Consider the following 52,252-nt stretch of genomic DNA (forward strand, 5'->3'; position numbering starts at 1 on the left):
AGGTCAGTCCACTCCTCAAGCGACACAGACTTCTCCCGACACAGCGTCAGGCACTCCTCAAGGCTCCAGGTCTTGTCCCACCTGTACGGGTAGAACCACTGGCCTTCCCGCTTGAAAGCGCCAGCAGTGTTCATGCGCCGGTCGCTGTCGTGGATGACCTGCCCGTAACCGTGGTTGATGTCGAGGTCAGCTTTCACGCTCGGGAACGTTGAGCGTTTCGACCAGTCGCGCCACTGCATCCGCCATGCGTGTTCAACAGCGAGCTTGTTCGTGGTGATGGCGCGTACACCGAGGTTGAGGAACCCGATCGCGAGTCCTTCGCCGACGGTCTTGATTTGTTGATCTTTGTTGAGTCCGGGCATCCCTTGACGTTACGTCTTTTCTCGGCTGTCCCTGTTGGGCTGTTCGTTCAGTCCTCACATGCCCGCTCGGTCCGGTCTGGGAAGCGCTGGACCGAGCGTTTCACCTCGCTTCCCCGCTTCCAAGGAGAACCATGCAGTACCACACTCCCGACCTTCCTCCCGCGATCGACATCAAGGCCATCGTCGCGTTCCTCGAAGCTGTTGATATCCCTGTGAAGCACTTCCGGGGCATGTCAATCGGCTTCAAGACTGTGACGGTTGAAGTGGATGTCTTCGGCGACGATGGTCAGCCTGCCTACCGGACTGACTACGCGCACGTGACCCACCATGTGGAGATCCCCATCGCACGGAACGACGCGTGATGGACCCGAACGAGTTCGAAGCGATGATGGCCCGAGCCACCGCCGCCGGCGAACAGGCACAAGCCGACAAGCGAGCCGCGTGGATCGCTAAGCGTGACCGGCTCCGGAAGGACGCCGCCGCGATGCTGCACAACATCGGACTCACTCGCGAGCAGCGGTCAGAGCTCGCGGCCTGGCTGGATTTCCGTGCTGACTTCCTCGATGGGCAGTCGTACACGGGGATCCGGGACGCGGCCGAGTTCTTGCAGACCGGAGCCGACCGTGACTGACCACCTGTCCTGTCTCGCTGCCGCTGGTCTCACTGGACCTGATGCTGTGACGTCTCTCCGGGTCCTGCGTCAGCGCCTCACGTTCCCAACAGACATGGGTGCTGCCCTGCTGGGTGAACTCAACGTCGGTGGTGACGTGGACGAGATCCTGTCCGGCCTCAAGACGAAGCTGGCTGGGTTCACGCCGGAGCAGCGGTCCCGGGTCCTGTGGACCCTGTGCGGCAGTGACGCTGTCCGTGCCGCCTCAATCCTCCTGGTCGCGTGATGGACGTCCCTATCCACACGATGCCGTGCAACGACGTCGTGGATCACATCTCCTACGACACGTGCCTCTGCGGCCCCACGCCACAAGCAACGAAGCGGGACGACGACAGGGAAGTCAGAGAGAGGGAAGCCAAGCGCTGCCCCTTCTGCGCCACACCCGACTCGGCATGCCCCGTGCACCGGAGCGGTGATGGGTAGAGCAAGAGCATGGAGTGTCTGCACCGACTGCGGCACGGGTGTACCCCGGCCCGGTAGATGCATCGACTGCCGGCGCACACACGACAAGCAGCGAGGCACGGCAAGCGAACGCGGCTACACCAGCAGGGCACACAAGACGTTCAGGGCACGAGTACTCAGACCTGACCCACGTGGACCCCTCGCTCCTTGCGCCTGTCCACTAGACCACCACACCCATCCCGGTACCCCATGCCCCACCCCGCCCACAGTCGCCGACCACTGGCCACTGTCGAGGCGTCGACTAGTAGATCAAGGCATGGACCCCCACGACCCAACGCACGGACGCGCACTCTGCGCAAGCTGCCACGGTTACAGAACGTCAACAACAGAAGATCAAAAAGGCGGCTTCACCCAGCGTCACCGCAGGTCAGAGACTTAAGCCTTTCGAGAGAAGCCATCCGATCAAGGCCCTGACCGGGGGGGATAACCCTCCGTAGCCGGCAAGGCGGACCGCTGGGGAGCGGGATTTTTCTGCGTACGGATCCTCTGGACTTTCTGATCACCAATCCTCACTCTGTGTGACCCGCCGGAATGGCTGGTTCCACCACGCCGTAACGGTAGGAAGTGACTCGTCATGCCTCTTCACCCGAAAGACCCTTCGACGCGTCAGCGTCGCAACAAAACGAGCACGAACACTGTCCTGTCGATGGTTCACGACGTGGAGGCCCCCGAGTTGCCTGGGGATGTCGAGTGGCATCACCGGACTGTGGAGTGGTGGGCTGACGTGTGGGCGTCACCGATGGCCCCGGAGTACAACAACTCTGACCGTCACGGCCTGTTCCTGTTGGCTGCGTTGGTGGACCAGTTCTGGACGGCTCCGACGACTGCGCTGGCGGCTGAGATCAGGTTGCAGCGGCAGTGTTTCGGGTTGACGCCGATGGACAGGCGCCGGCTCCAGTGGGAGATCGAGCGGTCGGAGGACGCGCAGGAGAAGGGCCGGAAGCGGCGGACTGTTTCAGCTTCGAAGTCGAAACCGGCTGATGATCCTCGCGGGTTCCTGGCGGACGTTCCTCGCTTGAAAGCGGTGTAGCCGGTGGGCACCTTGATGGTGCCTCCGTATGACGAGGAGCCTTGGCCGACTCTTGGCCCGCAGGTGTGTGACTTCCTTGAGGACCGGTGTGTTCATGGCCCTGGGGACTTGAAGACGCGCCCGTACAAGTTGGACGCGGACAAGAAGGCTTTCTTGTACCGCATGTACGAGGTGTACCCGAGGGGTCATGCCCGTGAGGGGAAGCGGCGTTTCAAGCGTTGTGTTCTGAGTCTGCGGAAGGGTACTGCGAAGACTGAGCTTGCTGCGGCGATCGCGTTCGCGGAGTTGCACCCGGAGGGTCCTGTCCGTACGGATGGGTTCCGGAAAGAGCATGGGGTGTGGGTCCCGGTCGGTCGCCCTGTGACTGACCCGTACATCCCGATGGTCGCGTACACGGAGGAGCAGACGGAGGAGTTGGCGTACGCCGCTCTTCACATGATGTGTTCTGAGGGCGCTGACCCGGACTTGTTCGATATCGGCTTGGACCGGATTCTGCGGCTCGATGACCGGGGCCGGGCGGACGGTAAGGCTACTGCTCTCGCGTCGAGCCCGGATGCGCGTGATGGCGCCCGGACGACGTTCCAGCATGTTGATGAACCGCACCGTTGGGTGTTGCCGCGCCAGGTTGAGGCGCACGAGACGATGTTGCAGAACATCCCGAAGCGCCCGATCGCTGACCCGTGGACGTTCGAGACGTCCACTCCGGGGACACCGGGTGACGGGTCGGTGCAGGAGGCCTCCCATGAGGAGGCGGAGCAGATCGCGTCGGGGAAGGTCGTTGATGGGACGTACTTCTTCTTCCATCGTGAGGCGGCCCCGCGTGAGGGCGAGAACCTGGACGACCCGGAGCAGTTGAAGGCAGCGATCCGGGAAGCGAGTGGTCCCGCGATTGCTACGTGGGAGGACTTTGAGGGCCAGGTCGAGAACATCGCGTCCCTTCACCATCAGGCGAAGCGTCGCGGGAATGAAGCCTACTTTGAGCGGGTGTGGCTTGGTCGGCGGAAGCAGTCGGCTCGGCAGGCGTTCGATTCGGGGCGCTGGAAGGACTTGCAGCTTCTTGACTTCGTGGTTCCCAAGCTGGAGCCGGCGACGCTCGGGTTCGATGGTTCGAAGTGGTCTGATGCGACCGGTCTTGTGTTGACGACGATGGACGGTCACCAGTCGAAGTGGGCTGTGTGGGAGCACGACGGCACGGATGAGTGGGAAGTCGATGAGACACAGGTTGACTTGAAAGTCGCTGAGGCTTTCGATCACTACTCGATTGCTCGTCTCTACGGTGACCCGGCGTTCGGTTGGTCGAATGCTCTCGCCCGGTGGTCGTCGAAGCACGGCACGAAGAAAGTCTTCGAGTACTACACGGATTCGCGGAACACGCGCAGGATCGCGACAGCGGTCGGTGCGTACGCGGAGGCGATCCGGTCGGGTGCTGTGAGCCATGACGGGGATGAAGCGTTCGCGCGGCATATCGGTAAGGCGTGTCGCCGGGACGTGCGGCTCTTGGATGAGCATGCCCGTCCGTTGTGGACGATCGAGAAGGAACGTTCGGATTCCCCGTTCAAAATCGACCTCGCGATGTGCGGGGTTTTGTCGTGGCAGGCGTACCTGGATGCCATGAAAGCCAACGAATTCAAACGCCGTTCGTCGAGGGTGCTCGTCATCAGGTGAGGGAGGCATTGTGGCTCCCGAACCCGTGGACCAGCTCAAGTACCTACTGGACTGTCACAAGAAGGAACTGACGGACCTCAGGGAACTCAACGCCCACTACGAGGGCACGATGGACCTCTCCTACATTCACCCTGAACTGTTGGCGGAGTTGGATGACCGTCTCCAGCAGGTCGTCATCAACTGGCCCGAACTCGTGGTGGACAGTCTGGATGAGCGCTTGGACGTGGAGGGGTTCCGTCTCCGGGACGCCGCTGAGGCCGATGATGACCTGTGGGACATCTGGCAGTTCAACGACCTCGATGAGGTGTCCCAGCAGGGGCATGTTGACGCGCTGGTCATGAAGCGGGCGTTCACGATCACGGGCGCCAACGATGAAGTGGGTGGGCTGCCGTTGGTGACGGTGGAGTCCCCTCTCCAGGTGTACGCCGATTTCGATTCCCGGACTCGTGCTGTCACTTCCGCTGTGAAGACGTGGAAAGAGGACCAGCCTGAGGGACCGGCGATTGAGTACGCGTCCCTCTATCTCCCGAACGAAACGTCTTGGTGGTTGAGGAAGAACGGCCAGTGGGTTTTGAACCCGGACTTTGAGCCCGACATGCATGATCTGGGTGTGGTTCCGGTCGTCCCGATCGTGAACCGTCCGAGGTTGAAGTGCCCGGGTGGCAGGTCGGAACTCGCGTCGATCGTTCCGCTGTCGATGGCCGCGAACAAGATCGCGACGGACATGATGGTGTCTGCGGAGTTCCATGCCATGCCGCGCCGGTATGTGCTCGGAGCGGATGAGGCGGACTTCACTGACGAGCACAACCGGCCTGTGACGGGCTGGTCGAAGGTCGCCGGGCGCGTGTGGGCAATGCTGAAGGGCAAGAACGAGGGCGCCGAGGTTGGACAGTTCCCGGAAGCGAACCTCTCGAACTTCCACGAGACCCTGAATCAGTTGGCGCGAATTGTCGCGTCTCTGGGTGCCCTGCCGCCGCAGTTCCTTGGCTTCTCGACAGACAACCCCGCTAGCGCGGATGCGATCCGGTCGAGTGAGGCCAGGTTGGTGAAGCGCGCGGAGCGACGCCAGAGGGCGTTCGGTGGCGCGTGGGAGCGGACGATGCGCATTGCTCACCGCATTCAGACGAGCCGCTGGGATGACTCCCTGCACCGTCTGGAGACGCTGTGGCGGGATGCGTCGACTCCGACTGTCGCGCAGAAGGCTGACGCGTCGACGAAGCTTCACGCGGCTGGGATCGTCCCGACGGAGCAGACCCGTGAAGACCTTGGGTACACGTCGGTTCAGCGGGCCCGGATGCGGAAGATGGACGCCGCTGACGCTCGCCGCGCGATGGGCGAAGACGTCCCCGACGATGACGTGCTTCCGGGTGAGGTGCCTGTTGAATCTGCCGCCTGACGTCGCCGCGTACTACCAGGACATCAAGGCGGTCAACAAGCATGCCGCTGCGTTGATGCTGGGACTGTGGCGCCGGATCAGTCGTGCCGACATCGCGGGAACATGGCGGGATCTCCTACCTGACGTTCTCGCCCTGGTGGTCGCGGCGGAACTCGTTGCGGCCGAAGCGGCGGAACCGTACCTCACCGCCATGGTCGGTGCAGGTGACCGACAGGTGAACCCTGATGGGTTCATGGGGACCGTCGATGGGCGCCCGCTGGACACACTCATGACCCTTCCCGCCGTGGATGCCCTGCACCAGGTCGACGCGGGATTCCTCGCTGGGGCAGCGTTGCAGCAGTCCCAGTCTCAACTGCTGATGATCCTCGGAACAACAGTCACGGACTCCGCCCGTCAGGCCGTCGCGGCTGGCATGGGTGCACGCAGGCATGTCACGGGCTACTACCGGGCACTGTCTCCGCCGTCGTGCGGAAGGTGCGCCATCCTCGCGGGGAGGTGGTACAGGTGGTCCGCTGGTTTCAAGCGCCACCCCCACCCACTGCGACTGTGTGCACATTCCCGCCGTACAAGCCGATGACTCGCTCCTGTACAGCCCACGTCACGCATTCGAGTCAGGCCAGGTCAGGGGTGTCTCGAAAGCCGAGATAACGGCCGTGAAGCTCGGCGCTGACCCTTCGCAGGTCGTCAACTCCCGCCGGGGCATGTACACCGCTGGGGGCAGGAAGTACACCCGTACGGCCACGACACGCAGAGGTGTCGCCGGGGCACGCATGCTCGCCCGCGACGTGGACCGGCTCCTTGGCCGATCCACGACTGGGACGTACATGAACGTGACGTTCTCGCGCGAGAAGGCCGCCCGGTACAGCGAACTCCTCCGTAAAGGGCGGACGTTCACGCGCTCCGACGGGTCAACCGGGTCCTACCGGTTCGCGAAGTCCCGTCGCCCCACTGTGGAGCAGATCCTCGCCGGCTCGAAAGACCGGACAGAAGTGATCCGCCTCCTCACGAACTTCGGCTACGTCCTGTAGCCGGCTCGGCCGCAACGGCCGTGAACCCATCCCGCAACGGGAGACAACACATGTTCAAGCATCACTGGTTCGACCTTGGGCGCCACGACGATGACGAAACGCCTCCCGTGGAGGAACCCGAGGAGATCGAGACCCCTCCGGAGGAACCGGAGGAAGAGGCGAAACCGAAGCCGTCGGAGACCGTCGACTACTGGAAGCGCCGGGCTCGCGAGAACGAGCGCCGCGCGAAGGACAACGCCGATAAGGCCAAGCGCCTCGACGACATCGAGGCCGCCAACCAGACGGAGTCCGAGAAGCTCGAAGCCGCTCGCGACGCCGCCGAGAAGCGCGCCGAGCAGGCTCTTACCCGGGCGGTCACCGCTGAGGTGAAGGCACTCGCGTCGGGCTCGTTCGCTGACCCGAGCGATGCCGCCGAGTTCCTTGGTAGGGACACCTCGAAGTTCCTGTCCGCTGACGGGGATGTCGACACTGACGCGATCGGTGACGCCCTCGCCGATCTCCTGGAGCGCAAACCGCATTGGGCGAAGCCCACTGTGGAGGCCCCGAAACCGAAGACTCCCCGCCCGGACCCGTCACAAGGGCCCCGGGGGGAAGACAAGCCGGTTGATTTCCGTACCGCTGACTCCGCTGAGCTGAAAGCCGAACTGGACAAGTTCGGGGTGCGGCTGCGGTAGTGATCACCATCAACGCCGAACTCGGCGACGGGACATTCTCCCTCCAGGTGGACGGTCATGAAGGCCACGTCCTTGAGGGGCGTGTGTGTGCAGCGGTCTCAGCCATCACACAAACGGCGCTGCTCGGCCTCGAACACGTCGCTGGGCAGTACCCGGACCTAGTGTCCATCCACATCAAGGAGAAGTAATGACTATGACCGTACGGTCCTGGTTCCGGCTCGACCGCCACGACGTGCGGTCCACGGTCCCGGCCGCGATCCGCGCGATGCTCCAGAACGGCCTGCTCGACAGGGTGTTCCAGGAGGCGCTGCGGCCCGAGTTCATCTATCCCGCCATCGCTGACGCCGAGCCCTGGTCGGGTGGCCTCGGTGACACCAAGACCTTCACCCGCAAGGGCCTCCTCACTCCGGTGACGACCGCGATCACGGGTTCCGACCCGTCGGCCGCGACGTACGGCATCGAGCAGTGGTCCGTGACGATGGACCAGTACGCGAACTCCGTCGACACGAACATGCTGAATTCCTCGATGGCGCTGGCGTCGAAGTACATCGCCGATGTTCAGACTCTCGGCATCAACGCCGGCCAGTCCATCAACCGCATTGCCCGCAACGAGCTGTACCGGGCTTACGCGGGTGGCCGCACGTGGGTGACTGCTGCGGCGACCACGGACACGTCGATGATCGTCGAGTCCGTGAACGGGTTCACGCATGTCCTCGTCAATGGTGTCCCGACTCCTGTGTCGGCGTCGAACCCGCTCACGGTCAGCATCGAGGGTGTCGCGAACACTGTCACTGGTGTTGACACCGGCACGAACACGCTGACTCTCGGCACCACTCGTGTCGATGTCGCGGGTGACTACGTTGTGGCGGCGAACGCTCCGACCACGATCCGTGTCGCGGGCGACACCGCCTACGACCTGTCGGCGTCGAACGTCGTGAAGTTCTCGCACTTCCGGTCGGCGGTTACTCGTCTCCGGAAGATGAACGTCCCGACCGTCAACGGCTCCTACGTCGCGCACGTCGACCCTGACACCGAGGCGCAGCTGTTCTCCGACACGGAGTTCCAGGCCCTCTACCAGGGTCGCGGTGACTCGGACGTGTACCGGAACCTGTCGATCGGTGTGTTCGGTGGCATCGACTGGGTCCGCAACAACGAGGCCCCGACTCTCCTGGGCGGCTCGGCGGGAACGGTGACTGTTCACCGCCCGGTCGTGATGGGTGCGGGTGCGCTGATCGCGGCCCCGTTCGCGGACATGGGCACTCTCCTGGGCGGTACTGGTGTCCAGGATGTCCCGGAGATCTCGATGATCAATGTCGCGTCCGGTGTGGACGTCGCGATGATCGTTCGCCCCCCGAGCGACCGTCTCCAGCAGAACCTGTCCACGACTTGGTCGTGGGTGGGCGACTACGGTGTCCCGTCGGATTCCCTGGCGAACAACGACGCCGCTCTCTACAAGCGCGCTGTGGTCATCGAACACGGCTAAGACACGGCGGGCGGGGGCCTTCGGGTCCCCGCTCCCTTGGAGGATGACATGCGTGTTCGTGTAACCGAGACGTGCAGTACCTATTTCAACTACGGCGTTCATGTCCTCAAGGAGGGCGACGTCATCGAGGGTGGCTTGGCGGAATACCTCGCTGCCGGTGGCGGACCGGTCGAATGCCTCGACGCCCCCGAAGTCCCCGAGACACCGGAGGGACTTCCCGACGGGAGTGCCGATGATGTCCTGGCGTGGGTCGGTGAAGACCCCGACAGGGCTCTTGAGGCGCTACTGGCTGAGGAAGCGAAAGACAAGCCCCGCGTGACTCTGCTCGGGAAGCTCCGCAAGCTCATGGGTGACGAGTAACCGAGGGGGTTTCCATGGACCCCTTGGCGACGGCTGACGCCTTGAAGGAACGGCTCCAGCAGCCGGACATGGACGCGGATTTGGCGCTCCAGGCGGTGACCCACGCATCCGGGATGGTGCGTGGGGTAGCTAGGCAGACGTTCACGTTCGTGTCGCAGGAAACCGTGGACCTCGTGGGCAACACGAAAGTCCTGAAACTTCCTGAGCGGCCTGTGGTCGTCGATGGGGACAACCCGTTGACGGTCGTGGAACTCGGGGACTTCGGGGCACCCGACTTGACGGTCTTGGCCGGCAGGGACTTCGAACGGATCGGGTCGGAACTGACCCGTGGCCACCCCTACTACTTCTCTACGAGGCTCCGGTCGTGGCCGTGGGCTCGCGTCATGGGTGTGTGGACCCCGAGGGTTCAGGTCACGTACTCACATGGGTACGTGACGATTCCGGACGCGGTTCAGTCCATCACTCTCGATGTCGCTCAGGCGCTGGCGTCGAACCCTGAGGGGCTGCGCCAGGTCACGATCGACGACTACACCGAGATCCGTGCGACGGAGATGCTGGGTGCGGCGCAGGTGAACAACATCCTCGCTGCGGTGACGACTGCCGGCGTGCGTCGGGGGTCGGCGTTCAGTGTGAGGCTCGGATGAGTGCCTTGCTGGGGGCGTTGGCTCGTGGCCGTGCCAGGGCTGAGGCGTTGATGACGGACACGTGCCGGATTGAGCGTGCAACTGGTCCACGGGTCACGGGGCCCGATGGGCAGTCCACTCAACCGGTGGAAACCGTGTACGAGGGGAAGTGCCGTCTCCAGTCCCGTGGTGACTGGTCGGCTGAGCGGGACATTGGTGAAGCCGGGCTCGTGATGCTGCGGACGGAACTCCAGTTGCCTGCCGATGTGACGTTTAAAGTGAACGACATCGTGATGATCACGGCTAGTCCTACTCAACCCGCGAACGTCGGTTCCACATTCAGGATCCGAAGTGAATTCGTCAAAACCCACGGCACGATGCACAAGGGCATTCTGATCGACCCTGCTGGATAAACCCGGGCTGTCTCGGCCCTCTTCATGGAAGGAGCCGAGATGGCTCTTATTGCTGCCCAAATCCCGTCTATCGCGGGTACAGCGGTCACGATGGGCGCTGCTGCATCCGGGGACACATGCCCTGTCGGTGCGGGTCTGTGGCTACTGGTTCGCAATGGTGACGCGTCCCCGAAAACGGTCACTCTGACCACGCCCGGGAATGACGTGTTCGGGACAGCCGTCCCGGACAAGGAGTACACGATCGCTGCTGGCGCGATCGCGCTGATTCCCCTCCTCATCCAGTACCTCGATTCCGAAACGAACTCGGTGGCTCTCACCTGGTCGGCGACCACCAGTGTCACTCGGGCCGTCTTGAGGTTCTGATGCAGATCAGGGTCGAGTCGTCCGGTCTGCGGAAGTGGGAAGCGGACCTCGGCCGGTTCGAAGCACGCTTGGTTCCGAAGGTTCACGCGGTCGTCAAGAAAGCATCTGTGAACATCAAGAACGACTGGCGTGACACCTGGTTGGGGCACTCGTACATTAAGCCGTTGGCTAGGTCTGTGTCGTTCGACTTCGTGTCAAGTTTCACTTCGGTGAAGGTCGAGATCGGTCCCGATAAGGACCGCCCTCAGGGCGCGCTCGGGAACATCATCGAGTTCGGTGGCCCGAAGAACAAGCCGATCCCCGCTGGCTTGATGGCGCTCCGGAAGGAAACCCCGATTCTGCTCGCAGAGTTGGCGAAGGTCCAGGGGGAGGTACTGGATGGCAGATGACCCGCATGCGGAAGCAGCCATCGCCCTCCTGAAAGCACATCCGGACCTGGTCGTCTTCGATGATGAGGTTCCCGCGAGTCCACCATCGGCGTACGTGCGGGTCTATATCGGGATGCGTGAACTCGAACCGGATGACCCGAACTTCATTCCCGGTGAACAGTCCTGCTGGATCTACACGTACTGCGTCGCGAATACCGATGCAGGTGCGAGGCTGATCCGGAGTTTCGTCCGTGCCCAATTGAACGGTGTGAAACCTGTCGTGGCTGGGAAAACCTGCTGGCCGATCTACTGGGAAGACGGAAGCCCGGCTGGCAGGGATGAGTCACTGGGGTACCCGGTGATATCCCAGCGCGACGTGTGGTGTTTCAAGTCCGATGACTAGAACACATCCGTCTTCGGTGGCATGTCGATCCCCTCAGCTTCACAGGCTTTGTAGAGGCCAGGGAGGTTCACGCCGTGAATCGGGATGGGGTCGACGACACCCGGTAGGGCGTCAACGTCCCCGCCCCCTGTCCAGGTCGCATGAATGGCTGGGGTCGTTGCTTCAGACACCAACTGGCCTGCGGTGAGCTTCGCGAACGCGTCAGTCCTGGCCTTCGGGTCGTCTGGCGCGGCTTCATAAAGGTCCCCGTCGAGCCATTGGACTAGGAGTTCGCAAGCTACTCCGCCTGACTCGTCGCGGTCTTTCAACCGGTCGAGCGCTGAGGGCCAGAGAGCCCAAATCTGCAATCCGATGAGTAGGAGTCCCGCCGTGATTGCGGCGGTGATGACGAGTGGCCGGCGGGCGATCCGGTCGGGCGTGTCCATACCGCCTGAGGTTACGCCCGTTTCGGCTTGATCAGTAGGTCAAGGAGACCGCCATGGCCAAGGGCCGCGTGACTCTCCGCAACACGAATCCGGACGTAAAGGGCACATGGGAGTGCGCTGTGGACGCCGTTGACGCGTGGCGGAACAAAAACTGGGTCCCCGTCGGGGAGATCAGCGAACCGAGTGAGGAATCCGAGCCGGTTCCGGCTCGCACCAAGAGCCGAAAGGAATCGAGCTAATGTCTGACATTGTTGTCGATGGAACAGTCAAGGTGTGGTGGGTTCCCACCATCGCGAACATCGCGGCCCCGACTCTCGATGAGCTGGCGGCGGGGATTCCCCTGGAGACCATCCTGACCCGTGACGGGCTGATGGGTTTCAAGGCGGAAACGGCGGCGGTCGATAACACGTCGCTCGCGTCGAAGTTCGATACTGCCCTTGCGGGCATGGCGTCGTTCTCGGGTACTGGCCTGCGGCTGAAGAAGCAGACCGGTGGCGATACCCCGTACGCGACTCTCACACGAAACACGGAGGGCAATCTCGTCATCCGTCGCTCGATCGACGTGGCGACTGCCGCGATCGCGGCGCAGGAGGTTCAGGTGTACCCGTCGATCTGCGGTGAGACGTCGTGGATGGAGGCGGAGAAGAACACCACGGACCGCTACGAGGTGCCGCTGTTCATGGCCTCGGAGCCGGAGCTGCGGGCGGTGCTGGCCGCGTGACGAACCGCGCCGCTCGCCGGGCAGCTATCCCTGCCGCGCTCAAGAAGGCGAAGCTTCCCGAAACGAAACTGGAGTTGTGCCTCGCTCCTCACTTGGTGGAGGAGTACGACTCGATTCCTGAGTCCGACTCTCTCGCGGACCCGCACGCGGAGAAGCGCGCGGGCCTCCGCAAGGAGATCGAGGCGTCGATCCTGACCGTGAAGCTCCGGGCTCTGGGGGCGCGGAAGTATGACGCTCTCACTGCCGAGCATCCTCCGCGCACTGATGTCCTCCAGGACCGCGAGATGGGCATCAACGACCTGACGTTCAAGCCGGCGATCCTGCGGGCCTGCATGGTCGAACCTGTCCTCGATGACGAGGGCTTCGAGATGCTCTTGGACGTGATCACGTCCGAGGAGTGGGAACGGCTCCTGGTCACTGCGGTCCGGTTGAACCGGTATGGCGGGCAGGTCCCTTTCTCCAGAGGCGGCTAACGGAGTCGCCTTCGCTGCGCCTCAAGGTCGAGGCGGCGAGAGATTTGGGGATCAGCCTCAAACGCTTCAACGGCTGGGAACCGCAGACTCTCACGGAGTACGAGTACGACGACCAGGGCCGGATCCGGCACACGGTGACAACGATCGAACCTGAATGGGACGAGACCGAGCGGTCGTGGATTCTCGCGCATCACCTGTACCAGGGCGACATTTGCAGCGGGTGTGGTGGCCTGTGGTCAGAGACCACGGACCAAGCGAATGAGGACGCGTACTTGACGGACGCGATCCGCTGCCATTCCTGTACGGCCCGGTCGATCGCTCACGAGACTGCCACGAATGTCCATCACCCTTCCGCTGTGTTCCGGATCGTGAGGAGGGTCGATGGCGACTAGGACCGTCAAGACTGAACTCGAAGTCGACATTGGTGGGTCTTCGGCGCGGGTGAAGCTCCTCACGAAGAACGTGCAGGACTTCAGCAAGGAGTGGGTGAAGCTCAGCAAGTCGTCGAAGCTGAACGAGATCGAGAATGGCCTTCAGGCAATTGGTGTCGGGCTCGGCGTTGTTCTTGTCGCATCGGTCATGGCCGCCGCGAAGTACGAGCAGGCCGTAAGTAAGATGCAGGCCGCGACTCGGGCTACGTCTTCTCAGATGGACTCGTTGAAGGATGCGACTCTGGCGGCTGGGCGTGGCGGGATCTTCTCGGCGACGGAAGCGGCGCAGGCCGTCACGGAGTTGGGTAAGGCATCTTTGTCGGCTCAGCAGATCATTGAGGGTGGCCTGAAGGGTGCACTGGATTTGGCTGCGGCTGGTGAGATGGCTGTCGGTGAGGCCGCCGAGAACGCTGCCTCCGCTATGTCCATGTTCGGTCTTGAGGCTACGGCTGTACCGCATATCGCTGACTTGTTGGCAGCGGGTGCGGGCAAAGCCCAGGGTGAAGTGAAGGATATGGCGCAGGCGCTTAATCAGACTGGTCTGGTTGCGCATCAAACTGGCTTGTCCATTGAAGAGACCACGGGTGCTCTTGCCGCGTTCGCTAACTCGGGCATGATCGGTTCGGATGCGGGTACGTCGTTCAAGACCATGTTGATGCGTCTTTCCGGTCCGACGGCTGAAGCAGCGGAGAAGATGCGTTCTCTCGGTATTGACGCATATGACGCTCAGGGCAAGTTTGTGGGGCTCGCGAACTTCGCTGGCCAGCTGAAGTCCTCTCTGAGTGGCCTCAGCGCTGAGCAGCGCAACGCCGCTTTGACCACGATTTTCGGGGCCGACGCTGTTCGTGCTGCGAGTATCGTCTACGAGCAGGGCGCTGACGGTATTCAGTCCTGGATCGACAAGGTTAACGATTCGGGGTATGCCGCAGAGCAAGCGGCCCTCAAGAACGACAACCTCATGGGGGACTTGCAGAAACTGAAGGGCGCCCTGGAGGGTGCCCTTATCGGTTCAGGGTCGGGCCTGTCTGGCGCGCTTCGGGACATCACGAAGGCCCTCACGGGTGTTGTGAACTGGTTCGGGGCGCTTCCTCGCCCTGTGCAGACCACAATCACGTGGTTCATGGTCTTGTCGGGTGCCATCACCGGTTTGCTGCTTCTAACGGTCAAGCTTGTTCCAGCGTTCATTGCCACGAAAGCAGCGCTGCTCGGCATGGGCGCGATGGGCCAGTTTGCGGCGAAGGCGATGACGGCTCTCGGTGTCGCGATGCGGTTCACGATGGGCACGGTCGGTTTGATTGCCCTGATCGCTGGGGTCGAGCTTGTCTTGGCTGGGCTTCGTGACTCGTTCTTCCGGAACGATGGGGAGAAACCTCTCGCTCTGGAGATCGACGAAGTGTCGGCTGCCCTGCGGGGTTTCGCTACGTCCGGGGAACTGTCCGGGAAGGTCGGCGAACAGTACGGAGCCGATTTCGGGAAGCTCGCTGAGCGTGTCGCGTGGATCAGTGCCGAAGCGGAGAAGATCAAGGCGCAGGGTGCACCGAACATCGATTCATCGAACCTGGGGTATGTGTGGGAAGACGTCCCGGAGCAGGTGCTTACGACTGCTGACGCGCTGGAGAAGCTGACGGCTTCTGCGGGGCCGGCGGATGAGGCTTTTGCTCAGATGACACAGAACGGTTATGCGGGTCAAGCTGCGTCATCGTTTGCTGATCTGCGGGACAAGCTCATCGCGCTGGGGATGACGCAGGAGCAGGTTAACGCGGCGTTCCCGTTGTACTCGGCTGCTGTCCTGGCTGCGCAGAGCGCGAACACTGGGCTCGCGCAGGGCTTTGGGACTGTCGGGTCGAACGCGCAGACGATGGCGGGTTCCTTGACTGAGGCCATGAATCAGGGCCAGTCTCTCGTTGATGTCTTCGAGGCGTTGAATGGCGCGGCGACTGAGTTCGCTGGCGCGGAGATCGATGCTGAGCAGGCTGTGGATGACTTCCGGGAAGCCATTGAAGCCTCCAACGGGTCGATGGATGTGAACACGGAGAAGGGTCGCGAAGCGAAGCAGGGCCTCCTGGATGGGGCTGAAGCTGCGGCTGCGGCAGCGAATGCGAAGTACCTGGAGACCGGTTCGGTTCTCGACGCGACGAAGGTCTACGACGGCTACATCGGCCAACTCCGTAAGAGCATGCTCGACGCGGGCATGAATGAGACTGTTGTGGACAACCTGATCGAGACGTACGCGAAGATGCCGTCCTCGATCTTCGTGAACCTTGACACGAACGCTGATGGTGTCATTAACGATCTCGATAAGTTGATTCGCCGGTTCCAGATGATCCCTGAGTACAAGAACACGACGATCTATGTGAACGAGCAGTGGACGCGTTCGAAGCTGGGTGCTGATTTCGCTGACGGCGGGATGGTCGAGTTCTATGCGGGTGGCGGTATGCGCCGCGAGAACCATATTGCGCAGATCGCTCCTGCTGGGGCGTGGCGTGTGTGGGCTGAGGACGAAACCGGTGGTGAGGCGTATATTCCTTTGTCGCCGGCGAAGCGCGAGCGGTCCACTGAGATCTGGGCTGAGGTTGGTAAACGGTTCGGGATGAACACGGGCCCGACTGTGGTCCAGTCGGCTGGGACGACGATCAACGCGACGATCCAGGCGTACTCCGATAACTTCTCACTGAGTCAGGTCAAGGGTGAGTTCGCGAAGTGGGGTGTCGTCTGATGCCCCTCGCTGAGGAACAGGTCCAGGTCGGGTCTCTCCTGATGGGGCCCGGCACCCGCTATGAGGTGCTGAACACGTTCAATCCGTGGGTCCGGAATGCCCGTACGCCAGCGACTGGTGAACGGTCGTGGGCGCACGGTTCTTGGTCTGGTGCGGAGTGGGCGGCGGAGGCCGTGGTTCCGATCCCTGTGATGGTGCGGGGTTCGTCGAACACGGTTGCTGGGTGGTTGGAGTGTCATCAGACTCTGGCTGCTGCGTTTGCTGCGGTGGGGACTGGTGGGGATGTTGAGCTGCGGTGGTGTCTGGGTGGGCGTGAGTACGTCATGTTCGGGCGTCCTCGGATGGCTGATCCTGACCCGGTGACTATCGGACTGGGGTTCGCCCGGACGCAGTGCGCGTTTGTGTGTCCTGACCCGTTGATCTATGCGGGTGATGAGACGGTGGTTGGTCCGATTACACCCCCGTCGTGGGTGGGTGGCTGGTCGCTGCCGTTCACGTTCCCGTTCGTGATCGGGTCGAGCCTCACTGGTGGTGAAGCGGACCTTGTCAATGAGGGCACCGTTGAGGCGGGTTTGCGTTTCCGTATCGATGGCCCCTGCAAGGACCCTTCTGTCACTGTGACACAAGGCGATTCGGTGCGGACGTTGACTGTCTCGACGACTGTCGCCAGTGGTGACTGGCTCGATATCGACACCGCTGCCCGGACCGTGTACTACAACGGTGAGGCGAATCAGCGGGGCTACATGTACGGGGATTGGCCGCTGGCTCCGGTGGGGACGAGTGTTGTCCGGTACCGGTGCTCTGAGGGTGTCGGTTCTTTGACGGTGACTTTCCGTTCCGCTTGGTGGTAGACCCACCTCTTTTCCTTTCTTAACCCATTACCCCTTGGCTGGGGCTATTTGTCGTGGAGTGGTGATGGCTGCAACTGACCCCCTTGGTGTCGCGTCGGCTTCTTTGGATCCGTCCGAGTGGTGCCGGAACATGTCGAACTTCTTCCCCCAGGGCGGCACGAACGCTTGGGGTGCAAGGAGTGGCATTCACCCGGGCGGTGGGGATCGTGTCACGAACACGGGCATGACCGTGAACGTCCTCGACTACAAAGGAATCGTTCACGCTCCGATCACTTCCACGGTGGGCGTGAAACTGTTCTACGGGACGGCTCAGGCTTTCGTGGTTCCCACTGCGCACGCTTCGCTGACTCGCGTCGACAAGGTCTATGCGAGGGTGTGGGACACCGACATTGACGGTGATGGCCTGTACAAGGCCGACACTGTCTATCTCACGGGGACAGCGGGGTCGGGTGCGCCTTCGCTGCCTGCCTCGAAGCTCGTTGTGCAGATGGCGACGATCACTCTCACGGGCGGGTCGACGTCGCCGACTGTCGTGTATGACGCGCCGATGTCGTCGCTGCATTCGGGAATCCTCCCTGGGCGCACGGCGTCGGAGTTCCCGACTCTTGGTCTCTATGAGGGCATGTACGCCGATGATGCCGCGCTGAACAAGTTGATGCGCTACTCGGGTTCGGCGTGGGAGGAAATCGCGCGCGTCCCGACTGTGGTGACGGGTGGCTATACGGCCGCGACGGGTTGGTCTACTTCTGCCTTGTCGGCGGTGGTGACTACTGGCCCGATCGTGACTGGTGTCTTGAGCATGAACCGGACGGGTGGGGACTTGACGTATGCGTCGGGTAACGTCTCCCCGGACCTCGCGGTCGCGACTCTTCCCGCTTCTTTGTTCCCGTTGTCTACCGCGTACGCGTCTTGCGGTAACGGTGACGGGTTCGGGGAATGCTCGATCTCCACTGCGGGTGTTGTGTCGCTGCGGTCTTGGGCGCCTACGAACTCTCTCACGTCCGCGAATGCTGCGCTTCGTATTGTCTTGTCGTATAGGGCTGCGGCGTGACGGTCACGTACTCGATGGTCGGTGCGGTCACTCAGGAGGCCGCTGAGGTCCGCGCGAAGATCACGGGCACCAGTGCTCGTCTGGCGGTCGACACGGACCCGACGTTCAGCTCCCCGACGTACACGGCTGCGGTGACTCCGACGACGGACGGGATCGTTGTCCTCCCCGTCAATGGCCTTCTTCCTGACACCCAGTACTACTGGGATGTTGAGGACACTGGGGTCCTGTCGGTGTCGTGGCGGGGCGCTTTCCGCACGTTCCCCACGGTCGGGTCGGAGGCGTCTTTCAGCTTCGCGGTGAGCAGTTGCGCCGGCCAGACTGGTGCGACTTCACCGGGTGAAGTCGTCACCTCGCAGCAGTCCAACCATAAGGTCTTCTCCGCGATCCGCACGTCGGGTGTGTTGTGGTTTTCGCACATCGGTGACAAGGACTACCGCAACTACGCCACGAACAGTGTCGCGAACTTCCGTACGGGATGGAACGACACCCTCACATACAACGGCCTCGGATCCGGGTCCCTCCAGGGGACGCTGTACCGGAACATCCCGTGGACGTACGTGTGGGACGACCACGATTTCGGTGGCGACAACTCCGACCGGACAGCCGCGTCGAATGCTGCCGTGAACCAGGTCTACCGCGAACGCATGCCCTCCTACGAGCTGCCTTCGTCTGGTGTGTACCAGTCGTGGCAGGTCGGCCGTGTCCAGGTGATCCAGTGGGACACCCGAACGTTCCGGGACCCCAATAGTGAGCCTGACATTGAGGGTCACACGATGTTGGGGCAGGTCCAGTTGGACTGGACACAGCAGATCCTCACCAGCAGCACGGCGGAGTTTTTGATCATCCTGAACCCCACGCCGTGGCTGGGCACCTCGAACGACAAGTGGGGCGGGTTCTCGCTCGAACGTGACCAGCTAATCGAGATGTTCGACAGCACTGGCTGGTCCGACCGGATGATTATGGTCTGTGGTGACCGGCACGCCCTCGCTATCGACAGTGGTGTGAACAATCCGGGCGGGTTCCCGACCATGTTGGCTGGTGCTCTCGACAGCTACAGCAACGTGGTTGACCGCCAGTACGACCGGGGTTTCTCGCCTGGTCGCGGCCGGTGGATGAAGGTCGACGTCACCGATCTGGGTGACCAGATCTCGATCACCACCACAGGCATGATCACGACGTCCGTCGGGTCGTCGTACACCACGTCATCGTGGAACTCGTACACGACCACGGTCGTGGTCGAGCAGGACCCCGGACCCGCACCTCCAGCACCTAGTGAGGCACGGCTCCAGTCTCGTGTCACGTGGCTGGCGGTGAACCTCGCGACCCGCGAGATCGTTGACGAACTCCCTGACCTGATGGGGTCGATTTCCCGGACCTTGGGCGAGTACACGTCATCGAGCCTCACGACTCCACTGGTCACATCTGGTCCCGCGTCGCGCAGGAACATTCTCGGGTCAACGTCGCTCGCGAACGTCGCGATCGTGGCGATCGTCAACGACAGACCCACGTGGGCCGGGACGATCCTGTCTCGCCAGTACGGGACACAAGGGACCTTGGAGCTCGGCGTTGCGACGCTTGAGGGCTACCTCGAACGCCGGATCGTGGGGCAACTTGGCCCGTACACGAACGTGGATGAATCCTCGGTGATCGCCCGGAACTTGTTGCTTCAAGCGGGCGACAAGCTCGGCGTGGGCATCGGGATCGGGATGCTCATTGATGCCCCACCCACAGGGACTCTCCGGTCTATCGAGTACAAGCTGACCGACCGGAAATCCGTGTACGACTGTCTCACGGAGCTTATGGACCTCGACGATGGCCCTGAGTGGACTGTCGACCTGGAGTGGACATCGTCTCGGATGACGTCGCTGGAGTGGATCGGGCGTGTCAGGAAGCGACTTGGTGAAGCCTCCGTGACACCGCACTCTGTTTTCGAGATCACCGCACCATCAGTGTTCTCGGCGCAGGGAACATCGGATGCGTCGTACCAGATTCGGGAGGACTTCACCTCCGAGCATGGCGCGAACTATGTTGTCGCCTACTCCTCAGGCCAGGACGATGCACAACCCGCGTCGTCCCCGGTGTGGGACACCGAAACGCTTGGCCAGGGTCGGCCGATTTTCGAACGGCATTTCCAGCCGGCGACTGACATTCGCGTGAAAGCAGTCCTCGACTCCTACGCGACTGCGGAACTCGCACGGTCCCGTCAGGGTGCCGTGTCGGTGGACATCAAAGCCCGCTGGGACGCGTTTCCTCGCATCAACCTGGACTGGGGTTTGGGTGATGACGTGGGCTACGACCTGACCGGTCACGGGCACCCGAACGGCATCAAGGGGCAAGGGCGTTTGATCTCGTGGGACTTGGATCTGCTCGCTGGCACGATCTCGCTGATCCTGGAGGGCCGAGATGGGTAAGTTCGCTCGCCACCAGCCGAGAGGGAACGTGTCCCGAGATATCCAACGCGTCGCGAAACGCACGAAGCTTGAAGGCACAGCGCGCTCCCTGGCAGCCTCCACCATTGGTGAAGGCGGTATCACCCTCAATGACGGTACTGACATCAGGGTCAAGGACGGCGGATCGGTTCGGGTGGATCACCCGAACGGCAACAGCAGTGTTTTCATCGGCCGGTTGTTGTCGTCGACCACGGATGATGTGACGGGTCGCGGGATCCTCGTTGAGACGTCCGACGGGCGGGATGTTCTCGCGGCTCAGGAAAACGCTGACGGTAACGGCCAGATCCGGTTTGGGTCGCCCAGCGATCCCTTGCACGCGACGTGGGTGTACTCGGCTGGGATCGTCCTCGATGCTGAGGCGTACGGGTCGGCGACGTACATCACGCATGGCACGACGTCGAACCCGGCGTCTTGTGTGATCGAAACGAACGGGCAGATTCGACGCTCCACTTCGGCGTCGAAGTACAAGCAGGACGTCGAGGCGCCGGATTTGGATTCTCTCGCGGATGCGGCGTTGAGGCTGCGTCCCCGGAAGTGGCGTGACCGGGCCGAGGTCGCTGAGAACCCGGACACGACACGTCGCTATCTCGGCTTCATTGCTGAGGAGGTGTCCGAGGACGGGTTGGACATTCTGGTTACCCGCGACGCTGAGTCTGGTGAGGCTGAGGGTTTGGCGTATGGCCAGATCTCGGCGCCGATTGTGGCTCTTGTGCAGCGTCAGCAGCGGCAGATCGCTGATCTCACGGCTCGACTCGAAGCATTGGAGGCCAGCGCATGACGTTCGCACCTGAACCGCTGCTAGCGGCCCGGAAGTACATCATCGCGGCCCTGGGCGTCCCGGGTGCCGGGGTGGGGATCGTCGGCGACTCAGCTCACTGGGGCGGCTACCACTGCGGCAGGGACCGGACTGTGTCTGGTGACTACTCAGTGGTGGAGTCCAGTAGGGACCGGGGTCCGACGCTCGCTGCGGCTGCCCTGGATGTCGGGTCGTTCTCGAAGACCATCGGCGGCGAGAAGCGGGACCTGAAGCACTTCTCAGCGTGGCTGGTGGAGCAGTGCAAGGCAGGGGCACCGGACACGCGGGATATCCGGGAGGTCATCTACTCCCCGGACGGACGGAGCGTGAAGCGCTGGGACCGGTTGGGCCGGCGAAACTCCGGCGACGACTCGCACAGGTACCACACCCACATCAGCTACTTCCGGGACTCGGAGTCTCGGGACAAGGTCGGCCTCTTCAAGAGGTACGTCGAAGGAGAGGAAGACGAAACAATGGCTGGGTTCTTCGATGTCGATGACATGCCGAACCGCCCGTGGCGCGGGGACTTCAAGTCCAACAAGACTGTTCACCGGTCGTTCGGGTTCGGTGCCATGTGGGACGGGATCCACAACCTAGAGGTAGAGGCGGCCGCCGCGAAAGCGCGGGACGTCGCGATCCTCCAGGCCGTCGCTGGTGACGTGGACTCCGCTGCGATTCTGGCTCGGATCGATGAACTTGCTGCGGCTCATGCCGCTGACCTCGCGGACATGCGGGAGTGGCTGCGTGAACTCGTGTCGGGTGAGGTCACGGCTGATGAGGTCGTGGCCGTGATCCGGGAGCGCCTGGACAGCAACGGCCAGTAGGGGGCGATGTGAGTGGTGAGGTCACCAACGCGGAGCTAGGTCGACAGATCGCGGCTCTCGGTACCGAAATCAAGGACGACATCGCGGGCCTCCGGGCCGAACTGGACCGGCGGGTACGCGTTGACGTGTACGACGCTCAACGCCAGTCGGTTGCCGAGAAGCTAACAACTCTCGTGACCACGTTCGATGCGTTCGCGAAAGCGGTGGAGGAGCGGCAGAAGACGACTGAGTCGGATCAGCGAGCGAATCGCCGGATGGTGTGGGGCGCTGTGATCGCGGCGGGTCTCGCGTTGGTTGTCCAGTTCATCACCAGATCAGGGGCTGTGTGAATGAGACTGTTTCGTAGTAAGGAGTGGCTGCCGTACACGGCGATGCTGGTGTGTGCGGGGCTGGTGTTGTGGGTGCTGTTGGCGGTGTCTCGCCAGTCGGAGCGGGTTGATGCTCTTGCGGAGGCACTGACAGCAGAGCAGCAGGCGGCTGTGGACGACGGGCGGGAGCCTGTCACGCCCTCGGTTGAGGAGCTGTTGAAGGATCCGTCTCTGCGTGGCCCTGAGGGGCGGCCGGGGCGGGGTGTGGCTTCTACGGAGTGCTCGGCTGGTTCGTGGGTTGTGCGGTACACGGACGGGTCAGCGGATTATTCGGCTGGGCCGTGCGTGGGCGAACGGGGCTTCCCTGGTGCGTCTGGTGAACCGGGCGTGGATGGGGATGACGGGACTGATGGTGAGTCCGTGACAGGTCCCGCCGGCCCAGTGGGTCCGCCTGGTGCGGCCGGGGCTGATGGCGCCGATGGGCGCGGTATCTCCGATGTGGAGTGCCGTGAAACTGATGCGGGCTGGCGTTGGTGGGTGGGGTACTCGGATGGCACTGAGGACGCGGATGCTGGCCCGTGCTATTCGCCGGGGCTGCTGGACTGACGGCGTGCCCGGTGGATCGGCCAGAGTTCGCATCCTCGCCGCGTGGCAGCGATCTCGTGTGACTCCTTGTCTACGTTGCTGACCACTTCGATGAGTTGGGGCTTGGCGGCCATGAGTTCGCTGATGCCACGGCTGACGTCGTTACGGCCCAGTCCGGTCATGGCCGCTAGTTTGTCTGTGGATTCGCCGCTGATGGGGAGCGGGCCTCGGTGCTCGATGATGGCGCCTAGGACAGTGATCGCGTTGGGGCTGACCTGGTTGCGAATGATGTAGTCGCGTACGGCTTGGGGCACGGTGGCTATGTCTAGGGTGCCGCGTGTGGGTTCGGTTCTCTGAATCCAGGCGACCTTGAGCGTCTTGGCGACTGCTGTCACTTCGTTGGGGGTGTAGCCGGTTCTGGTGGCGACTTCCTCCACTGGGCTTGAGACTGCTCTGTCTCCGCCGCCGATCTGTTTGAGGACGATGTATTTCATGATCTCGTACTCACGTTGGTTGAGTTCGCGGTTCATGCCTTGATCATCCGCCTGTGGGTCTACCTACTGGCGGGTTTCACAGGATGCTCATGTCGACCCACGCCCCATCGGGTGCGATCTTCTCTCGGGCTTCCTTCGCGGCGGTTTCGGCGTCTTGCCGGTCCATGCCGCCCCGTACGCGTAGCTGGTCGCCTCGTGCCCACAGGACCCCGTACCGGCCGCCCTCTAGGACGACGTACTCAACGATGTGCGGTGGTCCCAACTCGGGCTGGTACTGCCACCTGTTGCGCATGATCCATCGGCGGGTATGGGCGTGCGTCATGCCCCGAACCATATCGTTGGTGTCAACAAATATGGATTGACCTGCGTAAACGTCCTGAGATCAACGCTGAGCGCCTAACGGATCAAGAGAGTAGGCCAGATGACCAAGGCAACCGTGTGGAGAACCCTGTTCTTGGGTTTGACCGCTGTTGTGATCGGCCTTGAGGTGTGGGGCTCGTTCGATGGGGACGACGCAACCGACCCGTGGACGGATCTGATCGTCCGACACGTTCCCGGTGAGATCACGGCGCTCCTGATCGCGGGTCTCGCGGGATGGCTCGCCGTCCACTTCGGGCTGCGGTACTGGCGGAAGCACAAGGCGGCCACGGTCGCGGAGAAGGAGAAAGCTGATGAGCCTCAAGACTAATGAACCGCTCGCGATCCGGGCTGTAGCTGTCGCGGTGGGTGCCGCTGTGCTAGCCGCTGCCGTGTCGTTCGGGCTGACCCTCACCGATGTGCAGCAGTCCGCGATCTTGGGTGTGGTGGCTGTTGTGGCGCCTCTGGTTGCTGCGTGGTGGGCTCGCCGGAAGGTGACCCCGACCGCGAAGGTCCCGCCGGCGCCGTAGCCGAATGGAACTGTCGACCTGACAGTTCCAAGTTGCGCCCAGTTTGCTCCCAGCTGCGCCCAGTTCTGGGCGCAACGTTCAAGCAAACCCCGGTTTAGGTTGAACGTCGGGTCTCGATGTTCAGGTTTTCGGCCTGAACCCTGAATAGCGTCCGACAGTTGCCGAGCTAGTTGCCATGTAGAAGCCCCACTGCCTTCGGGTGGTGGGGCTTCCTTGCTGTGCCTAGGCGAGGGTCACGACAGCTCCACACTCTTGAAGAACTCGCCGTACGTGGACTCCATGATCATCCACCGGACGTGTTCTTTGACGTCTTCTCGGATCTCGGCGGCGGTACGAGCGTTCCCGTACTCGTTGTAGAAGTCCTTCATCTGTTCGGGGGTCATTTCGATGGTGAGGCTGACTTTGATCTTCATGTGTGTCTCCCTATGCTGTTGGGGAGACCCGGGTGGTTCCAGCATCCGGGTCTCACTGCGTTACTCGCCTGCGAGGGCTCGCATCACGTCGGCTTCGGCGGCTTGGGTGATGAGCTGGCTCAGCATGAGCTGTGCGGTCGTCATGTTGATGTCCTGGACGACCCTGGCTGCCATGGAGCTGTACGCGGTGTGGGCGTTGCGGCGCCCGGCGAGGTTTCCTTGTTCGGTTCCGAGCTGGTCGCCCTGGCGTTGGATCCGGGCGGCGAGTTCGATCAGTTCCTCAGCGGCTTGCGAGAACTTCCGCTGGACTTGGGTCCGGGCGAATTCGTGGGCCTGCTGGTGGAGGTCACTCATCGTCATCTCCTTGGGGCGTGTGGGGGACGATGTCGGCGATGGGTTTGCCTTTGCGGGTGAGGATGATTCGCCCGCCTTGGTAGTGGACTTGGTTGGCGAGGTCGCCGAGTGTCTTCCTGGCTTCTTCGATCCCGATTTCCTTGTCCATGAACCAACCTTAAGTTACTTAAGGTGGAGCGGCAAGGGTTGGGTCATGATCCTTTGATGACTGCCCGAACAGGCAAACGCCCCCACCCGATCAGGGTGAGGGCGCTCCGCTCCGCAGCCTCCAGGTTAGCCCCCATCAGGGCCCGGGGCTGGCCGATCGCACTCCCCACAAGCGATGCTGAACCCCGTCCCGTGCGGCTCCACGACCCACGCGCTCTGGCCACACCGACAGGCGCGTACGGCCAGGAACTCCAACTGCCGTTTCAGTGCGGCCTGGTCGACACCCCGCAGGTACTCAGGGAGCCCCGTGAGGACATCCACCGTGGTCGTGCCAGGTCGGCACTCCGGAACACAGATGTGCGGGGTCCGAACCTCTCCGGACGGGAGGAACGCCCCGTGGACGTCCTTCGGGTCGGGGTAGCCGTTCCCGTACGCCTCTTGGAGGCCAATGAAATGTTCGCTCACCTGTTGACAGTGAGTAGTTACTGGCGGGTCGCCTATCGGATGATCAGACAAGCTAGAAGGTGCCGAAGGGCTCAACGGGTTCTTCCGCCGGCTGATCGGGGGTTAGTTCCTCTGCGGTGGTGCCGCGTTCGAGGTGGTCTACGCATTCGTCGTCATCGTCCATGCCCGGTCAACGACTGATCTGACCAGCGGTAACGGGCTGGAGTGTCACACCAAACCTGGGACGTTCTGTCCGTCACGTCTGGTCTAACACTGGGATGCTGGGTGGATGGAGTATCTGGTGATGCTGACCGGGGCCGAGACGTACACGCGCCTCGACGCCGACATGAAGGCGAGCTTCGACATGGAGTGGGGGCAGGCTCTCAAGGTCGCTGAGGGGGACATGGACCTGGAGCCGCTGATGCTCCACGTCTGCCGCTACTGGACCGGGGGCAGTGAAGCTGTCGAGGCGACACGCAGTGAATACACGGCCATGACAGGCACGTTGACGGCTGGGACGGTCATGGATGCTCTCGCCGGCGAGAAGTCCGGCAGGGAGTGGGAGTTCGCGAACGCTTGGCGGGTCGAGTGCTGGGAAGCTCGGGAGTCCCGGGACTGGAACGGCTTGTGGTGCCTCGTAGGGGCGTGGCATCGGGAACTGAACACGACTCTGGAGGAGGCTGCGGAGATCGCGGCTCTCACGGAGACAGTGGAAGCAGCGATCGGGGAGGGGCGTCTAGAGGTGCTGTACGAGCAGGGTGTCCTCGTCAAAGGCATGTGAGGACATGGGACGGCCCCGACCATCACGGTCGGGGCCGTTTCGCTATGCGTTGACGCGGATGACGAGGATGTGCGTGCCCTTCGCGAGGGCCGTGTAGTCGATGCTGATGCGGCCTTGCGTGTAGGTCCGTTGGTCCGAACCCTTCACTGCCGCGCCGATCCTGGTGTTGCTGGTGATCTTCGAGATCATCCCGTCGACGGTTTTCTTGTCACCGCTGCTGAGCTTCTTGTACTGGGCCTGTGCCCCGCTGGTGAGTGAGTAGCTGACTTTCCCCATGCGTGCTCCTCTGTCAGCCCCCTGACGTGTCTAGTGTGGTGTCTCGCGTGGCCCGTGTCTGTCGGGTGGGTGACGTACACTGATTGTGGCGCTGCACCACACCTGTGTGTGGATAGGTGCCAGTCCGCCGGCTAGCCCGGCTCAAACGTTCCACTTCGCTGAGAAGAGACCCTGGTCTCTCCTTCGGGTAGGTGAGGTGGTCGGCCCTCGGTCTTCGGACCGGGGGCTCTTTTCGTGCCCTCAATGTTCCGTGCTGTTCCGCGTTGTTCCGTGTTGCTCCGGACTGCACACGGCTGCATGGAGTTGCACTCGCCTGCAATTCCGAGAGCGTCCAAGAGTGTCCACAGGAATGTCCACAGGCTCGGCGGTTCATCAGGGCGCACCATGGCCCAGGTTCTCGGGGGTTCTCAGGGGGGTGAAAGGTGGCTCTACACATTCCCTGGCCTTGTGTAAAGGCATCCTTAGGGCTGGAGTGGTGCGGGATGAGACCCGGTGTGACCTGCTGAGACGCTCGGCGACCAGACGCCTCAGCCTTTCGGTCAGTTGCCGATATAGGCAGCCAATCGAAGTTATACGGAACGTCACAGAATGGACACTGAGACGGACGAGACTGAACCGACAACCGCTTTTCGGAGGTTCGCCTTGTGTCCGCATCCGCGTTCGTATAGCGTCAGACGGAGAAAGATCCAGTCGTCCCCGTTGCGGGGGATGGCGGGCCTGAACGCACTTGCCAGTGCCGGGGATAGCCGTCCCCGCACAGGCCCACCACCCGATTGCGCACGTTAGCAGCGTGCGCCGAAATGCCAATTGACCAGCAACTTTGCGGAGAAGCCATGCCAAGGCACTTCAGTGGGATCCTACTCAAGAAGGCCCGTGAGGCCAAGGAACTCACCCATAACGATCTTGCAGCGGCGACGGGTCGTAGCCCCTACGTGATCCGCTCGTACGAGTACGAGATGTCCCAGCCGTCCGCGTCGGTCCTCGGGGCGCTGGCGGACACTCTCGGGTGTTCCACGGACGACCTGTACGAGGTCCACGCCGCTGAGACGGTCGCGGCGTGAGTACCGATCTGGTGCTGGTCGAGTCGGCCAGCCTCCGCCGTGAGCACATGGACCGCACCGACGTCCTCGACAAGGTGAAGGTCCTCCAGTACCTTCCCGACGGCCTGCACGTCGACCGTGGTGGCGTCGCCACTTACTTCGAGGTGGCTGAGGCGACCATCAGGAAGCTGGCACAGCGCCACGCTGACGAGCTGGAAACCAACGGGATGTACACCGTTGCTGGTCAAGAGTTTAGGGACATCCTGTCCCCAAACCCCAGTGGTGGACGACCGTCGGCCCAGCTCTTCACGAAGCGGGCGATCCTCAACGTCGGGATGCTGCTGCGTGACTCTGACGTGGCGAGGCGGGTCCGTTCGTACCTGCTCGATGCCGAGGACAAGAACCTGTCCCGGAAGGAACTCGCGCTCTACTGGTATCAGGCCGAAGAGCGAGCAGAGCTGGCTGAGGCGAAGGTTCTCGAACTGGAGCCCGCCGCCGACTCGTGGAATGTCCTCGCGTCCATCGAAGGTGACCTGTCGGTGAAGGACGCGGCGGACATCTTGTCGCGTGACGTGGACATCGAGATCGGTCGGGACAGGCTGTTCGCGAAGCTTGGTGAGATGCGGTGGACACACCGGAACCGTGGCGACAAGCGGTGGCGGCCGTATCACTATGCCGTGAAGTCGGGCTGGTTGTCGGCGTTGCCGAAGGACCGTCCGGATCACAGGAATGGTGGTTCAAAGCTCGCGGCTCCACAGGTGCGAGTCACGCTGAAGGGTGTCGCTGAGCTTCGTCGTCGGTTGTCGGGTAGCGCGAATCCTCCGATCCAGGATGACCTGTTCGGGGGTGAAGCGGCGTGAAGGTCGACCTGTACACGAACGATCGCTACCCGCACGTGGAGCTGACGAAGGCGACGACCGACCCCGACGCCATGGAAATTCCCGATGCGCTCTTCGACGCGTGGCAGGAAGCCACCGCTGCTCTTGAGGCAGTGGAGAAGACCCTGACCCTCGCCGCGATCAAAGCTGGCGAACTCGGCAAGGGCGACGCGCTAGTGGAGAAGTACTACGTGTGCCCTCACGGGAGGTCCGTGTATGGCCACTGCCATCAACACAAGCACCTACCTGTCGCTGGGGAGGCGTCGTGACGGTCCCTGACGAGCTGACAGAAGCCAAGTTCCTGACCCTGCGGCTACACGAACAGGACCGACTCCACTACGAGGGCCGATGTGTCCCGAAGTCCTGTACGCGCTGTGAGGTTCGGAAGAGCTTCCTGTGGTTCGTTGGGACCGGGCTTGCTGGCGGCGTCATCATCGTCGTCTTGGCCGTCCTCACTGCGTGGGGGCCGTGGTGACTGACCTGACGCCCGCCGAGAAGGCCGCCATGGAAGTGATCGAGGTGTCCCCGGATGACCTCGTGTCGGATGAGGAACTGGCCCGCCGTGTGGTTGAGGCTGTCCGGCCCCTGATCCTCAAGGAGGAGCGTGACCGCATCGAGGTTGCGTTCATGAAGTTCGTTGCCGCGCTGGCTGAGGGCCCGCCGGACGACTGGGATGGGGCTGATGATGTCTGACCTGACACCCGAGCAGGCTGCCGTTGACGTCGCTGCGCGCTGGTATACGAGCACCGATGGCGTTAGCGAACAGGACTGGCGTGATGCCGCTCTGGAAATTGCCGATGCGGTTATCGACGCTGCCCGTCCTCAGATCGAGGCGGAGGCCCTTCGGGACGCCGCTGACCGGTGGCCGATGGCGTGGCCTATCCAGGGGCATGACTGGCTTCGTGAGCGTGCCCGTCTAGCCGGCGGGGAGGAACACCATGCGTAGGACTTGGCGAGTGTTCCGCCGACGCTTCTTGAACCGCTGGTACGACACGCGTGCCTTCTTCGCGGGCTACTGCAACCACAGGACCAAGCCGCGTGGGACACCCGATGAAGGCGGTTGGGTCCACTGGCGGTGCGCTCTGAAGCGGGGCCACATCACGCGGCACAGGTTGCGTAATTACTCGTGGGGTTCGGATGGCCGGACGGAGTTCGTTCCTGTGTCGAATCCGCCCGCTCAGCCGTGGAACCGGTCGATGGAACCGACGATGAGGCAAGCACGGAATCTCCGTCGGTGGGATGCACGGGCTCGCGCTGCGATTCAGGCGCGACGGAGAGCCGAAGGGGAGGAACACCATGCCTGACTGGCTGGAAGGGCTCAGGGATCGTCTCCCCGACCCGAACGAGTGGGTCACGTCCGACCCGGGCATCCGTGGCGGTGAACCGTGCGTGAAGGGAACACGCCTGCCTGCCCTACAGGTCACGGACCTACTGAATGACGGGGTCCATCCCGACGCGATCACGGAGCACTACCCGGGGATCACGGGTGAGATAGCTCGTGGTGTCTGGAACTGGCACTGGCACCGACCCGAGGAAGAAAAGCAAGCGGAGTGCGTAGAGCGGGGGCATCTGGCGTTCATGGATGGGATGTGCGGGCACTGCGATGCCTATGACCCGTCGAAGCCTGAGCCGACACTGGACGAGATCTTCGAGAAGAACTTCCGGGACACGATGAGGGACTGGGGTGTCACCGATGTCTGAGGATGCGTGGCTGAACCGTCTAGCCGACGCCGCTGAGACGGAAGGCCGGGAGGGTGCGATCTCCATGGAGGAGATGACCGCCGAGGTTCTGAGGTCTGAGCCGACCGTGTACATCGTCTTCCAGGGCTACCGGGGCTATCCGTCCTCCGTGGACGACGTGTTCGCCAACGAAGCGGATGCGAACGCGTACGCGGCAGTCCACAATGACAGCCCTGATCTGCTAGGGGACCCGTTCTTCGTGGCCCCTATCCGGCTTCGGACTGGCCCTGTGGACATGAGGCCCTTCTACAGCCTGTCTTGGGCACCGGAAGCCGTGCACTTCAACAAGGGGGAACCGTACCTGTCGGTCACGGCTGAAGAGTTCGAACCGAGGGACGTCCGATTCAACTGGAACACAGCACTGGACCCGCACCTGTTGGTGGATGGGTGGGATCGGGATGAGGTGCTGCGGGTGGGTGCGGAGCAGCGTGCGGAGTACCTGCGGGAGCATCCCGACTCTCGCGGCTGAGGCTTGGGATCCCACCGAACACGCCAACTCAGGTAGGACGCCCCGACCACTACGGCCGGGGCGTCTGCGTCGTTCGGGGCAGATCGACGCGGGTCGAGGCTACCCGCCGGCGAACATGCGGGGTATCGGTAGTCAACTGGCCTGGATGTATCAATACCCGCCGTTGGTGATACTTCGCTACCGATACGAGAGAGCCCCGAGACCGTGTGGCCCCGGGGCTCCCGTCTGTCTACTCCACGTCGATCACGAGGGGCAGCGGTACTTGTACCGCGTACGCCCGCTCAAACAGGTCTTCAAACATCGCCTTGTCAACCGATGCGCGCATGAGCGTAGTCACCGTTGAGATCTGCTTGTCGAGGTGCGGGTGTCCAGTGTCCGACGTGAGGAGCTGGTGATGTGCGTACCGCCTGTTGCCGCGTTCGTTTCTCGGATTCCGGTCCCGGAGTTCATCGAGGACTCCAGGCGGCAACTGCTCGTAGATGTACTTGTTGATCAGCTTCCCCACGTACGGGGTCCGCTTCGACGTGCCCGGCTTGTACTCCCAGCCCTGAAGGCGGTAGACCTGCCGAAAGAACTCGTCCGGGAACCTGCGAACCCACGGCCGCAGTTCGGCTTGAACGTAGGCTTCCAAGATCCGTCGAAGCTCGTCACGCGCGCGGACTTCCTGGTACCCGGTGGCTTCGTCGACGAGGGCCACGATTCCAGTGCGGGCGAGGCCACGAACGAGGATTTCCGCTGCGCGCGCGACGTTGCCTTGGTTCGGTGACAGGCGCTTGTGGTCCCTGGCCTCAAGGTAGACATCGCAGACCATGGGGAGCATGTCTGCCCGGTAGCCCCATGACTTGAACTGTTGCCCCTTTTCTCGGTATTGGATCGGCTCGGAGGCTTCCCGGAGTTCGGCTGAGATGAACTCGCGGAGGTTCGCAGCGGACAGGAATGGCGCCATGAGCTGGCCGTCTTCATCGCGGGTGCGGCGGCCCGTGTCGGTCCGTCGCCCGAGTGCACCGAGGACGGTCGCCTGGTTGAGTACGCGGGTTCCGTCTTCGAGGACGGCGCAGTTGATTTCGAGGTTTCCGATGACGAGCTTGCCGACGTGCGTAGCTACTTGAACGGTGGTGCCCCAGCGGGCTTCGGCTGCGGCCCGTGCGAGTTCGCTGCGTTCTTCTTGGGTGAGTTTGTCGAGTCGAGCCTTCCCGCCTTTGTGGCCTTGGCCGGCGGGGTCGAGGTTCACCATGGGCTCTCCCATCTCTTCGGATGCGCAATCAGCTTAGCATGCGGATAATTGCTGATCATGCCAAGCTCGTACGGTCTCGAAACTGCTGGTAGAATGCCCTGCGGCGCCGTGGAAGCCCTGATCTCGGTCGGTGCTGCGGAATGGCTTAGCATCGAACTTAAGGAGGCAGGAGGGGCACTTCGTGTGACGGTGGTGCCCGCGAACTACACGCGCCCACTCGTAGGCAGCGAAGAGCCCCGACCGTTCGGGCCGGGGCTCAAGGGCTGGGCTACGACCTCAGGGCAGCAAGGAAGCCCGCCCACTCCGCCGTGGACACCGTGAGCGTCCCGCCGGCCCGGTGCTTCGTGTCGCGGATCCCGACCGTGTCGACCCCATGGCCGACCTCGACGCAGGCAGTGTTGTTGTTCGAGTAGCTGGCCTTCCGCCACCCACCGATTTCGACACAGTTGTTCGCGTTGGCACTGTGGGTGGACTTCCTCCACGCGGCCTCTAGGCAGTTGTTCGCGTTCGCGGACCGGCTCGACTTCCGCCAGGTCCCGAAGGTGTCGGTGTGCATACTGCTTCCTTTCGTCAGTCCCCTGACGAGTGGAGGCTCCCACGCGCGTACCAAGGTCACAACCCCACGAAGAAGCCCCGGCACCCAAACGGCACCGGGGCTCCAGAGCAGAACTACTTCTTCAGCGAATCCACGAACCCGGCCCAGTCGCCAGCCGACACCATCAGGTGCCCCTGCTCCCGAGCCTTCGTGTCACGGATCCCAACACCCGCACCGAGGTCAGCGACCTCAACACAGTTACCTTGCTGCGCACTGCGCGTGGACTTCCGCCACGTCGCGTAGTCTCGGAACATCACGTTTCCTTTCAGCCCAGCTCGCTTCCACCAGTGAGCTGGGCTACCTTTTGCTGGGACTCGATCGGCCCGAGGGCAACCGACCTGAGCATGTCGAACGTACTCCGACACACTCTAAGGTCCTTCGGTTCGTCGAGATACATGTCCCCACCGATGGTTTCAAGGAACGCCACCGACAGTTCAGCTTGATCCTCTTCGTAGTCGAGGATCGTCACCGAGCCACCGATACCGGCATGAGCGCCAGCCGTGACCGGGATGATCTGGACCGTCACGTTCGGGCGCTCCGACAGTTCCAGGACACGCTCAAGCTGGGCCTTCATGACCGCTGGCGGACCCACGGGCCGAGTCAGGGCAGTCTCATCGAAGATCGCTGTCAACACGGCAGGATCCTCACCGGTGATCCGGTCCTGTCGCGCCAAGCGGGCATGCACACGCTGGTCGATCTCGGTGGCGCTCATCGCCTGGAACCCGCCGGAGGAGAACATTGCCCTCGCGTACTCCTCAGTCTGTAGCAGGGCAGGAATCAGAACCGGTTCCCATGTGGAGATCTTGTCCGCTTCGGACTCCAACGCGATGTGGTCCAGGTGGCGTTCGGGGATGACGCCCGCGTAGGCCCGCCACCAACCCGACTGGCCCTGCTCTTTGGCGAGGTCCATGAGCCTCTTCCGTTCATTACCGTGAACGTTGTAGTGGTCGAGGAGGGATTTGAGGACCATGCTGCGGGCAGCGATCTGGCCACGCTCCAGACGAGACAGGTTCGACTGGCTCATGCCGATTGCTTTACCGATGGAGTCGAGGCTGGCTTCACCTCGGAGCTGCTTCAACGCGATGCCTAGCCGGCGGCGGCGGACGGTAGCTGTGGCCATGTACGGATTCTCCCATGTCTTGAATGTGCGACACGCCCAAGATCTATGCGCGGTGCACCTTGCATGACGCATATGAGTATGCCACTGTGGACACAGTGAGCTTCTAGCTACGCAGGTGGGGAGCACGACATGGACGGACTACAAGCCACAGTCAACGAACTCTCAGGCGTGATCCTCGACCTCATGGCCACGCGCGAAGCCCTCACCCGGCACCTCGCCGGAGACATGCTGATCTCCCTCCCGTTGACGTCGGAGGGTCTCGTTCGGGTCCATTCGCAGCTGACGGAGGTCCGCAACGAGGTTCGCGGCTTCGCAGCCATGGACCTTCTGGCGGGTGTCCGCATTGACTCCCCGGTGCCGTCTGCCCTCGGTGGCGGCGGTCCCGGGTGACAAGCTCCGGGACGGTTCTGACCCCCTGACGGTCCGTCCCGGATCAACGCCGGAGTCCGCTCCGGTTGGAGGAGCCCCGGTGGGGGTGGCTCCTCTCACGGGGCCACCCGGGGCGTGAGTGCGGACTCCCCGCAACAGCGGGACCCCGGGTGGCCCAACCCAAGGCGAGGAGAGGGACATGGAGCGGCACATCGGAAGCTTCCAGGTTGAGGGTGTTGAGTACACCGTTACTCACACCGGCTACTCCTACCGCGCCCAACGCGCCCTAGGCGACTTCGCGACCTACTCCACCCGGACCCGCTCCGGGGAACCTCTCCTCATCACCACGTCCCTCACAGGGCGTGGGGCCGACAATCAGCCTGTCGCGTACTCCGACCCCGCTGAGTGGGCTGCGAGCCGGGAGCATCGCCGGCAAGTCGGGGCCGCCCTCGTGGAGATCGCCGAGAAAGACCGTCACTGAGCAGGGATGAGCACGTTCGCTATCTGAGAACGTATCGATTCAGTTAAATGCCTCTTGCCCGCAACCGTTCAGCCAACTGCATCGTTGGTCAAGGTAGAACGGGCGTACGAGCTACTGGGAGCGCTCCAGACCCCGGTACCCCGGTAATAGACGGACCCCCGTCGGGAAGACCTAGTAGCCCTGGGTGCCCGGCGGGGGTCCCCTTTAGTGTGGACCCATGCTGTCACCAGCCCAGGAAGCATCCCTGTGCCAGCAGGACAATCACCGCAGCTACCGTTTCGACACCGGTCTCCCGAAGCACGCCTTGATCGGCTACCTGCACTCCAGCTTCGCCAACGGCTCGGGCTACATCAAGATGGCCGACGTCCCCGACTCCTGGGACATCATCAACCTCGCCTTCGGTGAGCCGACCTCGGTGACCTCCGGCGACATCCGCTTCAAGCTGTGCCCGGTCGCCGAGTGCCCCAACGTGGAGAGCGAGGCCGACTTCATCGCCGCGATCCGCGCCAAGCAGGCCAAGGGCAAGAAGGTGCTGATCTCCATCGGCGGCCAGAACGGGCAGGTCCAGCTGACCTCGACGGGCGCGCGGGACGCGTTCGTGAGCTCGGTGTCGGCGATCATCGACAAGTACGGCCTCGACGGCCTCGACATCGACTTCGAGGGCCACTCGCTGTACTTCAACTCCGGTGACACCGACTTTCGCAACCCGACCACACCGGTGATCGTCAACCTCATCTCGGCGCTGAAGACGCTCAAGGCCCGCTATGGCGCGAAGTTCGTGCTGACGATGGCGCCGGAGACCTTCTTCGTGCAGGTCGGCCACCAGTTCTACGGCGGCGCCGGCGGCGGCGACAACCGCACCGGCTCCTACCTGCCGGTGATCCACGCGCTGCGCGACGCGCTGACCGTCCTGCACGTCCAGGACTACAACTCCGGGCCGGTCATGGGCCTCGACGGCCAGTACCACAACATCGGCAACGCCGACTTCCACATAGCCATGACCGACATGGTCAAGGCCGGGTTCACCGTCGCCAACACGGGTCTGACCTTCCCGGGCCTGCGCGGCGACCAGATCGCCTTCGGCCTCCCCGCGGCGGTCAGCGCCGGCAACGGATACACCTCGCCGACGGCGGTGCACCAGGCCGTCGACTGCCTCGCGAAGGGCACCAACTGCGGCGGCTACACCCTGCGCGGCGGGGCCTCACCGGCCTTCCGCGGGCTGATGACCTGGTCGATCAACTGGGACCGGTACTACAGCTGGGAGTTCGCCAACAGCCACGAGCCTTACCTCAACGCCCTCCCATAGGGGGCGGTCGTGAGGCCCGTTTCTGGCGGGACGGGCCTCACGCGTCCCCACCGCCGGCAGGGGCGGTGGGGACTTTTGCGACGGCTCCCCACCTGGGCTGGTCGGACCACGCAGCCGGGCGCTTAAAGGCCGTGCGGGGGCCGGCGACGGCTGCCAGGATCGCCGCATGACGACTCTTCCCGAGATCCGCCGCGCCGCCGGCGCCGACGCCGCCGCGGTGGCCGATGTCTGGCTGCGCTCCTACACCGCAGCCCTGCCGACGGTCCGGCGTGGCAAATCCGACGAGGAGGTCCGCGCCTATATCGCCCGCGTCGTCGTCCCCCTTCGCGAGACGTGGATCGCCGACTCCGAGGGCGAGGTCGTCGGCATGATGGTCCTCGGCGACGGTCCGCTGCTCAGCCAGCTCTACCTCGACCCGGCCTGGCGCGGGAAGGGGCTCGGCGACCGGTTCGTCGCCCTGGCCAAGCAACGCCGCCCGGCCGGCCTCGAACTGTGGACCTTCCAGGTCAACACCCCCGCGCACCGCTTCTACCTGCGGCACGGCTTCACCGAGGCCGAGCGCACCGACGGCTCCGCCAACGAGGAGCGCGAGCCGGACATCCGCTACACCTGGACGCCTTGACGCGGCCTTGAGGCCACCGTGAGACGCCTCCGGAGACTTACCCGTGAAGCTTCCCACCGTGTCTGCGCGGACCGGGGGAAGGTTTCACGGAGACCGTCATCGGGTGGCCCCGACAACCCGGTGATTCGTGGGGGACGCCGGGCAGCGTCCCCCACCACCTCCATCCCGCAGCCGCGTCACCCCTTATCGACGTCTTCCCTCCATCACCGCCGGTCCGCGGGGGCCCGGCGGCGAGATCGCGCGCCGTAACCTGGACTACGGCCGTGCCGACCGGGGGAGGACCGCTCATGGACGCGACCGCTTTACCCGACCGCCGGTGCGTCGTCGTGGTGGCCGCCGCCGGGTACGGGAAGACCACCGCGGTCGCCGGACGTGCCGGTGACGACGCCGTCTGGCATCACGCCGCCCTGACTCCGGCCCTCCTGGAACTGGCTGCCCTCGACCGGCCCGGCCCGCGCCTGGTCGTCTTCGACGACGTCTCCCTCGACGACACCGAGGCCCTCCGCGCCTTCCTGGAGGCCGCCGGACGCCTCCCGCCCGGGCGCACCGCCGTCGTCGTCTCCCGCTTGCCGCCGGCGTTGTCGCTGGCCCGCTGGCGGGGTCGCGGGCTCCTCGCCGAACTCGGGCCCGCCGAGCTGGCGCTGTCGGCGGACGAAGTGGCCGAGCACCTGTCGCAGCGCTCCGTCTCCGCCGACGCGGCCGCCCTGCACGCCTTCACCGGCGGATGGCCGGCCCTGGTCCAGCTGGCCGCCGACGTTCTCGCCGAGCCCGGGCCGGGCGAGCACACCCAACGGCTGCTCGCCGCCGAGAGCCCGGTCGTGGAGTACCTGCTCGGCGAGGTCGTGCCCGGCCTACCCGAACCCGCCCGCCGGCTTCTGCGCGACGCCGCCCACCTCGACGGTCTGTCCATCGGTCTCGCCGAGGAACTCGGCCACCGGGGACCGGCCGCGACCATGGCCATGCTGACCCGCACAGGCCTGGCCACCCGGGACACCGACCGCGACTGCCGCCCCCTCCCTGTGCTGGCCGCGACTCTCAAACGCCACCGGCCCATGCGCGCCGACCGGCTGCGTCGACTGTGGACGGTCGCGGCCCGCCGCCACCGCGAACGGGGCGAGCACCTCGCCGCCGCCGTGGCCGCCGACCGCGCCGGGGAGCGCGAGACCTGCGCCGCCGTCCTCGCCGAACACGGACCCCGGCTGATCGCCGGCGGCGACGTCCGCGCCTACATCGCGCTCGTCGAGGAGGGCGGCATCGAGGACCCCGGCGTCCTGCTGTCCTACGGCGAGGCGCTGTCCGTGGTCGGCCGCCACGCCGAAGGCGTCGTCGTCCTTCGCCGCCTCGCCGCCGACCGCGCGTCCCTCCCGCCCGCGCTCGCCTGGCGACTGGGCGCCGCGTACTACCACCAGGGCGAGTTCCGGGCCGCCTTCGCCGTTCTCGACGCCCGGGAGGCCGGCGGGCACCCCAACGACGAGGCGCACTGCCTCGCCTGGTCGGCGACCGTCCACTGGAAACTCGGCGACACCGAGACCTGCGGCGAACTGGCCGCGCGCGCTCTGGCCCTGGCCGCTCCGGGCGGATCGAGCCGCGCGATCGTCACCGCCTACATCGCGCTCGCCCTGCACGCCGTCCTCACCGGCGACCGGCCCGGAAACCTCGCCGCCTACGCGGCCGGGCTCCAGCACGCCGCCGCGATCGGCGACCTCGTCCAGGCGGGCCGCATCCGCGCCAACCGCTCGGGCATGTACCTGGAGGAGGCGCGCCTCGACGACGCCCTCGCCGAGGCGCAGCTGGCCGTCGAGCTGTGCACGCGGGCAGCGCACGAGACGCTGCTTCCGGTCGCCCTGTGCAACAGGGCCGAGACCTTCGCCAGGCTCGGGCGGCTCGACGAGGCGCTCGACAGCTACCAGCAGTCCCTGGGCTTCTACCAGCGGATGGGTTCGCGCAAGGCCTCCTACCCGCTTCACGGGATCGGGATGGTCCTGCGCCGGCAGCGTCGCGACAACCAGGCGCGCGCGGCCTACGAGGAGGCCATCCGCATCTCCGAGGTCGAGGGCGACGTCCAGGGCCTCGTGCCGGCCCTCGCGGGGCTGGCCAGGGTCCTGGTCCGCACCGATCCCGACGCCGCGCAGGCCGCCGCCCAGCGGGCCGTGTCGGCCGCCGGCGGGCGCATCGGGATCGAGGCGGCCATCGCGCTCGGGCACGTCACCTTGACCGTCGGGGACCACGATGGCGCCTGGAAGGCCGCCCAGGAGGCCGCCGCGACCGCCCGCCGTCACCGCGACTGGGTCGGCCTCGCCGAGGCGCTCGAACTGGAGGCGGCCTCCGTCGGCGACGCGCCCGCCGCGCGAAACGCCCTGCGCGAGGCCGCCGCGATCTGGCGCCAGGCCGGCGCGCTCGCGCCCGCCGAGTCGATCGACGCCTGGCTCGGCGCGCTGCCGGGCGCGACCGCCGACGAACGCGCCGCCGCCGGACTCGCCCGCATTCACCTCGCCGCGACCGGGCACCCCGGCCACGAATGGGCCGGTCGCGCCGACGCCCCGGCCGTGGTCGTCCAGACCCTCGGCGGCTTCGAGGTCGTGGTGTCCGGCGAGGTCGTCCCGGCCGCCGCCTGGCAGTCGCGCAAGGCCCGGGACCTGCTGCGCATCCTCATAGCCCGCAGGGGCAGGCCCGTCCCGCGCGAGGAACTGGCCGAACTCCTCTGGCCCGGCGAGGACGCCGGGAAGGTCGCCCACCGCCTGTCGGTGGCCCTGTCCATCCTGCGCCGGGTCCTCGACCCCGGACGCGGCCGCGACGGCGCCGGCGAGGTGATCCGCACCGACGCCTCCCGCGTCGCGCTCGACCGCGCCAGGGCCGACATCGACGTGTTCACCTTCCTCGACGGCGCCGGGTACGCCCTGCGCCAGGCCGCGCCCACCGCCCTGTCCACCGTGGAGCGCGCCTACCTCGGCGACTTCCTGGAGGACGAGCCCTACGAGGACTGGTCGGTGTCGTTGCGCGAAGAGGCGCGCACGGTCTACATCCAGGTACTGCGCTCGCTCTCAGAGCTTGCCGAGAGCGACGCCGAGGCCGTCCGCTATCTGCACCGGCTGCTGGACAAGGACCCCTACGACATGCGCGCCCACCGCGACCTGGTGGACCGCCTCACGCGCACCGGCGCGCTGGGCGAGGCCCGCCGCGCGCGAGAACGGCACGAGGCGGCGCTGCGGGCGCTGGGACGTTAGGGCTCCTGCGGCGCGCCGCTGCGCTCGGCGAGGAGCTTGAACCCGTGCCGGTCGACACCGGTCGCCGTCGCCGAGAGGACGACGACTCCGGTGCCGGTCGCGCGGTCCAGTCCGAGCCAGGACCGGAAGCCGCCGGTGCCGCCGTTGTGCCACGTGACGGGCCGGCCCTTGAGCCGGTAGGTGATCCACGCGGCGCCGATCCGCGCGCCCGGACGGAAGTCGGCGACCGGGTCGAGCGCGGCGGTACCGGGGGCGCTGCCGTCGAGGAGGGCCGCCGTGAAGCGCGCCATGGCGCCGATGGACGCCCGGATCCCGCCCGCCGGGCCCAGCGCCTCCCCGGTCCAGGGGGCCCGCGCCCGCCCACGGTGGCTGCGGCCGTCGACGGCTCCGGGCCGAAGCTCACCGACGGTCGCCGGCACGTAGAAGGGGTCGAGGCCCAGCGGGCCGGCGACACGTCGCTCGACGAGCTCGGCGTAGGTCGTCGAGGCCGCCGAGGCAAGGGCATGGCCGAGGAGTTCGAAGCCGAAGTTGGAGTACTGCGGCCGCGCCTTGCCCACCGCGACGCCCCGCGCCTGTTCGAGCAGCAGATCGAGGCTCTCGCCGTACGGATTGGTCCCGTGCCGCCACAGGGCGAAAGCACGCCGCCAAGGCTGCGCGGACTTCGGCAGCCGGGGGAGCCCTGAGCGGTGCGTGCTCAGCGAGGCCAGCGACACACCCGCCGCGGGGCACTCGCCGAGAGGCAGCAGCTCGCCGAGCGTCGTGTCGGAGGCGACCTCACCGCGCCGCAGAGCGTCGGCGTACAGCAGGCCCGTGACGCCCTTCGAGATCGAGCCGATCTCGAAGTCGGCGTCGAGACCGGCACCCACAACGGCCACGGCCGTGCCCTCCGCGGAGACGACCGCCGCCGCCGCGACCGGGTGACGCGGGCCGAGCCGCCGCGACAGCAGCACGGCCAGTTCTTCGTCGCCGCCACGCGGCCCGGAATCCATGACGTCGACTGTAGAGCGACCCCCGGCCGCAATGCGATAACGAAAGCCATCGGAAGTTGTCGATCTCGGCGGCGCGGACTTCAATGATCTTCGGCCTTCCACCCCGAGGCCGCTTCCACCCCGCCCGAGGAGTCGGCACCGCATGCGCAGGACCTTCCACACCGCTCACGTCTACATGATCATCGGCCTCGTCTCCGGTCTCTTCTACCGCGAGTTCACCAAACTCAACGACTTCACCGGCGAGTCCCAGCTCTCCGTCGTGCACACCCACCTGCTGGCCCTCGGCATGCTCGTCTTCCTCATCGTGCTCGCCCTCGACAAAGTCTTCGGACTGTCCGGCGAGAAGGGCTTCGACGCGTTCTACTGGCTCTACAACGCCGGCATGACCGTCACCGTCGGCAGCATGGTCTTCCGGGGCGTCCAGACCGTCCTCGGCAACGACATTCCCGAGATCTTCGCCTACCTCTCCGGCGCCGGGCACATCGTCCTGACCGTGGGCCTGGTGTTCTTTTTCACGGTCCTGGGCAAGCGTGTGAAGGCGGCCAGCGTCGAGGCGAAGTAGCCTTAGCACCATGGAGGACCACGGACTCTTCGGGCCGGACTCCGTGACCTGGCCCGTGCACACCGAACTCGTCATGTGGATCGGCGGCCTGCGCGCGCTCTATCTCCAGTCCCTCCACCCCCGCGTCATGCGCGGAACCTTCCAGAACTCCGCCCTCTTCGACCCGAAGAAGGCCTGGTCGCGCTTCATCCGCACCGCCCAGTTCGTCCACGTGCGCACCTTCGGGGACAGCGCCGCCGTCGAAGCCGCCGCCGCCCGCGTCCGCGCCATCCACGCGGGCCTCACCGGCCACGACTCCGACACCGGCGAGACCTTCCGCCTCGACGAACCTTCCGGGCTGCTGTGGGTGCACTGCGCCGAGATCGACTCCTACGTCGACATCGCCCGCCGCTCCGGCGCGATACCCACCGACGAGCTCGCCGACCGCTACGTCGACGAGAACCGCCGCGCCGCCGAGGTCCTCGGTCTCGACCTCGCCGACGTGCCGGCCAGCCGCGCCGAACTGCGTGAGTACTTCGAGGGCATGCGGCCGAGTCTGTACGCCTGCGACGAGGCGAAACAGGGCCTGCTGCGCTCCTTCAACCCCCCGTTGCCGCGCGAACTGGCGATCCTGCGCCTCGGCGTGCCGGCGGCCAACACCCTCGCCATCAGCTCGCTGCCGGGCTGGGCGAAGGCCATGTTCGGCATCCCCACCCTGCCGGGAGCGCACACGGCCACCACCCTCCAGCTCCGCGCCCTGCGCGGGGTGACGAGCCTGGCCATGCGCGAACCGGTCGACGAGCGGATCGCCGGGTGCCGCCGTGACGCCGCGGCGATGATGAACGGCACCTTCGTCTCGAAGCTCATGCCCGCCGCTCGCTAGGCCCTCCCGGCGCGCAGCGCCAGCCACCCGGCCATCGCCTTGACGCCGGCGCCGATGGCGCGCTCGTCGGGGTCGAAGGAACCCGCGTGGGGCGAGGCGGTGGCGATGTCGGCGCCGGGTGCCCGGACGCCGAGGTAGGTGTAGGTGCCGGGCAGCCGGTCGAGGAACAGGGCGAAGTCCTCGCCGTTGAACGGCATCGCGGCACGCGCGACCACCACGCCGTCGGAGACCTCCGCCAAATGCTCCCGCAGAGCCTCGGCATCCGCCGCACCGCAGACCATCGCGGGGAACGGCTCGCCGGGGAAGTCCACAAGGGACCTGTCCTGGGCCGACGCGAGCGCGCGGATCGTGTCGCGCACCTCGCCGTGCCGGTCGGGCGGCCAGCAGCGGAAGGCGGCCGTGACCACAGCGTGCCCGTCGGTCGAGCGCTCGCTCACCCCAGCCCACACGGTGACGAAACGGGCCAGCGGGCCGTCGGGCGTGAGCAGATCGGCGACGAAACGCTCCCGCTCGGCGGCCGTCGCCGGTGGGGTAACCGTCGACAGCCCGGCGATCTCACCGGCCAGTGTCCGAGCCCGCCCGGCGGCACCGGATCCGGTCACGGTGATCTCGGCGCGGTCGAGCCCGGGCATCCCCGTCCCCGGTGTGACCGCGAAGGTTCCCGCCTCGATGGGAGCGCAGTGCAGGGCGTGGATCTCGTCGGGGCCGAAACGCCCGAGGAGATCGTCGTCGAGCATCGCGCGGGCGCCCTCCAGGGTCTCCTCGGCGGGCTGGAAGACGAACACGATCCGGCCGCTCAGTCGTTCGCGCATCCCCGCCAAGACCCGTGCCACGCCCACCCCCACAGTGGTGTGCACGTCGTGCCCGCACAGGTGCGCGGCCTGCCCGTCGCCGCCGAACTGTTCATGCGGCGGCACGGCGTCCATGTCGGCGCGATAGGCGACCGTCCGTCCGGGATTCACTCCGGTGAGGACGCCCACCACCCCATGGCCGCCGACCCCGACGGTGACGTCCAGACCGGCCGCGCGGAGTTCCGTCGCGACCAGCGCGGCTGTCCGGTTCTCGGCCCCCGCGAGCTCGGGATGGGCGTGAACATCACGTCGAAGGTCACGGAGTTCACCGTCGATGAGGTCGGCGGCACCGTTGACGGCGGCCTGAAGGTCGAGCATGCGGACTCCCAAGTTGACGTAGTTCTGATGTCATAGTGCCGTCATCTTGGCCACGGCGCGGTAGGCCCAGCACCCCTTTTTCCGACCCGGGATCGCCGCAAGCGCCGGACACACCCGAATCCGCCTGGATACGCTGCCCTCTCCAGTGGGCTTTCCGCACGGGGGCGAGCGATGGCCGCAGACATCATCACGACGGTGACCGAGGGCTACGCCTTCGACGAGCCCGCCGTCGGCGTCGGCGCCCTGGTCGACGACGACAAGGCCGTCCCCGACGCCAAAGTCGCCATCCCGCTGGCCATGTTCAACCGGCACGGCCTGGTGGCCGGCGCCACCGGAACCGGCAAGACGGTGACCCTGCAAGTCCTCGCCGAACAACTCGCCGAGCAGGGCGTCCCGGTGTTCCTGGCCGACATCAAGGGGGATCTGTCGGGCATGGCGACCCCCGGGGACGGCGCCGAGAAGCTCCTCGAACGCACGGTGGAACTAGGCCAGACCTGGACTCCCGCAGCATTCCCCGTCGAGTTCTACGCCCTGGGCGGCCAAGGCAGAGGTACACCCCTCCGCGCCACCATGACCGCCTTCGGCCCCACGCTGCTGTCGAAGGTCCTGGACCTGAACGACACCCAGGAATCCTCCCTGGGTTTGATCTTCCACTACGCCGACTCCCGGGGCCTTCCCCTCCTGGACCTCAAGGACTTGAGGGCCGTCGTCCAACACCTCACCAGCGACGAGGGCAAGGCCGAGCTGAAGGCCCTCGGAGGCCTGTCGGCCCAGACCGCCGGGGTCATCCTCCGCGCTCTCATCAACTTCGCCGACCAAGGCGCCGACCAATTCTTCGGAGAGCCCGAGTTCGACCCCACCGACCTCCTGCGCACAGGAGCCGACGGCCGCGGAACCGTCTCCATCCTGGAGCTGCCGGACCTCCAAGCCCAACCCGCGGTGTTCTCCACCTTCCTCATGTGGCTGCTGGCCGAGCTGTTCCAAGACCTCCCCGAAGTCGGCGACCAAGACCGCCCGAAACTGGTGTTCTTCTTCGACGAGGCCCACTTGCTGTTCAACGGCTCCTCAAAGGCTTTCCTGACCGCCATCACCCAGACGGTCCGCCTGATCCGGTCGAAGGGTGTGGGGGTGTTCTTCGTGACGCAGACGCCGAAGGATGTGCCTACGGACGTCTTGGCGCAGCTTGGTGCGCGGGTGCAGCACGCGTTGCGGGCGTTCACGCCGCAGGATGCGAAGGCGTTGAAGGCGACGGTGTCGACGTTCCCGCACTCCGCCTACGACCTGGAGGAAGACCTCACCCGTCTCGGCATCGGCGAAGCCATGGTGACGGTCTTGGACGACAAGGGCCGGCCTACTCCTGTTGCGTGGACGCGGATGTACGCGCCTCGCTCCCACATGGGCCCGTCGGATGAGGCCACGATGACCGGCCTGATCGAGGGGTCGGCGATGAAGGCGAAGTACGGCGTGGACGTGGACCGAGACTCCGCCTACGAGATGCTGTCGCGCAAGGTCGCCGAGGCCGCAGCCGCCGTCCCCGAACCGGCCGCCGTCCCACCGGTCCCGGCCGCGCCGAAGCACGAGCCGCTTCCACCGCTTGACCCACCGTCGAAGTCGAAGTCGCGCGCCACGAAGAAGGCCGCGAAGGCGCCCGCCTCAAGCCCCAGTGGCTTCCTCGACAACCTCGCCAAGTCCGCCGCCACGACCTTCGGTCGCGAGATCACCCGGACGTTGTTCGGCACCGCCAAGCGCCGCTGACGAGCCGAAGGCGGCGGCGATCCGAGTGCCAGCCCGGCTTCGTGTCAACGACCCGGTGTTCCAAGGGAGGCGCGGTGTGGGTCGCCACGTGCCGCACGACCGATCCTGTCCGATCGTTGTCGCCGGGTTGTTCGGGGGCTCAACCGGTGAATTCGTCGACTCCGAGGGCGAAGTTCCAGTGGCCGACCCCGTTGCCGGCGAGTGCCACCGTGACCACGCCTACTCCTTCCAGCCAGTGCGCCATTTTCAGGCCTCCGACGTCCAGTGGGCGCAGCCCGAGGCTCTCGATGAACGCCGCCACACCCGCCTTGGCCCGCGCACTGTCGCCGGCGATGAAGACGTTGGGCCGGCCATTCTCCAGGACATTACGGAAGATGGTGTTGAACGCCTTCACCACGCTGGCGCCGGCAGGGGCCACCTTGGCGACTTCCTGCGCGATCGAGGTCTCCTCGCTGTGGGCCAGGCCGTCGAACGTGGCGTTGAAAGGGTTGCTGACGTCGACGATGACTTTGCCCGTGAGGGCGTCTCCGTACTCCGTGACGACCGGAACGACGCCGTCGTACAACAGGGCCGTGATGACGATGTCTCCGGCCGGGACAGCGGCCCACTTGCCTGTCGTCGCGCCGCCGCCCAGAGCTTTGGCCAGGGCTTGGGCCTTGGACTGATCGCGTCCCATGACCTCGACGGTGTTGCCGCCCGCTACCGCGAGCGCGCCGATCGTACGAGCCATGTTCCCCGTACCGATGAGAGTGATGCTGCTCATGAGGTGTGCTCTCTTCCTGTTCGCGCGGTGTCGCTCTGTCTTGTTCACGCCGGGTCGGGCGCGGATGGGGTCGGCCGCGACGTTTCGGGGCCGAGCGCCGCGCCTGACCCGGCGCCGCCGGCCCGTCTTCCGCCGGTGGGTTGTGGGGCGTGTCCGCGGCGTTCCCGGTGTGTGGTTCAGATGGCGGTGGTGCCGCCGTCGGTGACCAGTTCCAGGCCGTTGACGTAGCTGGAGTCGTCGGAGGCGAGGAACAGGGCGACGGTGGCGATTTCTTCGGGGCGGCCCATCCTTCCCCGGGGGATGAGGGATTCGAAGGCGGCCGTGGTCGCCTCGTCGAACAGTTCCTCCTGTTTGGCGGTGGCGACCTGGCCGGGGGTCAGGACATTGACCCGGATCTTGCGGTCGCGCAGTTCGTTGAGCCAGACTCGGGCCCATGCCTGCTGGACGGCTTTGCTTCCCGCGTAGAGGCTCCAGCCGGGGAAGGCGCCGAGGGAGGCGTTCGATCCGGTCATGAAGATCGAGCCGTTGTCGTTGATCAGCGGCAGTGCTTTCTGCACGGTGAACAGGGTTCCGCGCGCGTTGAGCCAGAAGGCGCGGTGGAACTGTTCCTCGGTGATCTCGCCGAGGACGGCGGGTTCGCCCATCCCGGCGCTGGCCCACAGCACGTCGATCGAGCCCTTTTCCCGCTTGACGGTGTCGTACAAGCGGTCCAGGTCGTCCAGTTCGGACGCGTCCCCCTGAACGGCGGTGACGTTGCGGCCGATCAGTTCGACGGCGTCGTCCAGTGCTTCCTGCCGCCGGGCCTGGATGAAGACGTGCGCGCCTTCCGCAACGAACAGTTTGGCGCCGGCCAGTGCCATGCCGGTGGATCCGCCGGTGATCACCGCTACCTTGCCGTCGAGCTTTCCCACGATCACTCCTCTAGGGGTTGGCTGTTCGAGACGACATCCAAGTTAAGTACACCGCTCGGTTTGGTTAACGTAGCCCTTGGTCGGTCGGAGCGCAACTTAGGTACACCGCTCGGTACCGATCGGTCTATGCTGGAGCCATGACGGAGTTGGAGAAGGGCCCTCTGGGGCGGCGCCGCGGCAGGGGTGCACGCGAGCGCATCCTCACCGCGTCCCAGCTGCTGTTCCGCGATCAGGGGATCAACCGCACCGGCATGGACCAGCTCTGCGCCGAGGCTCAGGTGTCCAAGCGCACGGCCTACCAGCACTTCACCGGCAAGGACGAACTCGTCGCCGAGTACCTGCGCCGATTCGATCCCGACGTCATGCCCGGAGTGTTCGATCGCACCGACCTCACGCCCCGCGAACGACTCCTCGCCGCCTTCGAGATACCTGCGTCCACACCCCTGTGCCCCTACATCGCGGCGGCCGTCGAACTTCACGACCCCCAACACCCCGCATCCCAGTACGCGCGCGACTACAAGATCGCCATCGCCGCGCGGCTCACCGAAACCGCCCGCGAAGCCGGCGCCACCGACCCCGAACAACTCGGCGAACAACTGGCGCTGCTCATCGACGGTGCCTCGGCCCGCACCCGAGTCCTCAATCGCGAATGCTTCCCCGCGGCCGCCGCCGTCGCCGCCGTCCTCATCGACAACGCCATCCCCGCGCCATCTCCTGGGCAGCCCGGCGATGACCGCGGAACCACCGAAACCGCTTCCGTTCCGGTGGGGGGCCGATGACGGACCGAGCACGCCTCGTCTGCCGGAAAAGCGACGCCCTACGAGATCCTGTCGCGCAAGGTCGCCGAGACCGCCGCAGCCGTCCCCGAACCGGCCCCGCCGGAACGGCGCTGAACCGCGAGGCGAGGCTTTCGCCGGTGCACACTTGCGACCAGTCTGTGCGCAGCTATCGATCCAGATCGCGCACCTCACTTGGGCGTCGGTCCCGTCGTCGGCGACCGCCTCACTGGTGACCGGTCGAGTCGAGGGGCAAGGATGGCAATGGACGGGTTCGCGGCACAGGCCCTGGAGGCATTGCGAGTGCCCTTGACCGGTTACTGCTACCGGCTGCTCGGTTCGGCGGCCGACACCGACGACGCGGTCCAGGAGACGCTGATCCGGGCCTCGTCCAAGTGGGACCTGTTCGACCCCAGTCGCAGCCGAGTGAGCACGTGGGTGCACCGGATCGCCACGAACGTGTGCCTGGACATGTTGCGTTCAGCGCGGCGCCGGGAACTGGTGGTCGACCTGGAGGCGGTCGCCGGCCGGGGCCCGGGCCTGGGAGTGCCGCTACCGCCGCAGGCGTGGGTGGAACCGATGCCCGGCACTCGGCTGATCGCGTCGCGGGACCCCGGTGAGGTCGTGCTGGAACGCGAGTCGGTGCGCTTGGCGTTCATCGCGGCGCTTCAGCACCTGGCGCCCCGCCAGCGGGCCGTCCTCATCTTGCGCGACGTGCTCGCCTTCACCTCTCGGGAGACCGCCGAGGTCCTTGACACCACGACGGCCTCGGTGAACAGCGCCCTGCAGCGTGCACGCGCGGTGTTGGACCAGCATCGGCCCGATCCTCTCGACATCGACGATCCCGCCGATCCGGCGCAGCGGGATCTGCTGCGGCGCTACGTGCGGGCCTTCGAGGCGCACGACGTCGCCGAGCTGACCGCGGTTCTGCGCGCCGACGCCGTCTCCACAATGCCTCCGTTCCTATGGCGGCTCGATGGAGGGCGCGCGATCGCGAGTCTCACCGGTGCCAGCGGTGAGTGTGCGGGCGCGCGGCTGCTGCCCTGCGACGTCAACGGAGCCGAGGGCTTCGGTCAGTACCGTCCGGACGACGACGGCCTTCTCCACCCCTTCGCACTGGTCACCGTCGAGATCCGGGGCGGTCTGATCGCGCAGACCGTCATGTTCCTCGGCACGGGAGATCGCTTCGGCGAGTTCGGTCTGCCCGCCGTCATACGCCCCGAGGATTTCCTTCCCGGCGACCGATGAATTCCTTCCGTGAGCGTCGTACAAGTCGTGAAGACCCATCGACGCAGAAGGAACGACATGACCATCTCCTCAGATCATGTGACCCGCGAGGTGCGTGCGGAGCGCGAGCGCCTCGCTGACCTCTTCGCCGGTCTGGCGCCCGAGCAATGGGACGCCCCGTCGCTGTGCGCGGGCTGGCGCGTGCGCGAAGTCGTCGCCCACATGACGATGCCTTACCGCACCAAGCCGCTGAGTGTGTTGGCCGGCATCGTCCGGGCCGGTTTCTCGTTCCACCGCTACGCCGACCGCGATGCCCGAGCGACGGCGCAACGCATGGATGGAGCCGCGCTCGTGGCCCTCCTCCGTCGCAACCTCGACAACCCCTGGCGGCCCCCGGGCGAAGGAGCCGTCAGCGCGCTGAGCCACGACGTGATCCACGGCCTCGATGCCACCGAACCGCTCGGCCTTCCAACCCCGCCGCCCGAACGCGTCGCCTTGGTGCTCGCTTCCATCGGCCCTCGGCATCTCAAGTACTTCGGAGCCGAGATCGGAGGGCGGCGGATGACGGCCACCGACGCCGACGTATCGGTCGGTGAGGGACCACAGGACGTGCCGATGCACGCCAAGGACATACTGCTGGTAGCCGCCGGTCGGATCGCCCTTGACGGTTTCCACGCTCGTCAGAGATAGGCGCCGGCCGTCGAGGTGAACCGGGATCTCACCTCGCGCGAGGGCCCCTGATCACGCGACCGCCCGGTGACCGACAGGTGTGCCGCATGAGTTGAACGCGACGACGCCCCTCCTTGCGGACCGCCGCCGGCAACGTGTCGCCGTGCCCGGTGACAAGCGTGTGCCGAGGCCGCCGACGCGTTCTGCGTCGGTGGCCTCGGCAAGCCTTGAAGGCTAGTGCAGGTTCGACGAGGATCATTTGATTCTTGCGGGCTCGTCGAAGGCGTTCCTGACGGCGATCACGCAGACGGTCCGGCTCATTCGCTCCAAGGGCGTGGGCGTTTTCTTCGTGCCCCAGCCCCCGAAAGACGTCCCCGCCCCTTCCTCGCCCAACTGGGCGCCCGCGTCCAGCACGCGCTGCGGGCGTTCACGACGCAGGATGCGACCATGAACGGCCTGATCGAGGGGTCGGCGATGAGGGCCGAATACGGCACCGACATCGACCGCGGCTCGGCCTACGAGATCTTGGCCAGCAAGGTCGCCGAGGCGGAGGCAGCCGCCCCCGACCCCGCCGCCGCCCCGGTCCCGACCGCACCGAAGTACGAGCCGCTGCCCCGCTGGACCGGCCTCGAAGTCGAAGTCGCGCGACGAAGAAGGCGGCCAAGGCTCCCGCGTCGAGCCCGAGCGGGTTCCTCGACAACCTCGTGTTGAGGACTTTCGCATCTGTCGGTCCGCTTATCGTGGGAGCAGGCTCGCAGTGAGGGCCATGCCTCGCCTGAGAGGGGAATCGACCGTGACAGTTATCTGGTTCGTCATCTGGCTCATCGCGAACACCATGGGCACCCGGGAGCCGCTCCTCTTCGATCCGGTCAACATTTGGGCGGGCACGCTGATCCTGGCCATCGGGCTTGACCTGGCCGGCGCGCATGCGACCGGTAGAGGCAGGCGCGGGCGCTGACGGTTCGCCGACCGGGTCCGAACCCTGTGGGCGTCGCGGGGCGGAAATGGTGCCGCATGCGGCACCTGCGCTGAGCCTGCGAACGGATTGCGCAGAAGCCGTCAGTGGTGTGGGATCGGAACACCCGCGGAGCGCAGTTCGGTCTCGACCAGCGCGTTGAGCCGAGCCCAGGCCGGCGACTGGTCTTCGCGGTGGTGGTCGATGAGCCCGTAGCGAGCGGAGGTGTCGGGCCCGATCCGTATGCCCGCTGGTATCGCCAGCAGTTCGCGATCGGCCAGCAGGTTGGCGGCAAGGGCTGAGGCCAGCCGCTCGATCCGGGGATCGTCGGGTTCCCAGGATGCCGCCGCTATGCTCCGCTTGATCAGTTCGACGTATTCGGGGTCGTCGAGCCGGTGTTCGAGGTTGGTCAGGAAGTGGTCGAGGCCCTCCGGCGCCAGCGCCCGGAACAGCACCAGGGCTTCGCGCTGGCCGGCCACATAGTCGGGGGTGAAATCCAGGCGGCTCAACCGGTCCAGGACCGCGAGGGCGCGGTCGGGCAGCAGGGCCCGGTCATCGGCGACCCGATACAGCTTGTCCCTGCGAGCGACCAGCTCCGCGATCCGATCGGTCAGACGCCGTTCGACGTCGTTGAGGGCTGCGGCGAACTGCTCGGGGCCGGCGTCGAGCAGGGGTGCGATCTCCGACAGCGGTACGCCGGCGGTGGCCAGCGTCCGGACCTGGACCAGCCGCAGCAGATCGTCCGATCCATACCGGCGGTAGCCGGAGCCGTCACGCCGAGGTTCGGCGAGAAGGCCGTGCCGGTGGTAGTGCCGCACAGTCTTGACGGTGACATCTGCGAATGCCGCCGCCTGCCCGATGGTGACGCCGACAGCCTGGCCCCCCTTCATCGGCTCAGCCCGAGCGCGTCATCAGCACCGGCCGATTCGTCTGCGACCTCAGCCGGCGTGTCGGCAATGGGCGCCATGCCCCAGGCCGAATCGGAAGATCTCCCCGGGTTCGCTGTGGTCACATGGGGATTGTGCACCCTGCCCCTAGGTCATGGTCAACCTGCGCGGTTGCGGAGGCATGGCTTGCCGGGTGACGCGAAGATCGCGGCTTGACCTTGACCCGAGGTCAGGGTGAATCCTCGCGGCATGACCGACAACATCAACAAGAACCCCTCTGCCACCAGTGGGCAGGACCGCCCGGAGCTTCAGAGGGCCATCCAGGACATCGTCGACTCCGGGTTCGCCGGAATGCAGCTGCGGGTGAACGAACCAGGGCGTGAGTGGGTCGGCAGCGCCGGGGTGCGCAGGCTGGGCGAGACCGCCAAACCGCCGACCGACGGGCACTTCCGCATCGGCAGCACGACCAAGACCCTGGTCGCGACCGTGGTCCTGTGTCTGGTGGCCGAGGGCGTGATCGGGCTGGACGACCCGGTGGCCGACGCCCTTCCCGAGTACGGGCTGGACGGGCGGATCACGGTGCGGATGCTGCTGCAGCACACCAGCGGGGTCTTCAACTTCACCGGCGAGTTCGAACCCGACGGGACCCTCCTCCCGGGAATCCCGGTGCAGGGTCAGGAGTACGTGGACGGCCTGTCCCGCGCACACCGGCCGCAGGATCTCGTCCGGCTGGCACTGTCCAAGCCCGCTCGGTTCGAGCCGGGGACGGACTGGAGCTACTCCAACACCAACTATGTGCTGGCCAGGCTGCTGATCGAGGAAGTCACCGGCCGCTCGATCGACACCGAGATGCGGCGGCTGGTCCTGGGGCCGCTGGGCATGTCGAACACCGTGTTGCCAGAGGCGTCACCGGAGATTCCCG

Annotated in this window: 66 protein-coding genes and 2 pseudogenes (2 of these 68 cut by a window edge); 50 read left to right on the forward strand and 18 right to left on the reverse strand. The window is 65.2% G+C overall.

From position 1 onward, the window contains the following. Positions 1–362 carry the 5' portion of a hypothetical protein gene (locus tag AB0I28_RS12535; protein WP_357492545.1) on the reverse strand. The gene continues 55 nt to the left of window position 1, outside the view, so the window shows 362 of its 417 coding nt (coding positions 1–362); it begins with the start codon at positions 360–362; its stop codon lies beyond the left edge, outside the window. Positions 363–493: 131 nt separating this feature from the next. Between AB0I28_RS12535 and AB0I28_RS12540 the strand changes: the two genes are divergently transcribed. The 6 genes from AB0I28_RS12540 (at position 494) to AB0I28_RS12565 (ending at position 5,585) form a co-directional block, all read left to right on the forward strand. Then, positions 494–724 (forward strand): hypothetical protein, encoded by a 231-nt coding sequence (locus tag AB0I28_RS12540; protein ID WP_357492547.1) that lies wholly within the window; start codon positions 494–496, stop codon positions 722–724. After that, a complete protein-coding gene (locus tag AB0I28_RS12545) occupies positions 724–993 on the forward strand; it encodes a hypothetical protein (RefSeq protein ID WP_357492549.1) in 270 nt (89 codons plus the stop codon). The genes AB0I28_RS12540 and AB0I28_RS12545 overlap by 1 nt, the downstream gene beginning before the upstream one ends. Before the next feature lie 94 nt (positions 994–1,087). Continuing rightward, positions 1,088–1,258, forward strand: coding sequence for a hypothetical protein (locus AB0I28_RS12550; RefSeq protein ID WP_357492551.1), 171 nt, complete (start codon positions 1,088–1,090; stop codon positions 1,256–1,258). Positions 1,259–2,140: 882 nt separating this feature from the next. Next, complete coding sequence (locus tag AB0I28_RS12555) at positions 2,141–2,524, forward strand: hypothetical protein (RefSeq protein WP_357492553.1); 384 nt, start codon at positions 2,141–2,143, stop codon at positions 2,522–2,524. A gap of 162 nt (positions 2,525–2,686) precedes the next feature. Then, positions 2,687–4,189 carry a hypothetical protein gene (locus AB0I28_RS12560; protein ID WP_357492555.1) on the forward strand — a complete coding sequence of 501 codons (1,503 nt, stop codon included), beginning with the start codon at positions 2,687–2,689 and terminating at the stop codon, positions 4,187–4,189. Positions 4,190–4,214: 25 nt separating this feature from the next. Further along, complete coding sequence (locus tag AB0I28_RS12565) at positions 4,215–5,585, forward strand: phage portal protein (protein ID WP_357492556.1); 1,371 nt, start codon at positions 4,215–4,217, stop codon at positions 5,583–5,585. A gap of 115 nt (positions 5,586–5,700) precedes the next feature. On the opposite strand, the gene AB0I28_RS12570 is transcribed toward AB0I28_RS12565, so the two are convergent. Next, complete coding sequence (locus AB0I28_RS12570) at positions 5,701–5,937, reverse strand: hypothetical protein (RefSeq protein WP_357492558.1); 237 nt, start codon at positions 5,935–5,937, stop codon at positions 5,701–5,703. A 196-nt stretch (positions 5,938–6,133) separates the two neighbouring features. On the opposite strand from AB0I28_RS12570, the gene AB0I28_RS12575 reads away from it, so the two are divergent. The 10 genes from AB0I28_RS12575 to AB0I28_RS12620 are packed head-to-tail and all read left to right on the forward strand — an operon-like array spanning position 6,134 to position 11,300. Then, a complete protein-coding gene (locus AB0I28_RS12575; RefSeq protein WP_357492560.1) occupies positions 6,134–6,613 on the forward strand; it encodes a hypothetical protein in 480 nt (159 codons plus the stop codon). Between the two features lie 50 nt (positions 6,614–6,663). After that, positions 6,664–7,287 (forward strand): hypothetical protein, encoded by a 624-nt coding sequence (locus AB0I28_RS12580; RefSeq protein ID WP_357492562.1) that lies wholly within the window; start codon positions 6,664–6,666, stop codon positions 7,285–7,287. Next, positions 7,287–7,475: a ribosomal-processing cysteine protease Prp gene (locus AB0I28_RS12585; protein WP_357492564.1), complete on the forward strand. Its 189-nt coding sequence runs from the start codon at positions 7,287–7,289 to the stop codon at positions 7,473–7,475. Before AB0I28_RS12580 ends, AB0I28_RS12585 begins: the two co-directional genes overlap by 1 nt. Continuing rightward, positions 7,475–8,770 (forward strand): hypothetical protein, encoded by a 1,296-nt coding sequence (locus AB0I28_RS12590; protein WP_357492566.1) that lies wholly within the window; start codon positions 7,475–7,477, stop codon positions 8,768–8,770. Before AB0I28_RS12585 ends, AB0I28_RS12590 begins: the two co-directional genes overlap by 1 nt. Before the next feature lie 48 nt (positions 8,771–8,818). Then, entirely contained in the window at positions 8,819–9,130 is a 312-nt protein-coding gene (locus tag AB0I28_RS12595) for a hypothetical protein (protein ID WP_357492568.1), read from the forward strand. A 14-nt stretch (positions 9,131–9,144) separates the two neighbouring features. Then, positions 9,145–9,774: a hypothetical protein gene (locus AB0I28_RS12600; RefSeq protein ID WP_357492570.1), complete on the forward strand. Its 630-nt coding sequence runs from the start codon at positions 9,145–9,147 to the stop codon at positions 9,772–9,774. Continuing rightward, positions 9,771–10,166: a DUF6093 family protein gene (locus AB0I28_RS12605; protein WP_357492572.1), complete on the forward strand. Its 396-nt coding sequence runs from the start codon at positions 9,771–9,773 to the stop codon at positions 10,164–10,166. Before AB0I28_RS12600 ends, AB0I28_RS12605 begins: the two co-directional genes overlap by 4 nt. A gap of 39 nt (positions 10,167–10,205) precedes the next feature. After that, a complete protein-coding gene (locus tag AB0I28_RS12610; RefSeq protein WP_357492574.1) occupies positions 10,206–10,529 on the forward strand; it encodes a hypothetical protein in 324 nt (107 codons plus the stop codon). After that, complete coding sequence (locus AB0I28_RS12615) at positions 10,529–10,918, forward strand: hypothetical protein (RefSeq protein ID WP_357492575.1); 390 nt, start codon at positions 10,529–10,531, stop codon at positions 10,916–10,918. Before AB0I28_RS12610 ends, AB0I28_RS12615 begins: the two co-directional genes overlap by 1 nt. Next, positions 10,908–11,300: a hypothetical protein gene (locus AB0I28_RS12620; RefSeq protein ID WP_357492577.1), complete on the forward strand. Its 393-nt coding sequence runs from the start codon at positions 10,908–10,910 to the stop codon at positions 11,298–11,300. Before AB0I28_RS12615 ends, AB0I28_RS12620 begins: the two co-directional genes overlap by 11 nt. Here the strand turns inward: AB0I28_RS12620 and AB0I28_RS12625 are convergent. Continuing rightward, on the reverse strand, positions 11,297–11,725 hold the full coding sequence (locus AB0I28_RS12625) for a hypothetical protein (protein ID WP_357492579.1): 429 nt from the start codon (positions 11,723–11,725) through the stop codon (positions 11,297–11,299). The genes AB0I28_RS12620 and AB0I28_RS12625 overlap by 4 nt on opposite strands. Before the next feature lie 238 nt (positions 11,726–11,963). Here AB0I28_RS12625 and AB0I28_RS12630 point away from each other — a divergent pair, with 238 nt between their 5' ends. The 9 genes from AB0I28_RS12630 (at position 11,964) to AB0I28_RS12670 (ending at position 22,367) form a co-directional block, all read left to right on the forward strand. After that, entirely contained in the window at positions 11,964–12,446 is a 483-nt protein-coding gene (locus AB0I28_RS12630) for a hypothetical protein (RefSeq protein ID WP_357492581.1), read from the forward strand. Beyond that, a complete protein-coding gene (locus tag AB0I28_RS12635) occupies positions 12,443–12,919 on the forward strand; it encodes a hypothetical protein (RefSeq protein ID WP_357492583.1) in 477 nt (158 codons plus the stop codon). The genes AB0I28_RS12630 and AB0I28_RS12635 overlap by 4 nt, the downstream gene beginning before the upstream one ends. 381 nt (positions 12,920–13,300) lie before the next feature. Next, on the forward strand, positions 13,301–16,066 hold the full coding sequence (locus AB0I28_RS12640) for a phage tail tape measure protein (RefSeq protein ID WP_357492585.1): 2,766 nt from the start codon (positions 13,301–13,303) through the stop codon (positions 16,064–16,066). 359 nt (positions 16,067–16,425) lie between these two features. Then, positions 16,426–16,917 carry a hypothetical protein gene (locus AB0I28_RS12645; RefSeq protein WP_357492587.1) on the forward strand — a complete coding sequence of 164 codons (492 nt, stop codon included), beginning with the start codon at positions 16,426–16,428 and terminating at the stop codon, positions 16,915–16,917. A gap of 130 nt (positions 16,918–17,047) precedes the next feature. Further along, the gene (locus AB0I28_RS12650; RefSeq protein WP_357492589.1) at positions 17,048–17,968 is read left to right on the forward strand and encodes a hypothetical protein; all 921 of its coding nucleotides are present in this window, start codon (positions 17,048–17,050) and stop codon (positions 17,966–17,968) included. Next, complete coding sequence (locus AB0I28_RS12655) at positions 17,965–20,379, forward strand: alkaline phosphatase D family protein (RefSeq protein WP_357492591.1); 2,415 nt, start codon at positions 17,965–17,967, stop codon at positions 20,377–20,379. The genes AB0I28_RS12650 and AB0I28_RS12655 overlap by 4 nt, the downstream gene beginning before the upstream one ends. After that, the gene (locus AB0I28_RS12660; protein ID WP_357492593.1) at positions 20,372–21,196 is read left to right on the forward strand and encodes a tail fiber domain-containing protein; all 825 of its coding nucleotides are present in this window, start codon (positions 20,372–20,374) and stop codon (positions 21,194–21,196) included. The genes AB0I28_RS12655 and AB0I28_RS12660 overlap by 8 nt, the downstream gene beginning before the upstream one ends. Further along, positions 21,193–22,038, forward strand: coding sequence for a hypothetical protein (locus tag AB0I28_RS12665; protein ID WP_357492595.1), 846 nt, complete (start codon positions 21,193–21,195; stop codon positions 22,036–22,038). The genes AB0I28_RS12660 and AB0I28_RS12665 overlap by 4 nt, the downstream gene beginning before the upstream one ends. An 8-nt stretch (positions 22,039–22,046) precedes the next feature. Next, complete coding sequence (locus AB0I28_RS12670; RefSeq protein WP_357492597.1) at positions 22,047–22,367, forward strand: hypothetical protein; 321 nt, start codon at positions 22,047–22,049, stop codon at positions 22,365–22,367. A 560-nt stretch (positions 22,368–22,927) separates the two neighbouring features. Here AB0I28_RS12670 and AB0I28_RS12675 read toward each other — a convergent pair. Together AB0I28_RS12675 and AB0I28_RS12680 are read right to left on the reverse strand one after the other, a co-directional pair. Beyond that, entirely contained in the window at positions 22,928–23,461 is a 534-nt protein-coding gene (locus AB0I28_RS12675) for a hypothetical protein (RefSeq protein ID WP_357492599.1), read from the reverse strand. Between the two features lie 40 nt (positions 23,462–23,501). Beyond that, entirely contained in the window at positions 23,502–23,747 is a 246-nt protein-coding gene (locus tag AB0I28_RS12680; RefSeq protein WP_357492601.1) for a hypothetical protein, read from the reverse strand. Positions 23,748–23,846: 99 nt separating this feature from the next. Here AB0I28_RS12680 and AB0I28_RS12685 point away from each other — a divergent pair, with 99 nt between their 5' ends. Both AB0I28_RS12685 and AB0I28_RS12690 read left to right on the forward strand, forming a co-directional pair. Beyond that, on the forward strand, positions 23,847–24,113 hold the full coding sequence (locus AB0I28_RS12685) for a hypothetical protein (RefSeq protein WP_357492603.1): 267 nt from the start codon (positions 23,847–23,849) through the stop codon (positions 24,111–24,113). Then, entirely contained in the window at positions 24,097–24,312 is a 216-nt protein-coding gene (locus tag AB0I28_RS12690; protein WP_357492605.1) for a hypothetical protein, read from the forward strand. Before AB0I28_RS12685 ends, AB0I28_RS12690 begins: the two co-directional genes overlap by 17 nt. Before the next feature lie 233 nt (positions 24,313–24,545). Here the strand turns inward: AB0I28_RS12690 and AB0I28_RS12695 are convergent, their stop codons facing one another. Genes AB0I28_RS12695 through AB0I28_RS12705 form a run of 3 tightly spaced genes read right to left on the reverse strand, consistent with a single transcriptional unit; the run spans position 24,546 to position 25,227 of the window. Then, positions 24,546–24,725 (reverse strand): hypothetical protein, encoded by a 180-nt coding sequence (locus AB0I28_RS12695; protein ID WP_357492607.1) that lies wholly within the window; start codon positions 24,723–24,725, stop codon positions 24,546–24,548. A 60-nt stretch (positions 24,726–24,785) separates the two neighbouring features. Continuing rightward, positions 24,786–25,079, reverse strand: a complete 294-nt coding sequence (locus AB0I28_RS12700) for a hypothetical protein (protein ID WP_357492609.1) — start codon at positions 25,077–25,079, stop codon at positions 24,786–24,788. Beyond that, positions 25,072–25,227, reverse strand: a complete 156-nt coding sequence (locus tag AB0I28_RS12705; protein WP_357492611.1) for a type II toxin-antitoxin system prevent-host-death family antitoxin — start codon at positions 25,225–25,227, stop codon at positions 25,072–25,074. Before AB0I28_RS12705 ends, AB0I28_RS12700 begins: the two co-directional genes overlap by 8 nt. Positions 25,228–25,959: 732 nt before the next feature. On the opposite strand from AB0I28_RS12705, the gene AB0I28_RS12710 reads away from it, so the two are divergent. Beyond that, positions 25,960–26,451, forward strand: a complete 492-nt coding sequence (locus tag AB0I28_RS12710; RefSeq protein ID WP_357492612.1) for a hypothetical protein — start codon at positions 25,960–25,962, stop codon at positions 26,449–26,451. Positions 26,452–26,493: 42 nt separating this feature from the next. Here the strand turns inward: AB0I28_RS12710 and AB0I28_RS12715 are convergent, their stop codons facing one another. Beyond that, a complete protein-coding gene (locus tag AB0I28_RS12715) occupies positions 26,494–26,727 on the reverse strand; it encodes a hypothetical protein (RefSeq protein WP_357492614.1) in 234 nt (77 codons plus the stop codon). A gap of 833 nt (positions 26,728–27,560) precedes the next feature. Here AB0I28_RS12715 and AB0I28_RS12720 point away from each other — a divergent pair. The 7 genes from AB0I28_RS12720 to AB0I28_RS12750 all read left to right on the forward strand — a co-directional run bounded on the left by AB0I28_RS12720 (position 27,561) and on the right by AB0I28_RS12750 (position 30,854). Further along, the gene (locus tag AB0I28_RS12720; protein WP_357492616.1) at positions 27,561–27,788 is read left to right on the forward strand and encodes a helix-turn-helix transcriptional regulator; all 228 of its coding nucleotides are present in this window, start codon (positions 27,561–27,563) and stop codon (positions 27,786–27,788) included. Continuing rightward, positions 27,785–28,627 carry a phage antirepressor KilAC domain-containing protein gene (locus AB0I28_RS12725; RefSeq protein WP_357492618.1) on the forward strand — a complete coding sequence of 281 codons (843 nt, stop codon included), beginning with the start codon at positions 27,785–27,787 and terminating at the stop codon, positions 28,625–28,627. The genes AB0I28_RS12720 and AB0I28_RS12725 overlap by 4 nt, the downstream gene beginning before the upstream one ends. Further along, complete coding sequence (locus AB0I28_RS12730) at positions 28,624–28,914, forward strand: hypothetical protein (protein ID WP_357492620.1); 291 nt, start codon at positions 28,624–28,626, stop codon at positions 28,912–28,914. Before AB0I28_RS12725 ends, AB0I28_RS12730 begins: the two co-directional genes overlap by 4 nt. Before the next feature lie 202 nt (positions 28,915–29,116). Continuing rightward, positions 29,117–29,338 (forward strand): hypothetical protein, encoded by a 222-nt coding sequence (locus AB0I28_RS12735; RefSeq protein ID WP_357492622.1) that lies wholly within the window; start codon positions 29,117–29,119, stop codon positions 29,336–29,338. After that, positions 29,328–29,591 (forward strand): hypothetical protein, encoded by a 264-nt coding sequence (locus AB0I28_RS12740; RefSeq protein ID WP_357492624.1) that lies wholly within the window; start codon positions 29,328–29,330, stop codon positions 29,589–29,591. Before AB0I28_RS12735 ends, AB0I28_RS12740 begins: the two co-directional genes overlap by 11 nt. Positions 29,592–29,941: 350 nt before the next feature. Then, positions 29,942–30,346, forward strand: coding sequence for a DUF433 domain-containing protein (locus AB0I28_RS12745; RefSeq protein WP_357492626.1), 405 nt, complete (start codon positions 29,942–29,944; stop codon positions 30,344–30,346). Further along, the gene (locus AB0I28_RS12750; RefSeq protein WP_357492628.1) at positions 30,339–30,854 is read left to right on the forward strand and encodes a hypothetical protein; all 516 of its coding nucleotides are present in this window, start codon (positions 30,339–30,341) and stop codon (positions 30,852–30,854) included. Before AB0I28_RS12745 ends, AB0I28_RS12750 begins: the two co-directional genes overlap by 8 nt. 229 nt (positions 30,855–31,083) lie before the next feature. Here AB0I28_RS12750 and AB0I28_RS12755 read toward each other — a convergent pair whose 3' ends face one another. The 4 genes from AB0I28_RS12755 to AB0I28_RS12770 all read right to left on the reverse strand — a co-directional run bounded on the left by AB0I28_RS12755 (position 31,084) and on the right by AB0I28_RS12770 (position 33,803). Continuing rightward, positions 31,084–32,088 carry a P63C domain-containing protein gene (locus AB0I28_RS12755; protein ID WP_357492630.1) on the reverse strand — a complete coding sequence of 335 codons (1,005 nt, stop codon included), beginning with the start codon at positions 32,086–32,088 and terminating at the stop codon, positions 31,084–31,086. 268 nt (positions 32,089–32,356) lie between these two features. Further along, positions 32,357–32,644, reverse strand: coding sequence for a DUF397 domain-containing protein (locus AB0I28_RS12760; protein WP_357492632.1), 288 nt, complete (start codon positions 32,642–32,644; stop codon positions 32,357–32,359). 113 nt (positions 32,645–32,757) lie between these two features. Then, positions 32,758–32,937 (reverse strand): DUF397 domain-containing protein, encoded by a 180-nt coding sequence (locus tag AB0I28_RS12765; RefSeq protein WP_357492634.1) that lies wholly within the window; start codon positions 32,935–32,937, stop codon positions 32,758–32,760. An 11-nt stretch (positions 32,938–32,948) separates the two neighbouring features. After that, the gene (locus AB0I28_RS12770) at positions 32,949–33,803 is read right to left on the reverse strand and encodes a helix-turn-helix transcriptional regulator (RefSeq protein ID WP_357492636.1); all 855 of its coding nucleotides are present in this window, start codon (positions 33,801–33,803) and stop codon (positions 32,949–32,951) included. A gap of 129 nt (positions 33,804–33,932) precedes the next feature. Between AB0I28_RS12770 and AB0I28_RS12775 the strand changes: the two genes are divergently transcribed. From AB0I28_RS12775 to AB0I28_RS12795, 5 genes and pseudogenes are all read left to right on the forward strand, one after another. After that, positions 33,933–34,193, forward strand: a complete 261-nt coding sequence (locus tag AB0I28_RS12775) for a hypothetical protein (protein WP_357492638.1) — start codon at positions 33,933–33,935, stop codon at positions 34,191–34,193. Positions 34,194–34,371: 178 nt separating this feature from the next. Then, positions 34,372–34,653 (forward strand): hypothetical protein, encoded by a 282-nt coding sequence (locus AB0I28_RS12780; protein ID WP_357492640.1) that lies wholly within the window; start codon positions 34,372–34,374, stop codon positions 34,651–34,653. A gap of 286 nt (positions 34,654–34,939) precedes the next feature. After that, a pseudogene (locus tag AB0I28_RS12785) lies at positions 34,940–35,959 on the forward strand (chitinase); the annotation flags it as partial. A gap of 166 nt (positions 35,960–36,125) precedes the next feature. Next, a complete protein-coding gene (locus tag AB0I28_RS12790) occupies positions 36,126–36,581 on the forward strand; it encodes a GNAT family N-acetyltransferase (protein ID WP_357492642.1) in 456 nt (151 codons plus the stop codon). 287 nt (positions 36,582–36,868) lie between these two features. Next, positions 36,869–39,805 carry a winged helix-turn-helix domain-containing protein gene (locus AB0I28_RS12795; protein WP_357492644.1) on the forward strand — a complete coding sequence of 979 codons (2,937 nt, stop codon included), beginning with the start codon at positions 36,869–36,871 and terminating at the stop codon, positions 39,803–39,805. Here the strand turns inward: AB0I28_RS12795 and AB0I28_RS12800 are convergent. Beyond that, entirely contained in the window at positions 39,802–40,794 is a 993-nt protein-coding gene (locus AB0I28_RS12800; protein WP_357492646.1) for a serine hydrolase domain-containing protein, read from the reverse strand. The genes AB0I28_RS12795 and AB0I28_RS12800 overlap by 4 nt on opposite strands. Before the next feature lie 142 nt (positions 40,795–40,936). Between AB0I28_RS12800 and AB0I28_RS12805 the strand changes: the two genes are divergently transcribed. Further along, entirely contained in the window at positions 40,937–41,356 is a 420-nt protein-coding gene (locus AB0I28_RS12805) for a DUF2871 domain-containing protein (RefSeq protein WP_357492648.1), read from the forward strand. A 10-nt stretch (positions 41,357–41,366) separates the two neighbouring features. Next, on the forward strand, positions 41,367–42,218 hold the full coding sequence (locus AB0I28_RS12810; protein ID WP_357492650.1) for an oxygenase MpaB family protein: 852 nt from the start codon (positions 41,367–41,369) through the stop codon (positions 42,216–42,218). Here the strand turns inward: AB0I28_RS12810 and AB0I28_RS12815 are convergent. Then, positions 42,215–43,387 carry a M20/M25/M40 family metallo-hydrolase gene (locus AB0I28_RS12815; protein ID WP_357492652.1) on the reverse strand — a complete coding sequence of 391 codons (1,173 nt, stop codon included), beginning with the start codon at positions 43,385–43,387 and terminating at the stop codon, positions 42,215–42,217. The genes AB0I28_RS12810 and AB0I28_RS12815 overlap by 4 nt on opposite strands. A gap of 171 nt (positions 43,388–43,558) precedes the next feature. Between AB0I28_RS12815 and AB0I28_RS12820 the strand changes: the two genes are divergently transcribed. Then, the gene (locus AB0I28_RS12820; RefSeq protein ID WP_357492654.1) at positions 43,559–45,142 is read left to right on the forward strand and encodes a helicase HerA-like domain-containing protein; all 1,584 of its coding nucleotides are present in this window, start codon (positions 43,559–43,561) and stop codon (positions 45,140–45,142) included. Between the two features lie 139 nt (positions 45,143–45,281). Here AB0I28_RS12820 and AB0I28_RS12825 read toward each other — a convergent pair whose 3' ends face one another. Together AB0I28_RS12825 and AB0I28_RS12830 are read right to left on the reverse strand one after the other, a co-directional pair. Further along, the gene (locus AB0I28_RS12825) at positions 45,282–45,905 is read right to left on the reverse strand and encodes an NAD(P)-binding domain-containing protein (protein ID WP_357492656.1); all 624 of its coding nucleotides are present in this window, start codon (positions 45,903–45,905) and stop codon (positions 45,282–45,284) included. A gap of 176 nt (positions 45,906–46,081) precedes the next feature. Next, a complete protein-coding gene (locus AB0I28_RS12830; RefSeq protein WP_357492658.1) occupies positions 46,082–46,816 on the reverse strand; it encodes an SDR family oxidoreductase in 735 nt (244 codons plus the stop codon). 137 nt (positions 46,817–46,953) lie between these two features. On the opposite strand from AB0I28_RS12830, the gene AB0I28_RS12835 reads away from it, so the two are divergent. From AB0I28_RS12835 to AB0I28_RS12860, 6 genes and pseudogenes are all read left to right on the forward strand, one after another. Then, positions 46,954–47,595, forward strand: a complete 642-nt coding sequence (locus AB0I28_RS12835) for a TetR/AcrR family transcriptional regulator (RefSeq protein ID WP_357492660.1) — start codon at positions 46,954–46,956, stop codon at positions 47,593–47,595. A 261-nt stretch (positions 47,596–47,856) separates the two neighbouring features. Beyond that, the gene (locus AB0I28_RS12840) at positions 47,857–48,840 is read left to right on the forward strand and encodes an RNA polymerase subunit sigma-70 (RefSeq protein ID WP_357492662.1); all 984 of its coding nucleotides are present in this window, start codon (positions 47,857–47,859) and stop codon (positions 48,838–48,840) included. 57 nt (positions 48,841–48,897) lie between these two features. After that, positions 48,898–49,509, forward strand: coding sequence for a maleylpyruvate isomerase family mycothiol-dependent enzyme (locus AB0I28_RS12845; protein WP_357492664.1), 612 nt, complete (start codon positions 48,898–48,900; stop codon positions 49,507–49,509). 235 nt (positions 49,510–49,744) lie between these two features. Beyond that, positions 49,745–49,920, forward strand: a pseudogene (locus AB0I28_RS12850) (helicase HerA-like domain-containing protein); the annotation flags it as partial. A 15-nt stretch (positions 49,921–49,935) separates the two neighbouring features. Continuing rightward, positions 49,936–50,199 carry a helicase HerA-like domain-containing protein gene (locus tag AB0I28_RS12855; protein WP_357492666.1) on the forward strand — a complete coding sequence of 88 codons (264 nt, stop codon included), beginning with the start codon at positions 49,936–49,938 and terminating at the stop codon, positions 50,197–50,199. An 82-nt stretch (positions 50,200–50,281) separates the two neighbouring features. Then, complete coding sequence (locus tag AB0I28_RS12860) at positions 50,282–50,446, forward strand: hypothetical protein (RefSeq protein WP_357492668.1); 165 nt, start codon at positions 50,282–50,284, stop codon at positions 50,444–50,446. Between the two features lie 101 nt (positions 50,447–50,547). Here AB0I28_RS12860 and AB0I28_RS12865 read toward each other — a convergent pair whose 3' ends face one another. Beyond that, entirely contained in the window at positions 50,548–51,333 is a 786-nt protein-coding gene (locus AB0I28_RS12865; RefSeq protein WP_357492670.1) for a MerR family transcriptional regulator, read from the reverse strand. Positions 51,334–51,579: 246 nt separating this feature from the next. On the opposite strand from AB0I28_RS12865, the gene AB0I28_RS12870 reads away from it, so the two are divergent. Then, positions 51,580–52,252: the 5' portion of a serine hydrolase domain-containing protein gene (locus AB0I28_RS12870; protein ID WP_357492672.1), read on the forward strand. The gene runs 500 nt beyond the window's last position; 673 of the gene's 1,173 nt are visible here — the first part of the coding sequence; it begins with the start codon at positions 51,580–51,582; its stop codon lies beyond the right edge, outside the window.

The organism is Phytomonospora sp. NPDC050363, assembly GCF_040655735.1.
Lineage (GTDB): Bacteria > Actinomycetota > Actinomycetes > Mycobacteriales > Micromonosporaceae > Phytomonospora.

What these genes read in the sequence shown, in the direction of transcription:
- AB0I28_RS12680 (WP_357492601.1), bottom strand. Translation starts at nt 23,747, where the DNA reads ATGACGCACGCCCATACCCGCCGATGGATCATGCGCAACAGGTGGCAG.
- AB0I28_RS12620 (WP_357492577.1), top strand. Translation starts at nt 10,908, where the DNA reads ATGGCAGATGACCCGCATGCGGAAGCAGCCATCGCCCTCCTGAAAGCA.
- AB0I28_RS12815 (WP_357492652.1), bottom strand. Translation starts at nt 43,387, where the DNA reads ATGCTCGACCTTCAGGCCGCCGTCAACGGTGCCGCCGACCTCATCGAC.
- AB0I28_RS12845 (WP_357492664.1), top strand. Translation starts at nt 48,898, where the DNA reads ATGACCATCTCCTCAGATCATGTGACCCGCGAGGTGCGTGCGGAGCGC.
- AB0I28_RS12580 (WP_357492562.1), top strand. Translation starts at nt 6,664, where the DNA reads ATGTTCAAGCATCACTGGTTCGACCTTGGGCGCCACGACGATGACGAA.
- AB0I28_RS12780 (WP_357492640.1), top strand. Translation starts at nt 34,372, where the DNA reads ATGGAGCGGCACATCGGAAGCTTCCAGGTTGAGGGTGTTGAGTACACC.
- AB0I28_RS12545 (WP_357492549.1), top strand. Translation starts at nt 724, where the DNA reads ATGGACCCGAACGAGTTCGAAGCGATGATGGCCCGAGCCACCGCCGCC.
- AB0I28_RS12555 (WP_357492553.1), top strand. Translation starts at nt 2,141, where the DNA reads ATGGTTCACGACGTGGAGGCCCCCGAGTTGCCTGGGGATGTCGAGTGG.
- AB0I28_RS12745 (WP_357492626.1), top strand. Translation starts at nt 29,942, where the DNA reads ATGCCTGACTGGCTGGAAGGGCTCAGGGATCGTCTCCCCGACCCGAAC.
- AB0I28_RS12630 (WP_357492581.1), top strand. Translation starts at nt 11,964, where the DNA reads ATGTCTGACATTGTTGTCGATGGAACAGTCAAGGTGTGGTGGGTTCCC.
- AB0I28_RS12600 (WP_357492570.1), top strand. Translation starts at nt 9,145, where the DNA reads ATGGACCCCTTGGCGACGGCTGACGCCTTGAAGGAACGGCTCCAGCAG.
- AB0I28_RS12740 (WP_357492624.1), top strand. Translation starts at nt 29,328, where the DNA reads ATGATGTCTGACCTGACACCCGAGCAGGCTGCCGTTGACGTCGCTGCG.
- AB0I28_RS12795 (WP_357492644.1), top strand. Translation starts at nt 36,869, where the DNA reads ATGGACGCGACCGCTTTACCCGACCGCCGGTGCGTCGTCGTGGTGGCC.
- AB0I28_RS12595 (WP_357492568.1), top strand. Translation starts at nt 8,819, where the DNA reads ATGCGTGTTCGTGTAACCGAGACGTGCAGTACCTATTTCAACTACGGC.
- AB0I28_RS12610 (WP_357492574.1), top strand. Translation starts at nt 10,206, where the DNA reads ATGGCTCTTATTGCTGCCCAAATCCCGTCTATCGCGGGTACAGCGGTC.
- AB0I28_RS12755 (WP_357492630.1), bottom strand. Translation starts at nt 32,088, where the DNA reads ATGGTGAACCTCGACCCCGCCGGCCAAGGCCACAAAGGCGGGAAGGCT.
- AB0I28_RS12770 (WP_357492636.1), bottom strand. Translation starts at nt 33,803, where the DNA reads ATGGCCACAGCTACCGTCCGCCGCCGCCGGCTAGGCATCGCGTTGAAG.
- AB0I28_RS12825 (WP_357492656.1), bottom strand. Translation starts at nt 45,905, where the DNA reads ATGAGCAGCATCACTCTCATCGGTACGGGGAACATGGCTCGTACGATC.
- AB0I28_RS12650 (WP_357492589.1), top strand. Translation starts at nt 17,048, where the DNA reads ATGTCGAACTTCTTCCCCCAGGGCGGCACGAACGCTTGGGGTGCAAGG.
- AB0I28_RS12625 (WP_357492579.1), bottom strand. Translation starts at nt 11,725, where the DNA reads ATGGACACGCCCGACCGGATCGCCCGCCGGCCACTCGTCATCACCGCC.
- AB0I28_RS12675 (WP_357492599.1), bottom strand. Translation starts at nt 23,461, where the DNA reads ATGAACCGCGAACTCAACCAACGTGAGTACGAGATCATGAAATACATC.
- AB0I28_RS12615 (WP_357492575.1), top strand. Translation starts at nt 10,529, where the DNA reads ATGCAGATCAGGGTCGAGTCGTCCGGTCTGCGGAAGTGGGAAGCGGAC.
- AB0I28_RS12560 (WP_357492555.1), top strand. Translation starts at nt 2,687, where the DNA reads ATGTACGAGGTGTACCCGAGGGGTCATGCCCGTGAGGGGAAGCGGCGT.
- AB0I28_RS12540 (WP_357492547.1), top strand. Translation starts at nt 494, where the DNA reads ATGCAGTACCACACTCCCGACCTTCCTCCCGCGATCGACATCAAGGCC.
- AB0I28_RS12550 (WP_357492551.1), top strand. Translation starts at nt 1,088, where the DNA reads ATGGGTGCTGCCCTGCTGGGTGAACTCAACGTCGGTGGTGACGTGGAC.
- AB0I28_RS12835 (WP_357492660.1), top strand. Translation starts at nt 46,954, where the DNA reads ATGACGGAGTTGGAGAAGGGCCCTCTGGGGCGGCGCCGCGGCAGGGGT.
- AB0I28_RS12690 (WP_357492605.1), top strand. Translation starts at nt 24,097, where the DNA reads ATGAGCCTCAAGACTAATGAACCGCTCGCGATCCGGGCTGTAGCTGTC.
- AB0I28_RS12695 (WP_357492607.1), bottom strand. Translation starts at nt 24,725, where the DNA reads ATGAAGATCAAAGTCAGCCTCACCATCGAAATGACCCCCGAACAGATG.
- AB0I28_RS12810 (WP_357492650.1), top strand. Translation starts at nt 41,367, where the DNA reads ATGGAGGACCACGGACTCTTCGGGCCGGACTCCGTGACCTGGCCCGTG.
- AB0I28_RS12760 (WP_357492632.1), bottom strand. Translation starts at nt 32,644, where the DNA reads ATGCACACCGACACCTTCGGGACCTGGCGGAAGTCGAGCCGGTCCGCG.
- AB0I28_RS12750 (WP_357492628.1), top strand. Translation starts at nt 30,339, where the DNA reads ATGTCTGAGGATGCGTGGCTGAACCGTCTAGCCGACGCCGCTGAGACG.
- AB0I28_RS12720 (WP_357492616.1), top strand. Translation starts at nt 27,561, where the DNA reads ATGCCAAGGCACTTCAGTGGGATCCTACTCAAGAAGGCCCGTGAGGCC.
- AB0I28_RS12640 (WP_357492585.1), top strand. Translation starts at nt 13,301, where the DNA reads ATGGCGACTAGGACCGTCAAGACTGAACTCGAAGTCGACATTGGTGGG.
- AB0I28_RS12840 (WP_357492662.1), top strand. Translation starts at nt 47,857, where the DNA reads ATGGACGGGTTCGCGGCACAGGCCCTGGAGGCATTGCGAGTGCCCTTG.
- AB0I28_RS12775 (WP_357492638.1), top strand. Translation starts at nt 33,933, where the DNA reads ATGGACGGACTACAAGCCACAGTCAACGAACTCTCAGGCGTGATCCTC.
- AB0I28_RS12705 (WP_357492611.1), bottom strand. Translation starts at nt 25,227, where the DNA reads ATGGACAAGGAAATCGGGATCGAAGAAGCCAGGAAGACACTCGGCGAC.
- AB0I28_RS12855 (WP_357492666.1), top strand. Translation starts at nt 49,936, where the DNA reads ATGAACGGCCTGATCGAGGGGTCGGCGATGAGGGCCGAATACGGCACC.
- AB0I28_RS12605 (WP_357492572.1), top strand. Translation starts at nt 9,771, where the DNA reads ATGAGTGCCTTGCTGGGGGCGTTGGCTCGTGGCCGTGCCAGGGCTGAG.
- AB0I28_RS12710 (WP_357492612.1), top strand. Translation starts at nt 25,960, where the DNA reads ATGGAGTATCTGGTGATGCTGACCGGGGCCGAGACGTACACGCGCCTC.
- AB0I28_RS12765 (WP_357492634.1), bottom strand. Translation starts at nt 32,937, where the DNA reads ATGTTCCGAGACTACGCGACGTGGCGGAAGTCCACGCGCAGTGCGCAG.
- AB0I28_RS12805 (WP_357492648.1), top strand. Translation starts at nt 40,937, where the DNA reads ATGCGCAGGACCTTCCACACCGCTCACGTCTACATGATCATCGGCCTC.
- AB0I28_RS12590 (WP_357492566.1), top strand. Translation starts at nt 7,475, where the DNA reads ATGACTATGACCGTACGGTCCTGGTTCCGGCTCGACCGCCACGACGTG.
- AB0I28_RS12665 (WP_357492595.1), top strand. Translation starts at nt 21,193, where the DNA reads ATGACGTTCGCACCTGAACCGCTGCTAGCGGCCCGGAAGTACATCATC.
- AB0I28_RS12790 (WP_357492642.1), top strand. Translation starts at nt 36,126, where the DNA reads ATGACGACTCTTCCCGAGATCCGCCGCGCCGCCGGCGCCGACGCCGCC.
- AB0I28_RS12700 (WP_357492609.1), bottom strand. Translation starts at nt 25,079, where the DNA reads ATGAGTGACCTCCACCAGCAGGCCCACGAATTCGCCCGGACCCAAGTC.
- AB0I28_RS12715 (WP_357492614.1), bottom strand. Translation starts at nt 26,727, where the DNA reads ATGGGGAAAGTCAGCTACTCACTCACCAGCGGGGCACAGGCCCAGTAC.
- AB0I28_RS12865 (WP_357492670.1), bottom strand. Translation starts at nt 51,333, where the DNA reads ATGAAGGGGGGCCAGGCTGTCGGCGTCACCATCGGGCAGGCGGCGGCA.
- AB0I28_RS12660 (WP_357492593.1), top strand. Translation starts at nt 20,372, where the DNA reads ATGGGTAAGTTCGCTCGCCACCAGCCGAGAGGGAACGTGTCCCGAGAT.
- AB0I28_RS12820 (WP_357492654.1), top strand. Translation starts at nt 43,559, where the DNA reads ATGGCCGCAGACATCATCACGACGGTGACCGAGGGCTACGCCTTCGAC.
- AB0I28_RS12800 (WP_357492646.1), bottom strand. Translation starts at nt 40,794, where the DNA reads ATGGATTCCGGGCCGCGTGGCGGCGACGAAGAACTGGCCGTGCTGCTG.
- AB0I28_RS12685 (WP_357492603.1), top strand. Translation starts at nt 23,847, where the DNA reads ATGACCAAGGCAACCGTGTGGAGAACCCTGTTCTTGGGTTTGACCGCT.